Annotated in this window: 48 protein-coding genes; 33 read left to right on the top strand and 15 right to left on the bottom strand. The window is 64.1% G+C overall.

All coding sequences use genetic code 11. The features are described 5' to 3' along the window. The 5 genes from JWQ24_RS18805 to JWQ24_RS18785 form a co-directional block, all read left to right on the top strand. A partial coding sequence (locus tag JWQ24_RS18805; RefSeq protein ID WP_299811369.1) for a cbb3-type cytochrome c oxidase subunit I occupies positions 1 to 818 on the top strand: 818 nt, incomplete at its 5' end. A 3-nt stretch (positions 819 to 821) separates the two neighbouring features. Continuing rightward, entirely contained in the window at positions 822 to 1,457 is a 636-nt protein-coding gene (gene cyoC, locus JWQ24_RS18800) for a cytochrome o ubiquinol oxidase subunit III (RefSeq protein ID WP_299811366.1), read from the top strand. After that, on the top strand, positions 1,454 to 1,852 hold the full coding sequence (gene cyoD / locus JWQ24_RS18795) for a cytochrome o ubiquinol oxidase subunit IV (RefSeq protein ID WP_299811363.1): 399 nt from the start codon (positions 1,454 to 1,456) through the stop codon (positions 1,850 to 1,852). The genes cyoC and cyoD overlap by 4 nt, the downstream gene beginning before the upstream one ends. 29 nt (positions 1,853 to 1,881) lie before the next feature. Continuing rightward, positions 1,882 to 2,559, top strand: coding sequence for an SURF1 family protein (locus tag JWQ24_RS18790; protein ID WP_299811378.1), 678 nt, complete (start codon positions 1,882 to 1,884; stop codon positions 2,557 to 2,559). Positions 2,560 to 2,756: 197 nt separating this feature from the next. Next, on the top strand, positions 2,757 to 3,974 hold the full coding sequence (locus JWQ24_RS18785; RefSeq protein WP_299811360.1) for a YeeE/YedE family protein: 1,218 nt from the start codon (positions 2,757 to 2,759) through the stop codon (positions 3,972 to 3,974). Positions 3,975 to 4,037: 63 nt separating this feature from the next. Here JWQ24_RS18785 and JWQ24_RS18780 read toward each other — a convergent pair whose 3' ends face one another. Together JWQ24_RS18780 and JWQ24_RS18775 are read right to left on the bottom strand one after the other, a co-directional pair. Beyond that, the gene (locus tag JWQ24_RS18780) at positions 4,038 to 4,850 is read right to left on the bottom strand and encodes a MetQ/NlpA family ABC transporter substrate-binding protein (RefSeq protein WP_299811357.1); all 813 of its coding nucleotides are present in this window, start codon (positions 4,848 to 4,850) and stop codon (positions 4,038 to 4,040) included. A 36-nt stretch (positions 4,851 to 4,886) separates the two neighbouring features. Beyond that, positions 4,887 to 5,810, bottom strand: a complete 924-nt coding sequence (locus JWQ24_RS18775) for an aliphatic sulfonate ABC transporter substrate-binding protein (protein ID WP_299811375.1) — start codon at positions 5,808 to 5,810, stop codon at positions 4,887 to 4,889. Positions 5,811 to 6,246: 436 nt separating this feature from the next. Here JWQ24_RS18775 and JWQ24_RS18770 point away from each other — a divergent pair, with 436 nt between their 5' ends. The 4 genes from JWQ24_RS18770 to JWQ24_RS18755 all read left to right on the top strand — a co-directional run bounded on the left by JWQ24_RS18770 (position 6,247) and on the right by JWQ24_RS18755 (position 10,099). Next, the gene (locus tag JWQ24_RS18770) at positions 6,247 to 7,206 is read left to right on the top strand and encodes a sulfonate ABC transporter substrate-binding protein (protein ID WP_299811354.1); all 960 of its coding nucleotides are present in this window, start codon (positions 6,247 to 6,249) and stop codon (positions 7,204 to 7,206) included. A 285-nt stretch (positions 7,207 to 7,491) separates the two neighbouring features. Then, positions 7,492 to 8,598, top strand: a complete 1,107-nt coding sequence (locus JWQ24_RS18765; RefSeq protein WP_299811351.1) for a methionine ABC transporter ATP-binding protein — start codon at positions 7,492 to 7,494, stop codon at positions 8,596 to 8,598. Then, the gene (locus JWQ24_RS18760; RefSeq protein ID WP_299811348.1) at positions 8,588 to 9,253 is read left to right on the top strand and encodes a methionine ABC transporter permease; all 666 of its coding nucleotides are present in this window, start codon (positions 8,588 to 8,590) and stop codon (positions 9,251 to 9,253) included. The genes JWQ24_RS18765 and JWQ24_RS18760 overlap by 11 nt, the downstream gene beginning before the upstream one ends. Before the next feature lie 48 nt (positions 9,254 to 9,301). Continuing rightward, entirely contained in the window at positions 9,302 to 10,099 is a 798-nt protein-coding gene (locus tag JWQ24_RS18755) for a MetQ/NlpA family ABC transporter substrate-binding protein (RefSeq protein WP_299811345.1), read from the top strand. Between the two features lie 359 nt (positions 10,100 to 10,458). Here the strand turns inward: JWQ24_RS18755 and JWQ24_RS18750 are convergent, their stop codons facing one another. Further along, positions 10,459 to 10,866 carry a DUF6455 family protein gene (locus tag JWQ24_RS18750; protein ID WP_299811342.1) on the bottom strand — a complete coding sequence of 136 codons (408 nt, stop codon included), beginning with the start codon at positions 10,864 to 10,866 and terminating at the stop codon, positions 10,459 to 10,461. 212 nt (positions 10,867 to 11,078) lie between these two features. Here JWQ24_RS18750 and JWQ24_RS18745 point away from each other — a divergent pair, with 212 nt between their 5' ends. Next, the gene (locus tag JWQ24_RS18745) at positions 11,079 to 11,465 is read left to right on the top strand and encodes a hypothetical protein (protein ID WP_299811340.1); all 387 of its coding nucleotides are present in this window, start codon (positions 11,079 to 11,081) and stop codon (positions 11,463 to 11,465) included. Between the two features lie 82 nt (positions 11,466 to 11,547). Here JWQ24_RS18745 and JWQ24_RS18740 read toward each other — a convergent pair whose 3' ends face one another. The 4 genes from JWQ24_RS18740 to JWQ24_RS18725 form a co-directional block, all read right to left on the bottom strand. After that, positions 11,548 to 12,837: an ArgE/DapE family deacylase gene (locus tag JWQ24_RS18740; protein ID WP_299811337.1), complete on the bottom strand. Its 1,290-nt coding sequence runs from the start codon at positions 12,835 to 12,837 to the stop codon at positions 11,548 to 11,550. Between the two features lie 244 nt (positions 12,838 to 13,081). Next, positions 13,082 to 14,359: a 4-aminobutyrate--2-oxoglutarate transaminase gene (gene gabT, locus JWQ24_RS18735; RefSeq protein ID WP_299811334.1), complete on the bottom strand. Its 1,278-nt coding sequence runs from the start codon at positions 14,357 to 14,359 to the stop codon at positions 13,082 to 13,084. A 38-nt stretch (positions 14,360 to 14,397) separates the two neighbouring features. Beyond that, a complete protein-coding gene (locus JWQ24_RS18730; RefSeq protein ID WP_299811331.1) occupies positions 14,398 to 15,423 on the bottom strand; it encodes a histone deacetylase family protein in 1,026 nt (341 codons plus the stop codon). Continuing rightward, positions 15,420 to 16,127: a GntR family transcriptional regulator gene (locus JWQ24_RS18725; RefSeq protein WP_299811328.1), complete on the bottom strand. Its 708-nt coding sequence runs from the start codon at positions 16,125 to 16,127 to the stop codon at positions 15,420 to 15,422. The genes JWQ24_RS18730 and JWQ24_RS18725 overlap by 4 nt, the downstream gene beginning before the upstream one ends. A 119-nt stretch (positions 16,128 to 16,246) precedes the next feature. Here JWQ24_RS18725 and JWQ24_RS18720 point away from each other — a divergent pair, with 119 nt between their 5' ends. The 6 genes from JWQ24_RS18720 to JWQ24_RS18695 all read left to right on the top strand — a co-directional run bounded on the left by JWQ24_RS18720 (position 16,247) and on the right by JWQ24_RS18695 (position 23,087). Then, a complete protein-coding gene (locus JWQ24_RS18720) occupies positions 16,247 to 17,020 on the top strand; it encodes a class II aldolase/adducin family protein (RefSeq protein WP_299811325.1) in 774 nt (257 codons plus the stop codon). Between the two features lie 54 nt (positions 17,021 to 17,074). Next, entirely contained in the window at positions 17,075 to 18,625 is a 1,551-nt protein-coding gene (locus JWQ24_RS18715) for an ABC transporter substrate-binding protein (protein WP_299811323.1), read from the top strand. 85 nt (positions 18,626 to 18,710) lie between these two features. Beyond that, positions 18,711 to 19,682 carry an ABC transporter permease gene (locus JWQ24_RS18710; RefSeq protein WP_299811320.1) on the top strand — a complete coding sequence of 324 codons (972 nt, stop codon included), beginning with the start codon at positions 18,711 to 18,713 and terminating at the stop codon, positions 19,680 to 19,682. After that, on the top strand, positions 19,679 to 20,518 hold the full coding sequence (locus JWQ24_RS18705; RefSeq protein WP_299811317.1) for an ABC transporter permease: 840 nt from the start codon (positions 19,679 to 19,681) through the stop codon (positions 20,516 to 20,518). Before JWQ24_RS18710 ends, JWQ24_RS18705 begins: the two co-directional genes overlap by 4 nt. 1 nt (position 20,519) lies before the next feature. Next, entirely contained in the window at positions 20,520 to 22,151 is a 1,632-nt protein-coding gene (locus JWQ24_RS18700; RefSeq protein ID WP_299811315.1) for an ABC transporter ATP-binding protein, read from the top strand. Positions 22,152 to 22,181: 30 nt separating this feature from the next. Beyond that, entirely contained in the window at positions 22,182 to 23,087 is a 906-nt protein-coding gene (locus JWQ24_RS18695) for a glyoxylate/hydroxypyruvate reductase A (RefSeq protein WP_299811312.1), read from the top strand. A 62-nt stretch (positions 23,088 to 23,149) separates the two neighbouring features. Here JWQ24_RS18695 and JWQ24_RS18690 read toward each other — a convergent pair whose 3' ends face one another. Next, positions 23,150 to 23,278: a hypothetical protein gene (locus JWQ24_RS18690; RefSeq protein WP_299811310.1), complete on the bottom strand. Its 129-nt coding sequence runs from the start codon at positions 23,276 to 23,278 to the stop codon at positions 23,150 to 23,152. Between the two features lie 102 nt (positions 23,279 to 23,380). On the opposite strand from JWQ24_RS18690, the gene JWQ24_RS18685 reads away from it, so the two are divergent. Then, the gene (locus tag JWQ24_RS18685) at positions 23,381 to 24,199 is read left to right on the top strand and encodes an aldo/keto reductase (protein ID WP_299811308.1); all 819 of its coding nucleotides are present in this window, start codon (positions 23,381 to 23,383) and stop codon (positions 24,197 to 24,199) included. Positions 24,200 to 24,274: 75 nt separating this feature from the next. Here JWQ24_RS18685 and JWQ24_RS18680 read toward each other — a convergent pair whose 3' ends face one another. Then, on the bottom strand, positions 24,275 to 24,496 hold the full coding sequence (locus tag JWQ24_RS18680) for a hypothetical protein (protein ID WP_299811305.1): 222 nt from the start codon (positions 24,494 to 24,496) through the stop codon (positions 24,275 to 24,277). 157 nt (positions 24,497 to 24,653) lie between these two features. Then, positions 24,654 to 25,112 (bottom strand): nickel-responsive transcriptional regulator NikR, encoded by a 459-nt coding sequence (nikR, locus tag JWQ24_RS18675; RefSeq protein ID WP_299811372.1) that lies wholly within the window; start codon positions 25,110 to 25,112, stop codon positions 24,654 to 24,656. Positions 25,113 to 25,252: 140 nt separating this feature from the next. Here nikR and JWQ24_RS18670 point away from each other — a divergent pair, with 140 nt between their 5' ends. Further along, complete coding sequence (locus tag JWQ24_RS18670; protein ID WP_299811302.1) at positions 25,253 to 27,538, top strand: TonB-dependent receptor; 2,286 nt, start codon at positions 25,253 to 25,255, stop codon at positions 27,536 to 27,538. A gap of 90 nt (positions 27,539 to 27,628) precedes the next feature. Then, positions 27,629 to 28,909: an amidohydrolase/deacetylase family metallohydrolase gene (locus JWQ24_RS18665; protein ID WP_299811300.1), complete on the top strand. Its 1,281-nt coding sequence runs from the start codon at positions 27,629 to 27,631 to the stop codon at positions 28,907 to 28,909. Positions 28,910 to 28,930: 21 nt separating this feature from the next. Here the strand turns inward: JWQ24_RS18665 and JWQ24_RS18660 are convergent, their stop codons facing one another. After that, positions 28,931 to 30,172: a PLP-dependent aminotransferase family protein gene (locus JWQ24_RS18660; protein WP_299811296.1), complete on the bottom strand. Its 1,242-nt coding sequence runs from the start codon at positions 30,170 to 30,172 to the stop codon at positions 28,931 to 28,933. A 136-nt stretch (positions 30,173 to 30,308) separates the two neighbouring features. On the opposite strand from JWQ24_RS18660, the gene JWQ24_RS18655 reads away from it, so the two are divergent. From JWQ24_RS18655 to JWQ24_RS18630, 6 genes are all read left to right on the top strand, one after another. Further along, positions 30,309 to 32,033, top strand: a complete 1,725-nt coding sequence (locus JWQ24_RS18655) for a cation:proton antiporter (protein WP_299811293.1) — start codon at positions 30,309 to 30,311, stop codon at positions 32,031 to 32,033. 307 nt (positions 32,034 to 32,340) lie between these two features. After that, positions 32,341 to 33,432, top strand: a complete 1,092-nt coding sequence (gene ribB / locus JWQ24_RS18650) for a 3,4-dihydroxy-2-butanone-4-phosphate synthase (protein ID WP_299811291.1) — start codon at positions 32,341 to 32,343, stop codon at positions 33,430 to 33,432. A gap of 51 nt (positions 33,433 to 33,483) precedes the next feature. Then, positions 33,484 to 34,698 carry an acyl-CoA dehydrogenase gene (locus JWQ24_RS18645; protein WP_299811289.1) on the top strand — a complete coding sequence of 405 codons (1,215 nt, stop codon included), beginning with the start codon at positions 33,484 to 33,486 and terminating at the stop codon, positions 34,696 to 34,698. A 114-nt stretch (positions 34,699 to 34,812) separates the two neighbouring features. Continuing rightward, the gene (locus tag JWQ24_RS18640) at positions 34,813 to 35,268 is read left to right on the top strand and encodes an Rrf2 family transcriptional regulator (RefSeq protein WP_299811286.1); all 456 of its coding nucleotides are present in this window, start codon (positions 34,813 to 34,815) and stop codon (positions 35,266 to 35,268) included. After that, entirely contained in the window at positions 35,265 to 36,158 is an 894-nt protein-coding gene (locus JWQ24_RS18635) for an NAD(P)/FAD-dependent oxidoreductase (RefSeq protein ID WP_299811283.1), read from the top strand. The genes JWQ24_RS18640 and JWQ24_RS18635 overlap by 4 nt, the downstream gene beginning before the upstream one ends. Positions 36,159 to 36,247: 89 nt before the next feature. Beyond that, the gene (locus tag JWQ24_RS18630) at positions 36,248 to 37,171 is read left to right on the top strand and encodes an MBL fold metallo-hydrolase (protein ID WP_299811280.1); all 924 of its coding nucleotides are present in this window, start codon (positions 36,248 to 36,250) and stop codon (positions 37,169 to 37,171) included. Positions 37,172 to 37,294: 123 nt separating this feature from the next. Here the strand turns inward: JWQ24_RS18630 and JWQ24_RS18625 are convergent, their stop codons facing one another. After that, on the bottom strand, positions 37,295 to 38,137 hold the full coding sequence (locus JWQ24_RS18625; protein ID WP_299811277.1) for a DUF1499 domain-containing protein: 843 nt from the start codon (positions 38,135 to 38,137) through the stop codon (positions 37,295 to 37,297). A gap of 331 nt (positions 38,138 to 38,468) precedes the next feature. Between JWQ24_RS18625 and JWQ24_RS18620 the strand changes: the two genes are divergently transcribed. Then, positions 38,469 to 40,079: an acyl-CoA synthetase gene (locus JWQ24_RS18620; protein ID WP_299811275.1), complete on the top strand. Its 1,611-nt coding sequence runs from the start codon at positions 38,469 to 38,471 to the stop codon at positions 40,077 to 40,079. Between the two features lie 54 nt (positions 40,080 to 40,133). On the opposite strand, the gene JWQ24_RS18615 is transcribed toward JWQ24_RS18620, so the two are convergent. Both JWQ24_RS18615 and JWQ24_RS18610 read right to left on the bottom strand, forming a co-directional pair. Further along, positions 40,134 to 40,586: an SRPBCC family protein gene (locus JWQ24_RS18615; protein ID WP_299811273.1), complete on the bottom strand. Its 453-nt coding sequence runs from the start codon at positions 40,584 to 40,586 to the stop codon at positions 40,134 to 40,136. After that, positions 40,579 to 40,893, bottom strand: coding sequence for a metalloregulator ArsR/SmtB family transcription factor (locus tag JWQ24_RS18610; RefSeq protein ID WP_299811271.1), 315 nt, complete (start codon positions 40,891 to 40,893; stop codon positions 40,579 to 40,581). The genes JWQ24_RS18615 and JWQ24_RS18610 overlap by 8 nt, the downstream gene beginning before the upstream one ends. A gap of 166 nt (positions 40,894 to 41,059) precedes the next feature. Between JWQ24_RS18610 and JWQ24_RS18605 the strand changes: the two genes are divergently transcribed. After that, on the top strand, positions 41,060 to 41,671 hold the full coding sequence (locus JWQ24_RS18605) for a LysE family translocator (protein WP_299811268.1): 612 nt from the start codon (positions 41,060 to 41,062) through the stop codon (positions 41,669 to 41,671). Between the two features lie 80 nt (positions 41,672 to 41,751). After that, positions 41,752 to 42,726 (top strand): DUF3592 domain-containing protein, encoded by a 975-nt coding sequence (locus tag JWQ24_RS18600; protein WP_299811265.1) that lies wholly within the window; start codon positions 41,752 to 41,754, stop codon positions 42,724 to 42,726. Between the two features lie 20 nt (positions 42,727 to 42,746). Here the strand turns inward: JWQ24_RS18600 and JWQ24_RS18595 are convergent, their stop codons facing one another. Beyond that, entirely contained in the window at positions 42,747 to 43,490 is a 744-nt protein-coding gene (locus tag JWQ24_RS18595) for an N-formylglutamate amidohydrolase (protein ID WP_299811262.1), read from the bottom strand. 159 nt (positions 43,491 to 43,649) lie between these two features. Between JWQ24_RS18595 and JWQ24_RS18590 the strand changes: the two genes are divergently transcribed. The 5 genes from JWQ24_RS18590 to JWQ24_RS18570 all read left to right on the top strand — a co-directional run. Further along, the gene (locus tag JWQ24_RS18590) at positions 43,650 to 44,540 is read left to right on the top strand and encodes a transglutaminase family protein (RefSeq protein WP_299811260.1); all 891 of its coding nucleotides are present in this window, start codon (positions 43,650 to 43,652) and stop codon (positions 44,538 to 44,540) included. 6 nt (positions 44,541 to 44,546) lie between these two features. Further along, positions 44,547 to 45,365, top strand: a complete 819-nt coding sequence (locus JWQ24_RS18585) for a transglutaminase family protein (protein ID WP_299811257.1) — start codon at positions 44,547 to 44,549, stop codon at positions 45,363 to 45,365. A gap of 5 nt (positions 45,366 to 45,370) precedes the next feature. Continuing rightward, complete coding sequence (locus tag JWQ24_RS18580; protein ID WP_299811254.1) at positions 45,371 to 45,772, top strand: gamma-glutamylcyclotransferase family protein; 402 nt, start codon at positions 45,371 to 45,373, stop codon at positions 45,770 to 45,772. Between the two features lie 324 nt (positions 45,773 to 46,096). Next, a complete protein-coding gene (gene dnaG, locus JWQ24_RS18575) occupies positions 46,097 to 48,151 on the top strand; it encodes a DNA primase (protein WP_299811251.1) in 2,055 nt (684 codons plus the stop codon). Positions 48,152 to 48,383: 232 nt separating this feature from the next. After that, a partial coding sequence (locus JWQ24_RS18570; RefSeq protein WP_299811248.1) for an RNA polymerase sigma factor region1.1 domain-containing protein occupies positions 48,384 to 48,790 on the top strand: 407 nt, incomplete at its 3' end.

The following is a 48,790-nucleotide window of genomic DNA, read 5'->3' as shown; positions in this document are numbered from 1 at the left end:
GCTTCATGTTCACCTTCACCATCGGCGGCATGACGGGTGTGCTGCTGGCCGTGCCGCCAGCCGACTTCGTGCTGCACAACAGCCTGTTCCTGATCGCCCACTTCCACAACGTGATCATCGGCGGCGTGGTGTTCGGCGCCTTCGCCGGCATCAACTACTGGTTCCCCAAGGCCACGGGCGTGAAGCTCGATCCGTTCTGGGGCAAGGTGTCGTTCTGGTTCTGGGTTGTCGGCTTCTACTTCGCCTTCATGCCGCTTTACGTGCTCGGCCTGATGGGCGTGACGCGCCGCCTGCGCCATTTCGAGGATCCCTCGCTGCAGATCTGGTTCATGATCGCCGCCTTTGGCGCCGTGCTGGTCGCCGCCGGAATCGGCGCCATGCTGATGCAGTTCTATGTCAGCATCCGCGATCGCGAAAAGCTGCGCGACGTCACCGGCGATCCCTGGGACGGTCGCACGCTGGAGTGGTCGACCGCATCGCCGCCGCCGGATTACAACTTCGCCTTCACCCCGGTGATCTATGACGCCGACACCTATACCGACATGAAGAAGCGCGGCTACGTCCGTCCGCTGACGGGGTTCAAGGCGATCCACATGCCAAAGAGCACCGGCACGGGCGTGTATCTCGCCGCGCTCAGCACGGTCATGGCGATCGGCCTGATCTGGTACATCTGGTGGCTGGCGGCGTTGAGCTTCGTCGCTTTGCTGGCGGTCGCCATCCACCATACCTTCAATTATCACCGCGATTATCACATCCCTGTCGAGGAAGTGATCGCGACCGAAGATGCGCGCACGCGTCTGCTGACGGCCGGAGCCTGATCGATGTCCAGCGCCAATCTCGCCCCCGCTGCCGGCACCGCGGTGCCGTCGTATTACCTGACCGACGAAGCCGACCATCCGGAAGGCGGCAGCACGATGCTCGGCTTCTGGATTTATCTGATGAGCGATTGCCTCATCTTTGCGGTCCTGTTCGCCACCTACGGCGTGATCGGCGCCAACTATGCCGCCGGCCCGTCGCCGAAAGACCTGTTCGAACTGCCGCTGGTCGCGCTCAACACCGCGATGCTGCTGTTCTCGTCGATCACCTACGGCTTCGCGATGCTGTCGGCGCAGGAGGGCAACACGCGTTCGACGCAGCTCTGGCTGGCGCTGACCGCTTTGTTCGGCCTCGCCTTCCTCGGCATCGAACTGCATGAATTCCACAGCCTGATCCATGACGGCGCGACCCCGCAGCGCAGCGGCTTCCTGTCGGCGTTCTTCACGCTGGTCGGCACCCACGGCCTGCACGTCACCTTCGGCCTGATCTGGCTGGTGACGCTGATGGTGCAGGTAGGCAAGCACGGCCTGATCGCCGCCAACAAGCGCCGCCTGATGTGCCTCAGCCTGTTCTGGCACTTCCTCGACGTGATCTGGATCGGCGTCTTTACCTTCGTCTACCTGCTGGGAATGCTGCGATGACCGCTCACGCCGACACCCACCACACCGATTCCCATTCGGATTCGCACCATCACCATGATGCCCCGGCGCATGGCTCGCGCCGCGACTACATGATCGGCTTTGTGCTGTCGGTGATCCTGACCGCGATTCCGTTCTGGCTGGTGATGACGGGCGTTATTTCGAACAAGCAGGTCGCGGCCTTCGTCGTGATGGGCTTCGCGCTGGCGCAGATCGTCGTCCACATGGTCTACTTCCTGCACATGAACTCCAAGTCCGAGGGCGGCTGGACGATCATGGCGCTGATCTTCACGATCGTCGTCATCGTGATTGCGCTCAGCGGATCGCTGTGGGTGATGTTCCACCTCACCAACAACATGATGCCGATGTCCATCGACGCCATGAAGCAGATGCCGTGACCCAGGCCGGTGAACTCTCCCGTTCACCGTTGAAGCTCATTCTGCTCTGCACGATCGCCGGGGTGCTTGCCGCTGGCCTGCTGGCGCTCGGCGTCTGGCAGCTGGAACGCCGGGTCTGGAAACTCGACCTGATCCAGAAGATCGACCAGCGCGTCGGCGCGCCGCTGGTCGATGTGCCGCCGCCTTCGGCGTGGCCCTCGATAAACGCCTCCAATGATGCCTACCGCCATGTCCGCGCCAGCGGCGAATGGCTGGCCGATCGCGACACCCGCGTGCAGGCCGTCACCGCGCTGGGCGGTGGCTACTGGCTCATGACTCCGCTGCGCACCGACGCGGGCTTCGTCGTTCTCGTCAACCGCGGCTTCGTGGCCGCTGAAAACAAGGCTGCCGTGCCGGTTCCGCAGGGGCGCGCCGAGGTCACCGGGTTGCTGCGCGTCACCGAGCCGAAAGGCGGCTTCCTGCGCTCTAACGATCCCGCGGCAGAACGCTGGTTCTCCCGCGACATTGCCGCGATCGCGCAGGCGAGGGGTCTCACCGACGTCGCGCCCTATTTCATCGATGCCGCCGCGGTTCCCGGACAACTGCTGCCGGTCGGGGGGCTTACGGTGATCAGCCTGCCCAACAGCCATCTGGTCTATGCGATCACCTGGTTCGTGCTGGCCGCGATGGTGATTGGTTTCGCGGTGCGGCTGCTGCGCCGGGATTGAGCGCCGTCTTCTCCCCGTCATTGCGAGGAGTGGAGCGACGCGGCAATCCAGAAAGCCGCACGCTCTGCAAGAACTGGATTGCTTCGTCGCAAGGCTCCTCGCAATGACGGAAGCGGAACAGCCCGCGCGCATTGGCTTGATCCCTCCCGCCAATAGCCTATCTTTCCGTCACCATTTCAATTGCAAAGGCCATTGCCATGACCGACATGTCCGTCGATGCCCCGTTGCTCTCCGGCCGCTCCTCGGGCCTCGGTATCAACGGCAAGGTTACGGCGGTCGCGCTGGCGCTGCTGATCGGCGGCGCTGCGGTACTTGGTTACGTCTTCGCGTGGCGACAGGGCGCGCTGTACCTGCTTGGCGGTGCGCTCGGGCTGACGCTGTACCATGCGCTGTTCGGCTTCACCTCGGCCTGGCGCGTCTTCATCTCGGATCGCCGCGGTACTGGACTGCGCGCGCAGATGATCATGTTGGCGATCGCCGTGCTGCTGTTCTTCCCCGCGCTCGCCAATGGCAGCTTGTTCGGCCAGCCGGTGCGCGGCGAATACGGCGCGGTCGGCGTCGGCATGCTGACCGGTGCGTTCCTGTTTGGCCTGGGCATGCAGCTCGGCGGTGGCTGTGCCTCCGGTACGCTGTATACCGCCGGCGGCGGCAACACCCGGATGTTCGTGACGCTCGCGATGTTCATCGCCGGCTCGACGCTCGGCGCGAAGCATTTGCCGTGGTGGACCGCGCAGCCGAATATCGGCCCGGTGCCGCTGATCGAGAAGCTCGGCGTCGTGCCGGCGCTGTTGCTCAGCCTGCTGGTGATGGCCGGCATCTATGCGCTGACCGTGGTCATGGAAAAGCGCCGCCACGGCGAATTGCGCGGCGGTGCGGCCTCGAAGGTGCACGGCTGGCGGCGCTTCCTGCAGGGGCCGTGGCCGCTGGTGGCGGGCGCGGTCGCGCTTGCGATCGGCAATTTCGCGACGCTGTATCTGGCGGGCCGGCCGTGGGGTATCACCTCGGCCTTCGCGCTCTGGGGCTCCAAGATCGTCGCGCTTGCCGGCGGCGACGTCGCCTCGTGGCCGTACTGGCAGGGCGCGCGGGCCGCGTCGCTGCAGGACAGCGTGTTTTCCGACATCACCTCGGTGATGGATTTCGGCATCGTGATCGGTGCGCTGCTCGCCGCCGCTCTGGCCGGCAAGTTCCAGCCGCAATGGAAGATCGCGCCGCGATCATTGCTGGCGGCGATCGTCGGCGGCTTGCTGCTCGGCTACGGCGCGCGGCTCGCATACGGCTGCAACATCGGCGCGTACTTCAGCGGTATCGCCTCGGGCAGCCTGCACGGCTGGTTCTGGCTGGTCGCGGCCTTCCTCGGCAACATCCTCGGCACGCAACTGCGCCCGCTTTTCGGCCTCAGCGTCGAGCGCAGCTGATTACTTCCTCCTTCTCCCCGCGCGAAGCGAAGCTTCGCGAGGTGGGAGAAGGTGGAAACCTGTTCAGTTGAAGTAATCCGGCAGCACGAAGCCGGCATAGAACTTGTCGGCGCGGATCGCGTTCTTGAAGGTGTCGGACTTGTAGCCGGCGACGATATCCTTGGCCCACGGCGCGTCCACATTGCCGCGGCGGACGGCGACGACATTGGTGTAGGGCGTCGTCATCTTCTCCAGCGCGAAGGCCTCGGTCAGCTTCAGCCCGCTGTAGATCGCGAAGTTGCCCTGCACGGCGGCGAAGTCGACGTCGTCCAGCGCGCGCGGCGCCTGCGCATTTTCCAGCGGCACGATCTTGATGCCGGAGGGGTTCTTGATGATGTCGAGTTCGGTGACGTCGACCGGGTCGCTGTCCTTGATGTTGATCCAGCCGAGGTCGCGCAGGATCCACAGCGCGCGCTGCAGGTTCACCGGATCGTTCGGCACCGCCACGGTCATGCCCTTCTTCACGACGTCGGTCTTGCCGTGCTTCTTGGAATACAGCCCCATCGGCGGCGTCGGCACGGGGACGATGCCGGCGAGGTCGGTCTTCTGCCGCGTATTGTAGGAGTTCAGGAATACCGTGTGCTGCATCACATTGGCGTCGATGTCGTTGAGGAATACCGCGGTGTTGGCCTCCAGCCCTGTCGAGAATTCGAAGTATTTGACCGTGTAGCCCTTCTTCTTCAGCTCCGGTTCGACGCCGGCCTTGAAGCCGTCGACATAGGGGCCGGGCACGAAGCCGACTTTGATCTCGGTTTTCGGTGCGTTCTGCGCGTGGCCATGTACAGGCGTGAACAAAGCGAGCAGCGCTGCGGCGATGGCAGGGAGGGCGGTCTTCATGATGCGTCTTTCAGGAGAGAAAAGTCGTGAGGGGAATTACTTGGGCGCCCAGATTTTGGCGGCGGCGGCATCGACCTTCACCGGGATCAGGCCCTCGGCGAAGAACGCATCCGCGATGCGCTGCTGCTCCGACAGGCCCGGGAGCGTGACGGCGCCGATCTTGTAGGAGCGGTGGCTGTTGGCTTCTTCGACGGTCGAGGCGTCGATGCCCCACAGGCCGGCGAGCAAGGTGGCGGCGTCCTTTGGCTGCGACTTGACCCATTTGCCGGTCTCGTCGAGCTTGCGATAGATCACACCCAGAACATCGCTGCGGCGTTCGGCATAGGCGGCCGACGACAGATAATAGCGCTTGTAGCTGGCGAGGCCGTTGCCGCCGTCGGCCAGCACGCGGGCGCCGGACTGCTTCAGTGCGCTGGTCAGGAACGGGTCCCACGCCACCCAGGCCTGCACATTGCCGCCGACAAAGGCGATGCGGCCATCGGCCGGCGGCAGATAGGCCGGCGAAATATCCTTGAAGGTCAGCCCGGCCTTGCCGAGCGCGGCGAGCAGCAGGAAGTGGCTGCCGGCGCCCTTGGTGACGGCGATCTTGCGGTCCTTGAGATCGGCCAGGGTCTTGATCGGCGATTCCGCGGGCACCAGGATCGCCTGCGCGGAGGGCGAAGCGGCTTCCTCGGCAATGTAAGCGAGTTTGGCGCCGGCGGCCTGCGCGAACAGCGGCACGGTGTCGGCGACGTCGGCGCCGAAATCGACATTGCCGGTATTGATCGCTTCGAGCAGCGGCAGGCCGCTGGAGAACTCGTGCCACGTCACGCGCACGCCAAGCGGCGCAAGCGCCTTCTCCAGCTCGCCATTGGTCTTCAGGATCGCGGTCAGCGTCGAGGACTTCTGATAGCCGATCCGGATGGTATCTCCGGCGGGTGTCTGCGCGCAGGCGAACGAGATCGACAGGATAGATGCCATCGCGGCGAGCTGCAGAGCGGCGAGACGCTTGAACATGGGCGATATTCCGGTGAGTGGGCGAACTACGATTGGTGAAAATCGTCGGCGCATCGCGAGATGCCGGCCTTTCGCTAGGCTAGCTTCCGAGGTCCGGCAGTCAATGGAACGGCTAACCGTAGTTCCCTAGCCCGCAATGCAAGCGTGCTGCGGGACGCTTGCCACGCAATGAAAACATTCTCTCCGTACCGGCGAACGGCCTGGCATCGCGCGCCGGAGAGGGGCCGCGCGGCCGGCGCCAGACGGGCGTCAGAGAGATGAAGTTGCTCTGCAGGGCAACTATCAGATGGAAAACGTTGCCGGCTTGGCCACGTCTTTGAAAGCACAATCCCGCAGGTCCGGCGTAGCGTTGATGTTCCGCAGCGACAGCGCTGCGCCGGTATTCTCACGGAGCCCATCCATGTCTCACGCCAGACGCACGATCCTGACCGGCCTCTCTGCAGCCTTGTTGTTGTCGGCCGGCCTCGCCGCGCCCGCCTTAGCGCAGCAGTTGAAGGAGGTCCGCATCGGCTTCCAGAAGGCCGGCATCTTTCCGGTCGTCAAGCAGCGCGGGACGCTGGAGAACGCGCTGAAGTCGCGCGGCATCACCGTCAAGTGGGTCGAGTTCCAGTTCGGCCCGCCGATCCTGGAAGCCATCAACACCGGCAATGTCGATTTCGGCTACACCGGCGACGCACCGCCGATCTTCGCCCAGGCCGCGCGCGCCAATCTGCTGTATGTCGCGGCGGTGCCGTCTCCCGGCTACAATCAGGGCATCGTCGTGCCCGCGGATTCGTCGATCAGGACGCTCGCCGACCTCAAGGGCAAGAAGGTCGGATTCGCCAAGGGATCGAGCGCGCACAACACCACCGTCGCTGCACTCGAGAAGGCAGGGCTTGCCTACAGCGATATCACGCCGGTGACGCTCGGACCGGCGGATGCGGTTGCGGCCTTCGCAGGCGGCAATATCGACGCCTGGGCGATCTGGGATCCCTATCTGGCGCTCGCCGAAAACGGCAAGGTGCGCGTGCTGGCGTTCGTCAAGGACGTGCAGGAGAGCAACTCGTTCTTCCTCGCCAACAAGGACTTCACCACGGGCCATGCGGACATCGTGGCACTGTTGAACCAGACCTTCGCGGAAGAAGGAAAATGGGCCGTTGGTCATCGCGAGGAGGTCGCGGCCAGCCTGCGTGAAGCCACCGGCGTCGACAAGGAAGCGACGGCGCGCGCGGTGGGCCGCTCGGAATACGTGGTCACGCCGATCACCGACAAGATCATCGCCACCCAGCAGGAAACCGCCGATCGCTTCTTCAAGCTCGGCCTGATCCCCAAGGCGGTGAACGTGAAGGAGATCGTCTGGAAGTGGACGCCGGGGTCGTAAGATAGCGGGGGCAGGCGCATCGACGCCCTTGGCCTTAGCGTGTCGTCCCCGCGTCCGCGAGGACGACCGGGAGTTTGGTGAAGTCACGCCGCCAAACAGCCGATTAACGCTGCAAACCCGCCACTTTCGGTGGCTCTGTACCCCTCGACGCCTCCGCGGCGCATAAATCTCGTCTTTTGTGCGCTGCGGTTGAAATGGACGGCGAAATCAGTAGGTTGCGCCTCGCAGGGTCGGCGCCAGAGCCGTCCGATCCCGATCTTCCCATTCGCGCAGAAACAGCATCTCATGAACGCCCTTGTGCCGCAGCCCTTCGGAGCGCCCGTGCCGTCCATCGATCCGCAGGCGCGCGCCATCATCTCCTTCGATGGCGTGAGCAAGATATTTCCGGCGCGCAGCGGCTCCGCCGAGGTGCGGGCGGTCGACAATATCGACCTCAAGGTACCCGAAGGCGCCATCGTCGGCGTGATCGGCCGTAGCGGCGCTGGCAAGTCGACGCTGATCCGGCTGATCAACGGCCTCGAACTGCCGACCTCGGGCAAGGTCAACGTGGACGGTCTCGACATCGGCTCGCTCGACGAACGCGCCTTGCGCCAGGCGCGGCGGTCGATTGGCATGATCTTCCAGCATTTCAACCTGCTGTCGTCGCGCACCGCCTTCGATAATATCGCGCTGCCGCTGGAAATCGCGGGTGTGGCGCGGCGCGACATTGCCGGCATCGTCAATCCGCTGCTCGACATGGTAGGCCTTGCCGACAAGCGCGACCGTTATCCGGCCGAACTGTCCGGCGGCCAGAAGCAGCGCGTCGGCATTGCGCGCGCGCTGGCGACCAAGCCGAAGGTGCTGCTTTCGGACGAGGCGACTTCGGCGCTCGATCCGGAAACCACCGGTCAGATCCTGGCGCTGCTGAAGCAGATCAACGCCGAGCTCAACCTCACCATCCTGTTCATCACGCATGAGATGTCGGTGGTGAAGAAGCTTGCCGACCGCGTTGCAGTGATGGAAGGCGGCCGCATCGTCGAGCAAGGCTCGACCTATGAGATTTTCGCCAATCCGCATCATGAGACGACGAAGCGCTTCGTCGGCGAAGTCACCGGCGGCAATGTCCCGGACTGGCTGAGCGCGAAGCTGCAGCCCGATTATCAGCCCGGCCGCAGCGCCGTGATCCGCATCGCCTTCACTGGAGCGGATGCCGACGAGCCGGTGCTGTCGCGCCTCACGCGCGCCTACAATGTCGATTTCAACATCATGCATGGCCAGATCGAATACGTCGCCGATCACCCGTTCGGCACGCTGATCGCATCGGTCGCAGCCGGGCCGGAGCTGCTGGCGAAGCTGATTCATGAGCTGACCAGCACCCGCAACAACGTGGAGCACCTCGGCTATGTCGCCTGAACTTTTGCAGCTGATCGCCTGGTCGACGCTGGATACGCTGACGATGGTGGCGCTGGCCGGCTCGTTCGGCACGCTGGTCGGCCTGCCGCTGGGCGTGTTTCTCGCCACCAGCCGCGCCAATGAGTTGTTTCCGGCCCCGAACGTCAACCGCATCCTCGGCCTCCTGGTCAATGCGACGCGCTCGACGCCGTTCATCATTCTCGTCGTCGCCATCGTGCCACTGACGCGGCTGATCGCCGGCACCTCGATCGGCACCAGCGCCGCCGTGGTGCCGCTGACCATCGCGGCAATTCCGTTCATCGCCCGCGTCGTCGAAGGTGCGATCCGCGAAGTCGATCAGGGGCTGGTGGAAGCCGCCCGCGCGTTTGGCGCCAGCCCGCTGCAGATCGTGCAGAAGGTGCTGCTGCCGGAAGCGCTGCCGGCGGTGACGCTGGCGCTGACGCTGGCGATCGTCAGCCTGATCGGTTATTCGGCCATGGTCGGCGCGGTCGGCGGTGGCGGGCTCGGCGATCTCGGCATCCGCTACGGCTACCAGCGCTTCATGCCGGAAGTCATGGCCACCGTGGTCGTCGTGCTGATCGTCCTGGTGCAGGGCGTGCAGACCATCGGCGACAAGCTCTCGCGTCGCCTCGACAAGCGCAATCGCCATTCGTGAGCGGATCTCGCTCGCGCTGTTAAAACCTACTCACTGCAGGAACTGAACATGTCGCTACGCTCGCTCGCTCTTTCCGCCGTCGCCGCTGTGGCGCTGACCGGCTTCGCGCCTTTTGAGAAGGTTTCGGCCGAAACCATCAAGGTCGGCGTCACCCCCGGTCCGCATGCGCAGGTGATGGAGGCCGTCAAGGCGATCGCCGCGAAGAAGGGCCTCGATATCCAGATCCTCGAATTCTCCGACTATGTGGTGCCGAATGCGGCGCTGGAAGCCGGCGACCTGCAGGCCAATTCCTTCCAGCACCAGCCCTATCTCGACAACCAGATCGCCGACCGCAAGTACAAGATCGTCTCCGTCGGCTCCACCGTGAACTTCCCGATGGGCATCTATTCGAAGAAGGTGAAAAGCTGGGATGAGGTCAAGGTCGGCGCGACGCTGGCGATCCCCAATGACCCGACCAATGGTGGCCGCGTGCTGCTGCTGCTGCGCGACAAGGGCGTGATCAAGCTGAAGGACGGCGTGGGCTTCAAGCCGACCCTGCTCGATATCACCGAGAACCCCAAGAAGCTGAAGGTGATCGAGATCGACGCGGCACAGACCCCGCGCACACTCGACGACGTCGATGTTGCCGGCGTTAACACCAACTACGCCACCCAGTCCGGCCTCGATCCGGTCAAGGATGCGCTGCTGCGTGAAGACCCCAAGGGGCCGTATGCCAACGTCATCGCGGTGCGCATCGCCGACAAGGACAAGCCGTGGGTGAAGACGCTGGTCGAGAGCTACCAGTCGCCTGAGATCAAGGAATTCATCGCGACGAAGTTCAAGGGCGCAGTGCTGGCGACCTGGTAGTTCGGATACATCCATAGAACATCCAGAGCATCGTCATGGCCGGGCTTGTCCCGGCCACCCACGTTTGTATGCGCTGAAAGCCGTGGATGCCCGGTGCAAGGCCGGGCATGACGGCCTGAGCGTTGTTTGGCCAGTTTATCTGAGTTGAAAAAGTGGGACCGCCGACGCGGGTAAAAACGACGGTCCCTTGCCGTGCACTTGAAATCCCGGGCGGGAAAGCGACTTCCATGCCCGTTTTGCATCGACAGGTTGACGCTATCGCACCAGCGTTGCGCTGCAACGCTAACCTTTCGTTAACCTAACCTATCAACCCTACCAGCGCCGCTTTTCCGGCACTTGGCGCGCCGACGTAGCATATTTTACTGTGCGGTCTGCGCGATGGCGTCGATCGCCTCGGCGTTGGCGCAATAGGTGCGATAGTTCTGCGCGGCGGTCTGGGCGTGGAGATCGGCGTTGCAGGTCTGTTTGTGCGCGCAGCCGCCGCAACTGGTCTGCATGTCGTGCAGCTCGCGCGGCTTGATGCTGGCGATGGCGGCGTCACTGAAGCCGAGCGCTTTCATCATCAGCGGTAGTTCGTCGGCGGCCGGCGGGCTTTGCTGGGCCAGATGGTCGAGATAGCCCGGCGCGAGGCCGAGTTCATGCGCCATGCGGCGGAATTCACCGGCGTCGAGTTCATTGAGTTCCGCCATGGTGCGGCGGTGCTGAACCCAGGCGTGGATACGTTCGATCACAGCGCTGGCGATAGAGGGGTGGGTTGAGGCTGTCACGGCGATCTCCGCTGCTGATGTGGCTGCGCCGATGTTCGCCCTACGACGGCTCCCTCGCATTGCGTTGGATCAAATGACTGGCGCAGTTTGTTAGCGTTACCCGGAAAAGCCCGCGGTGCAGCCGCGTCCGGCCACTGGAAAAGCGACGGAACCCGCCTAGATTACAGAGGTTGTCATTTCAGACGCCGGCAAGCCGGCCTCAGGAGGCGTCCATGACCTCGCGAAACGTGGCGGTGATTGGTGTAGTTGCGGCGCTGCTGGCATCCGGCGGCGCGTGGGCGCAGGCCTATCAGCCCGGTGAGGTCTTCAGGCTCGATCTCAATCACGCCGTGCTTTCGCCGCGCCCGATCGGGCCGCCGGCGCAGTTCGAGCTGGTGCCGGTGCAGGCCAGGGAAGAAGTGAAGGCCGAGAAGCCGCAGCCCGCCGCCCGGGCTGCGCGCGCCACGAAGGCCCCGCGGGTCGCTGTCGCCAAACCGCGGGCAGTTGTGCGCAGCAAGGTCGCCCACAAGCGCAACAATCCGCTCGACGCCAACGCGGCCGATACAAGCGTGCAGGTCTGGCCGTGCCGCTCCGGCGGTATCTGTGGCTGGAAGAAGTAGTCACTTTTCCCAGCCTCTCCCCGCCTGACGAAGCTTCGCTTCGCACGGCGGGGAGAGGGAGGAACGCTCAGCGTTCGGCGAATTACGCTTCGATCTTCTCGACGCCGCACCATTCGGCGATGAACAGCGCTAGCGCTGTCGTCGTCTTCTTCAGCGACGGCAAATTGACGCCCTCGTCAAAACCGTGGACGCCGCGGGAGATGCAGCCGTAGTTCAGCGTCGGCACATTGTCGAACAGCGCGTAGACGCGGCTGTCGAGATAGGCCAGCGAGATTTCCGGCTTCGGCTTCTGGCCGAACACCGTTTCATGCGCCGCGGCCAAAGTGGCCTCGGCGTCGGAGCCCGGCTCGAGCTTGTAACCTTCAGCCTGGAAACCGTTGAAGGTGATGGTCGGCGGGATGTTCGACAGGAACGCGTCCCCGCGCGTGAAGGCGGCGACGCAGTCGACGATCTCCTTCTTCGCCGCTTCAGCGGTCTTGCCGGGCAGGATCGAGATTCGGCAATCGACCTTGCACCAGGCCGGGACCGAAGACGCCCAGTCGCCGCCGGCGATCTTGCCGATGTTCAGATTGACCGGCTTCTCGATGTTCTTGAAGTGCTCGAACTGGTCCTTGGTCGCGTTCCATTTGGCTTCCAGCGTGCGCAGCTCGCCGATCACGCGGTAGGCCGCGTCGATCGCATTGGCGCCGGTGCCCATCCGCTGCACGTGCACCGGCACGCCGCGGACTTCGAGCTGGAACCAGATCACACCGATATTGGCGCGCGTGATCGTTTCGTGCGACGGCTCCGAAATCACCACCGCATCGGCCTTGTAGCCGCGCAGATGCGTCATCAGCGCGCCGTCGCCGGTCGACTCTTCTTCGACGACGGACTGCAGATACACCGTCGCCGCCGGCTGCAGGCCGAGGCTTTTCAGCGCGTCGAGCGCAAAAATGTTGGAGGCGCAGCCGGCTTTCATGTCGCCGGCGCCGCGGCCCTGCATCCAGTCGCCCTGAATCACCGGATCGTAGGGCGCGGTGGCCCACATGTCGTGCGGGCCTTCCGGCACCACATCGACATGGCCCTGCATGATCAGCGAGCGGCCCTTCTCGTCGCGCGGATAATGGGTGCCGACAACGATCGGCGCCGTCGAGTGCAGATCGTCCCAGGCGCCGGCGCCGGGATGCGCCGCGAGCGCCGCGCGGTCCATCTCGAAACGCTCCATCTTGTAGCCGCGCTCTTTCATGGCGCGGAACATGAAGTCCTGCATGGTGTGTTCGTTGCCGCGCGTGGAGACGTGGCGCACCATCGCTTGCGTGAACTTGACCTGGGCGTCGAAGCCCTTGTCGACCGCGGCGATGATATCGTCGCGGAGTTTCGGATCGAGAGTCATGGGAAGTTACCTCTGGTCGTTTATCTCTGCTTCAATAAATCGAAATCTTTAGCCGCGACGCTCGATCACCTCTCCCCGTTGGGGAGAGGTCGACCGGCGAAGCCGGGCGGGTGAGGGGCCTATCGATAGGCCAGTATCCCCTCACCCCAGCCCTCTCCCCCGTGCGAAGCGAAGCTTCGCTAGAGGCGAGAGGGCGCGCACCGCGGCGCGTCACTTCAGCGAGCAATAGGCGACTGAAATCGGATCAGGCGGACATCGCGATTTCGAGCTTGTCGAGACCCTCGTCGATGATGGCGTCCTCGGCGGTGAGCGGCACCAGGATGCGGATGGTGTTGAAGGAGGTGCCGCAGGACAACAGGATCAGGCCTTCGTCGGTGGCGCGCTGCGTCACCTTCTTGGTCATCTCGGCATCCGGCACTTCGCCACCGCGCTCCTTGACGATGTCGAACGCGATCATCGCGCCGACGGCACGGACCGCGGCCATCGGCAGCAGGTCGTTGCGTTGCTGCATCTTCTTCAGACGGGCGACGATGCGCTCGCCGATCACGTTGGCGCGGTCGACAAGCTTGTCCTTCTCGAACACGTCGAGCACGGCGTTGGCTGCTGCCACCGCCAGCGGGTTGCCGGCGTAGGTGCCGCCGAGGCCGCCCGGATCGGCGGCATCCATGATGGCCGCCTTGCCGATCACGCCGGACAGCGGGAAGCCGCCGGCCAGGCTCTTGGCGACGCAGATCAGGTCGGGCTTGACGTCATAGTGCTCCATCGCAAACATCTTGCCGGTGCGGCCATAGCCGGTCTGCACTTCGTCGGCGATCAGCACGATGCCGTTTTCGTCGCAGATCTTGCGCAGTGCGCGCATCAGTTCCGGCGGCGCCTGGTGGAAGCCGCCTTCGCCCTGCACCGGCTCGATGATGATCGCGGCGACGCGCGCCGGATCGATGTCGGCCTTGAACATGAAGCCGAGATACTTCAGCGACTCCTCGACGGTGACGTCGAGCTGCGGGGCGGGGAAGGGGACGTGCCAGACTTCCGGGAGCGCGGCGCCAAAGCCCTTCTTGTAGGGAAACACCTTGCCGGTCATCGTCATGGTCAAAGCGGTACGGCCATGGAAGCCGCCGGTGAAGGCGATCACGCCGGCGCGGCCGGTCGCGGCGCGGGCCATCTTGATGGCGTTCTCGGTGGCTTCGGCGCCAGTGGTGAAGAACGCGGTCTTCACCGCGCCGTCGATCGGGGCGAGCTTGTTGAGGCGCTCGGCCAGCGTGACGTAGGGCTCATACAGCAGCACCTGGAAGCAGGTGTGGGTGAAGCGCTCCATCTGCTCGCGCACCGCCGCCATGACGTGCGGGTTGCAGTGGCCGGTGTTGAGCACGGCGATACCGCCGGCGAAGTCGACGTAGCGCTTGCCCTCGACGTCCCAGACTTCGGAATTCAGCGCGCGCTGTGCCGAGATCGGCGTGGAGTGGCCGATGCCCCGCGGGATGGCGGCTTCACGGCGGGCAAAGATTTCTGCATTGGTCGACATGGTATTCCTTAGTGCTTCCAGAGGTGGTGTGGAGTGGATCAGCGCGCGGCTTCAAAGCCTTTGAGCGTTGCGGTGAGGTTGGCGCCGAGGATGTCGGACAAATAGCCGCCTTCCTGGACGATGACGGTGGGCAGGCCGAGCTGCGCCAGCGCGGCCCCGATGCGCTCGAAGCCCGCGGTGGTGACCTTGAGGGCGGCGAGCGGATCGTGTTCGGAGGCGTCGAGCCCGAGCGCCACGACGAGCGCGGTCGGCGCGAACGACTGGATGGTCTTCGCCGCGACCTTGATCGCGTCGATGAAACCGTCGTCGCCGGTGCCCAGCGCCAGCGGAATGTTGAGGTTGGCGCCGAGCCCGTCGCCTTCGCCGCGCTCGTGGGCGAAGCCCCAGAAGAACGGGTAGTAGGCGGTCGGATCGGCGTGGATCGATACCGTCAGCACGTCGCCGCGCGCGTAGAAGATGCCCTGCGTGCCGTTGCCGTGATGCACATCGACATCGAGGATGGCGACGCGCTGGTGCTTCTGGCGCAGATGGGCTGCCGCAATCGCCGAATTGTTCATGAAGCAGAAGCCGGAGGCCATATCGCGATAGGCGTGGTGGCCGGGCGGGCGGCACAGCGCATAAACGGCGTCCTCGCCGTCCAGCACCATCTGGGCGGCGGTGGTGGCGGTGTCGGTAGCGGCGCAGGCGCCTTCCCAGGTGCCCGGTCCGATCGGCGCTGCGGTATCGACGGTGTGCCAGCCGAGCTTGCCGGTGATGTGCGTTGGGTAGGTCGCCGCGTTACGCACCGGATGGATGTTGGCGATCATCTCGGGGCCATAGTCCGGCAGCTTCGTCCATTCGCTCCAGGCGTCTTCAAGGAAGCGCAGATACTCCGGCGAATGCACGCGGGCGCGCGGGCCCTGGCCGAATTCGGTCGGCTTGATCAGCGTGTGGTGGCCGTCCTTCAGGCCCTTGAGCAGGCGGTCGGCGCGCTCCGGCTGTTCGGTGGTGCGCTTGACCTGGCCGCGGACCAGAAAGAATTGCGGATCGTGGCTGCAATGTTTTTCGCTGAAGACGGCTTTCACGCGGACGCTCCGTTCGGGGATGTGGGGATTTCGCGGACCAGCTTGGCGACTTCGCGCCAGGCGGCGCCAATATGATAGTCGATTCGTGCGGCGATGACGTCCGGATCTCCCTGTTGCAGCGCTTCGAGCACAGCTTCATGGGTCTGGGCGATGCGGCGCGGGTCTTCATAGAGCCGGCCGATCAGGCCAATCACCATGCGCAGTTCGGAAGCCAGATCGTCGAACAGCCGCAACAGCCGCGTGCTACCGGCGATCTCGCAGATCATGCGGTGAAACTTGTAGTCTTCCTCGACCTGCTGCGCGGGGTCGTCGAGATCGGCCGCCTCATAGAGCACGTCGATCTGCCGGCGCAGCGCATCGCGGTTCGCGGGTGTGAGGTTCTTCGACGCCAGCACGGCGGCGTGGCTCTCGACGCAGATCCGCAGGTCGTAGATTTCGTCGATGTCGCGCGCTTCGAGCTTGCGGACGAAAAAGCCGCGCCGCGGATACGATACCAGAAGTCCCTGTTGCTCCAGGAGACGCGCGGCCTCGCGCACCGGCGCGCGACTGATGCCGAGTTCGCGCGCAATGCTGGCCTCGACCACCTTGGCGCCTGGTTGCAATTGTCCGCGAATGATCGCCTGGGTGAGAATCCGCGCGACCTGACCGACGAGATCGGTTTCCGCGAGGGCCGTCAGCCCGACTGGTGGCGTAATCAGACGCATGAAGAAACCCGTTTCAGCCGCTGTACAAGATTTAAGCGTCAACTGTCGACAGTTTAATCTTGCGGGCAGCCATGCGTTTGTGTTTTCTGCAAACTCCATAAAAATCAGGATTTGAGACTGTGAATATCCATACAAGCATTACGCCGACCGACGATGCCACGATGCAGACCCGCATCGATCTCGCGGCGGCCTACCGACTGATTCACCGCCTCGGTCTCGATGACAGCATCTACACGCACATTTCGGTGCGGCTGCCCGGCAGCCATGATCGCTTCCTGATCAATCCCTACGGCATGCGCTTTGAAGAAGTCACGGCGTCGAACCTCGTCACGGTCGATATCAACGGCGAGGTGATCGACGATCCGCTCGGCCTTGGCATCAATCCCGCCGGCTTCACTATCCACAGCGCCGTTCACGCCGCGCGCCACGACGCGCTGTGTGTGCTGCATACCCACACCGTCGCCGGTGTTGCCGTTGCCTGCCAGAAGGGTGGCCTGCTGCCGCTCAATCAGTGGTCGATGCAGTTCACCGGCAAGATCGCCTATCACGATTTCGAAGGTATCGCGCTCGACCTGTCGGAAAGGGAGCGTCTGGTCGCCGATCTCGGCGAAAAGTTCGTGCTGATCCTGCGCAACCACGGCCTCTTGACCTGCGGTCGTTCGGTCGGCGAAGCTTTCAAGCTGATGCACAACATGGAGCGTTCCTGCCGTGCGCAGCTCGCGCTGCAGGCGTCGGGCGCCGAAATCGAAATGCCGTCGCAGGCGATCGCCTTGCACACTGCCAGCCAGTATGCGCGCGGTTACGAGAAGATCGAAGTCGAACGGCGTCCGGACAGCGAGTGGGCAGCGTTCAAGCGCATGCTCGATCGCACGGATCCCGAATACAAGAGCTGAGGTTTAGTTACGCATCCGGGGACACTGCGCCGATAGGCGCTTAAGGGGAAGATCATGCTGAAGCATTTCTTGGTTGGCCTTGCTTTGACGACAAGTCTTTGTACCGCGGCGTTGGCTCAGGAGCCCAAGACAGGCGGTGTCATCAACGCCGTGATCCAGCCGGAACCCCCGGGCCTCATGCTGGCCCTTGTGCAGAACGGCCCGACACAAATGGTGTCGGGAAATATCTATGAAGGCCTGCTGCGTTACTCGAAGAAGCTGGAGCCGCAGCCGGGTCTGGCGGAAAGCTGGACCGTCAGCCCCGACGCCAAGACCTATACGTTCAAGCTTAAGTCCGGCGTGACCTGGCATGACGGCAAGCCGTTTACCTCGGCGGACGTCCTGTTCTCGATCGAGACGCTGAAGGTCACCCACGCCCGCGCGCGCAACAACCTCGCGCAGCTCGAAAAGGTCGAAGCGCCCGACGATCTTACCGTCGTGTTCACGCTGAAGCAGCCGTTCGGCCCGTTCCTCGGCATCTTCGAGGTCGGCTCGATGCCGATGATCCCGAAGCACATCTATGAAGGCACCGACGTCAAGACCAACGTCGCCAACAATGCGCCGATCGGCACCGGCCCCTTCATGTTCAAGGAATGGAAGAAGGGTTCCTACATCCAGCTGGTGAAGAACCCGAACTATCACATCAAGGGCAAGCCCTATATCGACGGCATCTACTGGCAGATCATCCCCGACGCCGCGGCGCGTTCGGTGGCCTACGAGACCGGCAAGGTCGATGTTCTGCCCGGCGGTTCGATCGAGAACTTCGACGTGCCGCGCGTCAGCAAGCTGCCCAACACCTGCGTCACCGGCGACGGATGGGAGTTCTTCTCGCCGATGGCCTGGATGTGGCTGAACAACCGCAACCCTGTGCTTGCCAACAAGAAGGTGCGTCAGGCGATCATGTACGCCGTGGACCGCGAATTCGCCAAGGACGTGATCTGGAACGGTCTCGGCAAGGTGGCTACCGGCCCGTCGTCGTCGGCCATCAAGTTCTACACCGACGACGTGCCGAAGTACCCGTTTGATCCGGCCAAGGCCAAGGCGCTGCTGAAGGAAGCCGGCTACAAGGGCGAGAAGATCCGCCTGATGCCGCTGCCTTACGGCGAGACCTGGTCGCGCTGGGGTGAAGCTGTGAAGCAGAACCTCGTCGACGTCGGCATGAATATCGAGACCATCGCCACCGACGTGCCCGGCTCGAACCAGAAGAACAGCGAATGGGATTACGACATCTCGTTCACCTATCTGTATCAGTACGGCGATCCGGCTCTCGGCGTCGGTCGCAACTACGTAACGAGCGCCATCCAGAAGGGCCAGCTGTTCAATAACCTTGAGGGATATTCCAATCCCGAGATCGACAAGCTGTTCGAGGACGGCGCGGTCGCAACGCCGGATTCGAAGCGCAAGGAAATCTACGACAAGATGCAGAAGATCCTGGTCGAGGACGTGCCGGTGGCATGGATGCTCGAATTGCAGTTCCCGACCATCACCAACTGCAAGATCAAGAACCTGATCACGACCGGCATCGGCGTCAACGACGGCTTCCGCGACGTCTGGATCGACAAGTAAGCTTTCAGCCCAAACCCGTGACGATCCCTGCGATCGTCACGGGTTTATCTTTTTTGACACTCTGAACTGAAACGATGGACCTCTGATGCTGTCATTCGTTGCCCAGAGGATCGTGAAGGGCGTTGTCGTCCTGCTCGCGATTATCGTGATGAACTTCTTTCTGATCCGGCTTGCGCCCGGCGATCCCGCCGCGGTGATGGCCGGTGAAGCCGGCGCCTCCGACCCGCTCTTCGTGGCGCAATTGCGCGAGAAGTTCTCCCTCGACAAGCCTTTGCCCGAACAGCTGCTGACCTATGTGAAGGGCGTAGCTACCCTCGATCTCGGCTTCTCGTTCCGCCAGCAGATGCCGGTGTCCAAGCTGATCGGGGAGCGGCTGCCGGCGACGCTGCTGCTGACGCTGTCGGCGTTTGGCATATCGCTGCTGCTGGGCATTACCTTCGGCACGCTGGCGGCGAGATTTGCGGGGACATGGGCGGATACCGCCATCACGGTTTCGGCGCTGCTGTTCTACGCGACGCCGATCTTCTGGGTCGCCTTGATGGCGATCCTGCTGTTCTCGGTCTATCTCGGCTGGCTTCCCAGCTTCGGTTACGAGACCATCGGCGCCGATTACACCGGCTTTGCGCATGTTCGGGATGTCGCCGCGCATCTGGTGATGCCGGCGATGACCATCGGCCTGTTCTTCATGGCGACCTATACGCGCATGACGCGGGCCTCGATGCTCGAGGTCAAGCGGCTGGATTTCGTCAAGACGGCGCGCGCCAAGGGGCTGCGGGACAACATCATCCAGCGCCGTCATGTGCTGCGCAACGCGCTGCTGCCGGTGGTCACGCTGGCCGGCGTCCATTCCGGCACGCTGGTCGGCGGCGCCGTGCTCACCGAGACGGTGTTTGCGTGGCCCGGCATCGGCCGTCTGCTCTACGAGGCGCTGCTGCAGCGTGACTACAACCTGATGCTCGGCGTGTTCGTGGTCTGCTCGGCGATGGTTCTGATCTTCAATCTTGCGACCGATCTGGTCTACCGGCTGGTCGATCCGCGCATCGAGTTTGCATCATGAAGAATTTCTGGAAAGCCATGCTGCGCAATCCCGGCGGGCTGATCGGGCTGGCCATCGTTTCGGTAGCGATCTTCATCGCGTTGTTCGGGCAGATGATCTTCCCGACCTCGCCGTGGCGGATGGTGCAGCGGCCGTTTCTGCCGCCGTTCAGCAATCCGATGGTGACGCTCGGCACCGATGCGCTCGGCCGCGACGTGTTCGCCGGCCTGATCTACGGCGCGCGTGTCTCGCTGCTGGTCGGTCTGGTCTCGACCACCGTGGCGCTGACCATCGGTGTGCCGCTCGGCGCCGCCGCCGGCTATTTCGGCGGCAAGATCGACGACGCCCTGATGCGCTTCACCGAGTTCTTCCAGACCATTCCGAGCTTTGCCCTGGCCATCGTGCTGGTGGCGATCCTGCAGCCCTCGATCTATTCGATCGTCGGCGCCATCGCTATCGTCAGCTGGCCGCCGGTGGCGCGTCTGGTGCGCGGTGAGGTGCTGTCGCTGCGCACCCGCGAATATGTTCAGGCCGCGATCGTTACCGGCCAGAGCAATTCATGGATCATCTGGCGCGAGATTTTGCCGAACGCGTTGTCGCCGGTGATCGTGCTGGCTTCCTTGATGGTCGCCAACGCGATCCTGCTGGAATCCTCGCTGTCGTTTCTGGGCCTTGGCGATCCCAACCTGATGTCGTGGGGCTACATGGTCGGCGCTGGCCGCACGGTGATCCGTCAGGCGTGGTGGATCACGGTATTCCCGGGCATCGCCATCCTGATCTCGGTGCTCGGCATGAATCTGGTGGGCGAAGGCCTCAACGACGCGCTCAACCCGCGCCTTGCCAAGGACGGACGCTGAAATGACCGCTCCTGCAATCGTTGCTCCCGCCGTTGCCATCAAGAACCTCCGCATCGCGCTGCCCAAGGGCGCGGAACGTCCCTACGCCGTTGACGGCATCTCGCTCGATCTGGTGCCCGGCGAGATCGTCTGCGTGGTCGGTGAATCCGGCTCCGGCAAATCGATGTGCGCGCATGCGCTGATGGGCCTGCTGCCCGATACGGTTTCGACCGAGACCGGCGAAATTTCGTTTGACGGCGGCGATCTTCTGAAACTCGATGAAGACGGCTGGCGCGCCGTCCGCGGCCGCCGCATCGCGATGGTGTTTCAGGAGCCGATGACGGCGCTCAATCCGCTGATGCGGATCGGCGACCAGATGATGGAGATGTTCGAGGCCCACGACCTGCTGACGCCGAAGGAGCGCCGCGCCAAGGCGCTGGGGCTGGCGCGCGAGGTCGGGTTACCGGATCCCGAGCGCATCGTTCGTGCCTATCCGCACCAGTTGTCCGGCGGCCAGCGCCAGCGCGCGATGATCGCGATGGCTTTGGCGCTGGAGCCGGCCGTGCTGGTGGCCGACGAGCCGACCACCGCGCTCGACGTCACCACCCAGGCGCAGATCCTCAAGCTGATCCGCGATCTGCAACGCCGCCGCAACATGGCGGTGATGTTCATCACCCATGATTTCGGCGTCGTCTCCGACATCGCCGATCGCGTCGTCGTGTTGCGCTACGGCAAGGTGGTCGAGGAAGGCTCCGCCGCCGAAGTGCTGACCCGTCCGCAGCACGATTACACCAAGGCCTTGCTGGCCGCGGTGCCGTCGATGCATCCCCCGGTGCGCGCGCCGCTCGAAGGCCGCGCCAAGGCGGTCGAGGTGGTGGGGCTCGACAAGACCTATGTCACGTCCGGCGGCTGGTTCCAGCCGGACCGCAAGGTTCGCGCCGCCAACGAAGTCAGCTTCGACATCCACCAGGGCGAGACGCTCGGCCTGGTCGGCGAGTCCGGTTCCGGAAAGTCCTCGGTTGCGCGGCTGGTGATGCAGCTGATCAAGCCGGATCGCGGCTCGGTGCGGCTCGGCGAATCCGATCTGACCCAGTTGCAGGGCAGGGCCCTGCGCGCCGAGCGCCACCGCATTCAGATGATCTTCCAGGATCCGTTCGCCTCGTTGAACCCGCGCCGCAAGGTTGGCAACATCATCAGCGACGGTCCGATCGCGCATGGCGCCGATCCAAAGGTGGCGATGCAGCGCGCCCGTGACCTGCTCGGCATGGTCGGCCTTGATGTCGGCGCGATGGAGCGCTATCCGCACGAATTCTCTGGCGGCCAGCGCCAGCGCATCGGCATTGCGCGCGCGCTCGCGCTCGATCCGGAAATCATCGTCGCCGACGAGGCTGTCTCCGCGCTCGACGTCTCCGTGCAGGCCCAGGTTCTGGCGCTGCTGGAAGACCTCAAGGCGCGGCTGGGTCTGTCGATGTTGTTCATCACCCACGATCTTCGCGTCGCCGCGCAGATTTGTGACCGAATTGCGGTAATGCAACGTGGCGTTATTGTCGAACTGAAGCCGACGGCGGAGTTATTCGCCAATCCTGAACACCCCTATACGCGCGAGTTGCTGGCCGCTGTGCCCGGCCAGGGCTCGCCCTCGAAAGCTGCCTGATCTATGCATTGCGTACTACTGAGCAGGAACGTGAACCTGCGCAAACACCTTGCCTCCGAAATCACGCGCCTTGATGGCCGCATCACTTTCGTCGATCACCTTGCCGGCAACGCCGAAGATGTCACCATGGCCGTGGCCTGGTATCCGCCCGATGACGCGTTCGACCACTATCCGAACCTCAAGGCGGTATGTTCGATCGCCGCCGGCGCCGACAGCATCGTGATGAATCCGAGCCTGCGCGACGGCATCGACGTGGTCCGCGTCGTCGAGCCGGCGCAGGCCGAGATGATGTCGGGCTTCGTGATCTGGCATGTGATCTGGCATCAGCGCCGCTTTGCGACCTATCTGGCGAACCAGCGCGACAGGCTGTGGAAGCGCCTCGGCCCCCGTGCCGCCAGCGAAGTGCCGGTCGGCATTCTCGGCTATGGCGCGATCGGCGCCCGCGTCGCGGCGGATATTGCGCGTCTGGGCTTTCCAGTGAAGGTGTGGAGCCGCAGTGCGAAGCCCACGCCGGACGGCATCGCCGGCTTTCATGGCGCCGATGGCCTGACGGCAATGCTCGCGGAGAGCGAGGTGTTGATCAACCTGCTGCCGCTGACGTCGGAGACCCGCGACATTCTCAGCAGCGACCTGTTCAACCGGATGCCGCGCGGCGGCTATCTGATCCAGGTCGGTCGCGGTGAACATCTGGTGGAGGCTGACCTTCTCGCCGCGCTCGACAGCGGCCAGCTGTCCGGCGCATCGCTCGACGTGTTCGTCGGCGAGCCCTTGAAGCCGGAGCACCCGTTCTGGAACCATCCCGGCATCATGCTGACCCCGCACGACGCCTGCGACGTGACGCGGCCGGCGGTCGGAAAGACCATCCTGGCCACCGCCGAGGCAGTAGAGGCGGGCGTGCGTCCGAAGGATTCGGTCGACCTCGGTCGAGGATACTAGGCGCAAGCTGACTTCTCTCCGCCAGGCGAAGCCTTGCTTTGTCCGGGCGGAGAGGGAAGCGGCTAGGGGCGCGCCAACCAGAAGCCGCCGGCCACCAGCAGAACGGCGATGCCGACAATGATGCCCATCACGGCTCCGGTGATGGCGAGCAGCCCGTGGGCCTCGAGCCAGCCGCGTAACGCTTTCTCCATGTGGCAAAATCTCCCGACGAATTGAATTTTGTTGTGGCTGCTGCCAGCGTATCAAGCAGCGGCCCCGCCGTCTTGCGCTGTTTGCGCCATCAGGAGATCTTCATGGAAAGTCTGAACACCCGGGGCATCGCCCTGCCGCGTCTTGGCCTCGGCACCTATCGCCTGCAGGGCGACGGCTGCCGCACGGCGGTCGAAAGCGCGATCGGCCTCGGCTATCGCCACATCGACACTGCCGAGATGTACGGCAACGAGGCCGAAGTGGGCGACGCCATCAAGGCCGCGGGCATCAAGCGCGCCGATCTGCACGTCACCACCAAGGTCTGGAACGAGAATCTCGCGCCCGACGCGATCCGCCGCTCGTTCGATACGAGTCTGGCCAAGCTGAAACTGGATTTCGTCGATCTTTATCTGGTGCACTGGCCGAAGGCGGGCATGGACCTGCCGTCAATCTTCGAGACGCTGATGAAGTTGAAGGACGACGGCCGCGTCCGCGCCATCGGTGTCGCCAATTTCACGGTGGCGCTGCTTAAGACCGTGGTCGAGGAGATCGGTGCGCCGGTCGCCTGCGATCAGGTCGAATATCATGTCCTGCTCGATCAGACGCCGCTGCGGAAGTATCTCTCGGCGAAATCGATTCCGCTGGTGGCCTATTGCCCGCTGGCGCAGGGCAAGGTCGCTGACAACACGGTGCTGCAGGGCATCGGCGCGAAACACAATGCCAGTGCGGCGCAGGTCGCGCTGAAGTGGTTGCTCGATCAGGACGGCGTTTGCGCGATTCCGAAGGCTGCGCGCGCGCAGAGCCAGCAGGCCAATCTCGACGCGCTGAAACTGACGCTCGACGATGCCGACCGCGCAGCGATTGCGGCGTTGCCGAAGAACCAGCGCCTCGTCAGCCCTGCGTTTGCGCCCGATTGGGATTGAGGCGCAAGGCCTGTCAGACCTGACGCGAAAAGGAAATGGCCCCGTGAGGGGCCATTCCAGCAGCGTCAGCCTGCATCAATCATGGTGATGATGACCGCCACGCTTGATGATCATAACCTTGCGGTCATGATGACGGAAGCCGCGGTCGTGATGGCGGTAGCCGTGGTCGTGGCCCCGCATTTCGGCGCGCGCGCCGCGGTCGCCGTGCTTGACGATGATGGTTTCAGCGCTGGCGATCGAGGGAACGGCAATGCCGGCGGCGACGATCGCTGCAACCACAAGTCCAAACTTCTTCATGATGCTATCCTCCATGTGAGTGGAGAATGAACTGCAACCCCGCCGCTACGTTCCGCCCCGGCTAGTATAATTTTCTGAATGGTTGTTCAGCTGCAGCTGTATTCTGTAGCATCGCGAGGGATCACTCGTGATGACGGGCACGGGCTGGAGCGCCGTTCTAGTCGTGCCTGTGCGGCTTCTTCTTCGCGTCGCTTTTTCCCGCCGTCGGCATCATCACCACCCGGCCGTATTTCACGCCGCGCTCGGCAATGATGTGGTCGGCGAAGTGCTGCACTTCCTTGCCGGGTCCGCGTAGCGCCGTGACTTCCATGCAGTTGTCGTCATCGAGATGGACGTGCAGCGTGGCCAGCGAGAGGTCGTGGTGGTGGTGATAGGTGTCGACCAGCCTGCGTGACAGGTCGCGGGCGGCGTGGTCGTAAACATAGACCAGCGCGGCGACGCATTCGCTGGCCTTGTCCTGGCCCGAAAATCCGCCTTTGTCTGTGGCCGCCTGTTGCATCCCTGCGCGGGCGAAATCGCGGATCGCTTCGGAGCGGTTTTGATAGCCGTGCGCGGCAATCATGGTGTCCAGTTCTTCCATCAAATCGTCGTCGAGCGTGATCGTGATGCGCTGCATGAATTCCTCAAGGGCTTGGCTGCTCAAGAACTGGCCACTCCAGAACTGGCCCCTCAAAAGTATGACGAATGTTTGACATCGTCATACTCGCTATGTCAGTTTCGCGGTGTTGAAACCAGTATAGCCTGCCCGACATCACGATGTATCGATCCGTTATTATCGCAGCCGGGCTCACGCTGGCGTTCGCGCTCGCCGCCGCGCCGCAGGCCTTCGCGCAGCGGATCGCGACCGCGTTGCCGCCGGTCGAGATCATCGCGCCGCTGCTGCGCGATCCCGCGCCCCGGCCGCGCGCCGAACGGACAACAAGCCGCAAGCCTGATCCGAAGCAAGATCGGAAGCAAGCAAGGCGGCCCGTTGTGGTGGTGCAGACGACGGCGCCTGCGCCGGTCGCTTCCGCCGGCGAAAAGAACGTTGGCGGCGCCGAGGTCAATGCGCGGCCGTTTTCGCGACCCGCCGAAGCGCTGGAAGTGGTGCCCGGCCTGATCGTCACGCAGCACTCCGGCGACGGCAAGGCCAACCAGTATTTTCTGCGCGGCGTGAATCTGGATCACGGCACCGATCTCGCCATCTCCATCGACGGCATGCCGGTCAACATGCGCACCCACGGCCACGGCCAGGGCTATGCCGACCTCAATTTCCTGATCCCGGAATTGATCGGCGAGGTCAACATCCGCAAGGGACCGTATTTCGCCGATGAGGGCGACTTCTCCTCGGTGGGCGCGGTGCATGTCGGCCTGCTCGACAGCGTCGCCAGGACGGTGGCGTCGATTACCGCGGGCAGCTTCGGCTATCGCCGCGGCTTCGGCGTTACGTCGGCAAAGCTCGGCGAGGGCACGCTGCTGGTGGCCGGCGAAGCGCAGACCTACAATGGCCCGTGGGACAATCCCGACGCGTTGCGCAAGCTGAACGGCGTAATGCGCTACAGCCAGGGCACTGCGAGTGACGGCTTCACGCTGACCGCGATGGCCTATGCCAACAAATGGAATTCCACCGATCAGGTGCCGTCGCGCGCTATCGCCTCCGGCCAGATCGGCCGCTTTGGCGCGCTCGATGCGAGCGACGGCGGCAACGCCAATCGCTTCTCGCTGTCCGGGCGATGGGCGCGCAGCGACGACGCCGGTTCCTCGAAGGCGAATTTCTACCTCATCAAGAGCTCGCTCAACCTCTGGAACAATTTTACCTATTATCTCGGCAATCCCGTCGATGGCGATCAATTCCACCAGCATGACGACCGCGTGCTCGGTGGCTTCAGCGCGTCGCATACTTTCAACAGCCAGTTTGCAGGCCTGCCGATGCAGACCGAAATCGGCGTGCAGAGCCGCTACGACAACATTCAGGTCGATCTGAACAACAGCGTGCGGCGGCAGTATCTCTCGCCGATCCGCTCTGATGCGGTGAAGGAGGGCAGCGTCGGCGTCTTCGTGCAGAACACGCTGTACTGGACCGACTGGATGCGCTCGACCGCGGGCTGGCGCGGCGACTATTACGATACGTCGGTCAATTCGTTGTTCACCCCGGCCAATTCCGGCAATGCCAATGCGTTCATCGGCAGCCCCAAGGTTGGGCTGGTATTCGGACCGTTCGCAAAGACCGAATTGTTCCTCAATGCCGGTGAGGGCTTCCACAGCAACGACGCGCGCGGCGTCACCATCACGGAATCGCCGATCGATGGCTCGACGGTGGCGCGCTCGCCGTTCCTGGTGAAGACGAAGGGCGCGGAAGTCGGCCTGCGCAGCACGCTCATCCCCGGCCTGACCAGTTCGGTCGCCTTGTTCATGCTCGATTCCGCTTCCGAAATCCTGTTCGTCGGCGACGCCGGTGATACCGAGGCCAGCCGCCCCAGCCGACGCGTCGGCGTCGAATGGACCAACGACTATCGGCCACTGCCGTGGCTGACGCTGGAGGGCGATATCGCCGTCACCCGCGCGCGCTTCCGCGGCGACAATGCCGGTCAGGCCGCGGCCTATGACGAACTCGCGGGGTTCCCGCAATCGCAGATCGGCAGTGCACCGGGCAATCTGATCCCCGGGGCGCCGAACATGGTCGCCACCTCCGGCATAAGGCTGGGAGAAGCCACCGGCTGGTTTGGCGCGCTCCGCTATCGCTATTTCGGCCCGCGGCCGCTCACCGAGGACGGCGCCTTCACCTCGCCCAACACCGGTTTGCTGAACGGCCAGGTGGGCTACCGCTTCGTCAATGGCTGGCGCATTCAGCTTGACGGCTTCAACCTGCTGGATAGCCAATCCGATCAGATCACCTACGCTTACGGCTCATTGCTGAAGACCGACTCGCTCTACGCCATGTGCTTCCCGGCCTCCGGCGCGCCAACCGCGCCCGCTGCGGTGTGCCAGACCGGCGTGATGGACCGCGTGCTGCACCCCGTCGAGCCGCTGGCGCTGCGCCTGACGGTGGCCGGCGCGTTCTGACCTCGTGCGGGCCTTGCCGCAGCGCAGCTTGCACCTGCCGCGCGGCCGGATCATCCTCTGCCTAACCAGAAAACGCCGGGGGAGACGCCGATGTCCAAACTATCGCGCCGCGATTTTCTCGCGCTGTCGGGGGCTGCGGCCGTGGCCGCCATGCCCGGTGGCGCCAGGGCCGCCATGGGTCCGAACGACAAGTTCGACCTGGTCATCAAGGGCGGCGAGGTGCTCGATCCCGGCCAGTCGCTGCGCGGCAGGCGCGACATCGGCATTCGTTGGGGCGTCGTCGAAGCCATCGAGGCGGAAATTCCGGCCGCGCGAATTTCGAAGAGCATCGACGCTTCGGGCAAACTGGTGACGCCCGGCCTGATCGACCTGCATTGCCACGTCTATCCCTACGGCTCGGCAATCGGCATTCCCGCCGACGAACTGGTGCAGCATCAATGCACTACCACGGTGGTCTCGGCGGGCGATGCCGGTGTCAACAACCTCGCGGCGCTGCGCCGTTACATCGTCGCGCAGTCGCGCTCGCGGATTTACGCCTTCGTGCACATCGCCAATAACGGCCTGTCGGCCTTCCCCGTCGCGGAGCTGTACAACATCGACAACGCGCAGGTCGAAGCCTGCGCCATGGCGCTGGCGGAAAATCCGGACTTCCTGATTGGCGTGAAGGTTCGGATGTCGGAGAACGTGATCTTCAGGCACGGACTCGAGCCGTTGAAGCGCGCCATCCAGGCCTGCGAGATGTGCGGCTGGCCGGCGAAGATGATGGTCCATATCGGCGGCGTCGAGTCGACCGAACTGATGTCGGGCATCCTCGACCTGCTGCGCCCCGGCGACGTGCTGACCCACGCTTATTCCGGTGCGCCGAACCTGGCCGGCGCCTTCACCAACATCGTCAAGGACGGCCGATTGTTGCCCGCCGCGCTCGCCGCCAAGCAGCGCGGCGTGATCTTCGATGTCGGCCACGGCGGCGGCAGTTTCGATTTCACCGTGGCGGACGCGGCGATCGCACAGGGCTGCCCGCCGGATACGATCTCGTCGGACATCCACGTGTTCTCCGGCAACACGCCGGGGATGCCCTATCTGCCGTGGGTGATGAGCAAGTTCCTCACGATGGGCTATTCGCTGGAGCAGGTGGTGGCCATGGCCACCACGGCGCCCGCCGGGATCATCAGCCGCGCGGCCAATATCGGCACGCTGAAGGTCGGCGCTCCCGCCGACGTCGCCATCATGGAGCTGGTCGAGGGGCCGGTGTCTTTTGTCGACACGCGCAACAACAAGCGCGACGGCAAGGTCTTCCTGAAGCCAGTGCAGACCGTGATCAACGGCGTTCCGTTCGGCCGGCCGTACCAGTCGCCGTTCGCGGTGAGATGAGCCACCGCGAACGGCGCTGATTCATCCCCGCGCGTGTTTCTCGACGTTGGCGGAGCGTTCCGGAACGCCGAATTCCTGGCGGCAGACGTCGGCCAGCAGCGCCACGCCTTCGCGGATCTCGTCATGCGAGGGACTGGCGAAGCAAAGCCGGATACGGCTGCCGGCATAGGCCTTGTCGGTCGACCATTCCGGCCCGGGATTGATCGCCACCCCGGCCTTCAGCGCGGCCTGGTACAGCCGCATCGCATCGACATGGTCGGGTAGTTTGATCCACAGGAAGATGCCGCCGCGCGGATCGTCGAATTCGGCCGCGGTGCCGAACTGTTCGTCGAGCGCCGCCATCAGCGTTTCCAGCTTGGCGCGCAATCCGCGCGTCGCCTTCGGCACGTGGGTGGCGAAATGCGGCACGCAATATTCCGCCAGCACCATCTGCTCCAGTGCGCCGGAGCCGGCGTCGGTCTTCAGCGCCAGCATCCGCGACAGGATCTCCCAGGGCGCTACGATGTAGCCGACGCGCAGGGCAGGGGCGACCGATTTCGAGAACGAGCCGATGTGGATGACGGCGCCGGTCGTGTCCATCGCATGCAGCGCCGGTGGCCGCTCGCCGTTCCAGATCAGGTCGGCGTAGCAGTCGTCCTCGAAGATCGGCACGCCGTATTGCGCTGACAGCGCCAGCAATTCGCGGCGGCGCGCTACGGGCATGATGGTGCCGGTGGGATTTTGCACCGTCGGGATGGTGTAGATGTATTTCGGCGTGATGCCGCGACCCTTGAGGTCGGCCAGCGCCTCGGCCAAAGCGTCCATCCGCAGGCCGCCATCGTCGAGCGGGATGCCGACCACGTTGACGCCCATCCTTGCCAGCCTCGTCAGCGCGCCCTGATAGGTGTCGCGCTCGATGATCACGGTGTCGCCCGCTGCCAGCAGGCTGTGGTTGACGAGATCGAGCGCCTGCAACGAGCCGGACACGATCAGGATGTCGTCGGCGCCGCACGTCATTCCTGCATCGTGCTTGAGCTTGCCGGCGATGAAATCGCGGAGCGGCAGATAGCCCTGCGGGCCGCTCGCCAGCCCATAGGTGGCCAGCGTCCGGCCCTCCCGGGTCATCACCGCTGTTGCCGCTGCGGTCAGGCTCTCGACCGGCACCTGGTCGGGATCATTATTGCCGCCGATGAAGCTGTATTTCGCCAGCCCTGCCCATTTCGCCGCCGGTGCGGGCAATCCCGCGGGCAGCAAGGGCGCATAGTCGAAGCGCAAATTGGTCATGAACGTCGTTTCCCCGTTTGTTGTACGAAGGCGGCCTCGTTGGACCGCCCTTTGTCTAAAAATGCCCGGTATTTACCGCTTTGCCCCGGGTTCCCGCGCCCTTACACTGCGCTGAAACCGAGAAAATGGCCGGGGCATGCACGATCTTATCCGCGACATCACGCTATGTATCCTGTTTGCGTGGGGCATCGGGCTTCTCGCGCATTTCTTCAAGCAGCCGCTGATCCTAGCCTATCTGGTCGCGGGCTTCATCATCGGACCGTTCGGCATCGGCTGGGTCAAGTCCGAGGTATCTATCAGCACGATTTCCGAACTCGGCCTGATCTTCATGCTGTTCATGATCGGGCTGGAGATCGACCTCAAGAAGATCATCCGCGCCGGCCGCGTCATCCTGATCGCGGCGGGCGGGCAGTTGATCGCCGGCTGCGTGCTCGGCGCGCTGTTCTTCATGGCGCTCGGCCTGCCGCTGGCCGGCGGCCACTTTGACGCGCTGTATCTGAGCATCGCCTGCGCGCTGTCCTCCACCGTGGTCATCGTCAAGGTGTTGTACGAGAAGCGCGAACTGGACACGCTGCCCGGCCGCATCACGCTCGGCATCCTGGTGCTGCAGGACATCTTCGCGATCCTGTTCCTGGCGGTGCAGCCGAGCCTTGCCGATCTGCAGGTCTCGGTCATCGTGCTGTCGATTGCGCGCGTCGGCGCGCTGGTGGCGACCGCGCTGGTGCTCAGCCGCTACATCCTGCCGCATCTGTTTCACCAGATCGCGCGGCGGCCCGAACTGGTGCTGCTCGGCGCGCTGGCGTGGTGCTTCCTGATCGGCGAAATCGCCGAACGGCTGCATTTGTCGCGCGAGATGGGCTCGCTGGTCGCCGGCGTGTCGCTCTCGACCTTCCCCTATGCGCTCGACGTTACCGCCAAGGTGACGACGTTGCGCGATTTCTTCATCACGCTGTTCTTCGTCGCGGTGGGCATGACGATCCCGGTGCCCAACCTGTCGGTGATCGGTCTGGCGCTGGTGATCGCGGTGTTCACCGTGGTCAGCCGGGTCGTCACCACGTTCGTGCCGCTGTACCTGATGAAGCAGGGGCTGCGCTCCAGCCTGCTGCCGGCGCTGAATCTGGCGCAGATCAGTGAATTCTCGCTGGTGGTGCTGCAGACCGGCATCGCGGCCGGCCACATCACCACGCAGACCTCCAGCGCCACCTCGTTCGCCTTCGTGCTGCTCGCGGTGCTCTCGACCTTCGCGATGGGCCGCAGCGACCAGATCACGCGCGCGCTGATCGCGCCGTTGAAGCGGCTCGGCTTGCGCGATCTCGATCACGGCCAGCAGGACAATGCCGAGCACGCCGGCCACGGCGCCGCGCGCCGCATCGTCATCCTCGGTTTTTACCGCGCGGCATCCGCGCTGCTCAGCGAGATCGAAAGCCAGGACAAGTCGCTGCTCGAGCAGATCAGCGTCGTCGACTTCAACCCGAATGTGTTCCGCACGCTGGCGGAGCGCGGCCAGCACGTGATCTATGGCGACATCAGCAATGTCGATACGCTGGTCCATGCCGGGGTCGGCCATGCCGAGATTATCATTCTGAGCGTGCCGGATGCGCTTTTGAAGGGCGCCAACAACGAAAAACTGGTGCGCCACGTCCGCGCCATCAACCCGACGGCGAAAATCATCTCCAACGCCGACATGCTGCGCGACGTCGCCGACATCTACGCCGCCGGGGCCGATTATGTGACGGTGACGCGGCTCAGCGACGCCCACACGCTGTTCGAAGCCATCAACGCGGCCGACCAGGGCCTGCTGGAGGCCAAACGCGCTGAACTGGACGCCCAGCTCGCCGAACGGCAGGAAGTGCTGCCGTAGCTTAAAACCCTGACGCTGCCACAGGCATTCTTCCTTCTTCCCTTGTGGGAGAAGGTGGCGCGGACGAAGTCCGCGACGGATGAGGGGGCTTCTACGAAGCGCGCGGCACCCCTCACCCGTCCGCGCTGCGCGCGGCCACCCTCTCCCACAAGGGGAGAGGGAAGAAAAAGACCGCACGCGCGCAGCCATCCAGCGCTCATCAACGGCCATTCCGCACAGCGAACCCGCATGGCTCCATCCGCTTGCGCGGGTTGCGTCCCCTGCCGCTCTGCGCCATATGGTCGTCACCTGTCACAGAGTGCGCGCCATGGCCCATCCGATCCCCGAAGTCCTGCTAGCCTTTGCCCATGGCGAGATGGTCGTGGTGACCGACGACGACGATCGCGAGGGCGAAGGCGACCTGATCGTCGCGGCGTCCTTCTGCACAGCCGAGAAGATGGCCTTCATCATCCGGCACACCTCCGGCATCGTCTGCGCGCCGATTACCACCGAGGATGCGCGCCGCTTGCGGCTCGATCCGATGGTCTCCAACAACGATTCCAACCACACCACGGCCTTTACCGTCTCGATCGACTACAAGCCCGACGGCGGCACCGGCATCTCCGCCGACGAGCGCGCCTCGTGCTGCCGCGCGCTGGCCAATCCCAATGCCGGCTCCAGTGACTTCGCGCGCCCCGGCCACATCTTTCCGCTGATTGCCAGGGAAGGCGGCGTGTTGATGCGCTCCGGCCATACCGAGGCCGCGGTCGATCTGTGCAAGCTCGCCAACCTCGCCCCGGTCGGGGTCATCAGCGAGCTGATGAACGACGACGGTACCGTGATGAAGGGCCAGCAGGTCGTCGATTTCGCGGCGAAGCACAAGCTCAAGCATGTAACGATCGCCGACATGATCGCCTACCGCCAGGCCCGCGAGAAGCTGATCGAGCGCGTCTCCAGCTTCACCACCGATAGCCCGATTGGTCCGCTGCAGGGCTATTCATACCGCTCGCCGTTCGACCCGATCCATCACGTCGCCTTCGTCTACGGTAATGTCGGTGACGGCAGGAACGTGCTGACCCGGTTCCACAAGCCGAACATCGTCAAGGACATCTTCTTCGGCCCGAAGAACATGGAGAAGGTGCTGGAGCAGTTCAAGAAGGCCGGCAGCGGCGTTCTCGTCTATCTGCGCGACGGTGCCGCCGGCGTCCCCGTGACGCCGATCGATGCGCCGAAATCGGCGGAAGCCGACCGCAACAGGCAGTGGCGCGAGATCGGCGTCGGTGCGCAGATCCTGCGTGATCTCGGCGTCACCTCGATCCGGCATCTCACGTCGTCGGCGCATGAATACAAGGGGTTGTCCGGCTTCGGTATCGAGATCGCCTGCAACGAACAGCTTGATGGCGATACGTCTAAGACTTAAACTGACCAATCTGGCGTGAGCGCCAATGTTGAAGATGCGAAAGGGATTTTGATGAGCGTGCGCCCCCAGACCAAGGACAAGCCGGCCTCGGTGAATTTCCAGTGGGACGACGCGTTCCTGCTCGATGACCAGCTCACCGAAGACGAGCGCATGATCCGCGACACCGCGCGCGCTTACGCGCAGGACAAGCTGCTGCCGCGCGTCTCTGACGCCTATCTCAACGAACATACCGACCGCGAAATCTTTAACGAGATGGGCGAGCTCGGCCTGATCGGCATCACGCTGCCGGAAGAATACGGCTGCGCCAATGCCAGCTACGTCGCTTACGGCCTCGTCGCCCGCGAGATCGAGCGCGTCGATTCCGGCTATCGCTCGATGAACTCGGTGCAGTCGTCGCTGGTGATGTATCCGATCTACGCTTACGGCGACGATGCCCAGCGCAAGAAGTACCTGCCCAAGCTCGCTTCCGGCGAGTGGGTCGGCTGCTTCGGCCTGACCGAGCCCGATGCCGGTTCCGATCCCGGTGGCATGAAGACCCGCGCCGAAAAGTGCGCCGACGGCTATCGCATCACCGGTACGAAGATGTGGATCTCCAACGCGCCGATCGCCGACGTGTTCGTGGTGTGGGCGAAGTCCGCCGAGCACAACAACCAGATCCGCGGCTTCATCCTTGAAAAGGGCATGAAGGGCCTCTCCGCCCCGAAGATCGGCGGCAAACTGAGCTTGCGCGCCTCGATCACCGGCGAGATCGTGATGGACGGTGTGGTGGTTGGCGAAGAAGCGCTGCTGCCCAACGTCTCCGGCCTGAAGGGCCCGTTCGGCTGCCTCAACCGCGCTCGCTACGGCATCTCCTGGGGCGTGCTTGGCGCCGCCGAAGACTGCATGGCCCGCGCCCGGCAGTACACGCTGGACCGCAAGCAGTTCAACCGCCCGCTCGCTGCCACCCAGCTGGTGCAGAAGAAGCTTGCCGACATGCTGACCGAAATCTCGCTCGGGCTTCAGGGCTCGTTGCGCGTCGGCCGCCTGATGGACGAAGGCAATTTCCACCCCGACATGATTTCGGTGGTCAAGCGCAACAATTGCGGCAAGGCGCTGGATATCGCCCGCGTCGCCCGCGACATGCATGGCGGCAACGGCATCCAGGTCGAATACCACGTGATGCGCCACGCCCAGAACCTCGAGACGGTGAACACCTACGAGGGCACGCATGACGTTCACGCGCTGATCCTCGGCCGCGCCATCACCGGCATCCAGGCGTTCGGCTAGACGCTTTTTACGGTTCCCGTTGCGAAATGCCCGGCCTCGCGCCGGGCATTTTTCGTTTGAGTTCAAATTCCAGGCCGCTTGACGTGAGCCATTTCATGTATCATCATAAGTTACATGAGACGAGACAGCCGCCTTTCTGCCACGCTGCATGCGCTGCTGCACATGGCCGAGCAAAATCGCCCGATGACCTCGGCCGAGTTGGCGATGTGCATGACCACCAATGCCGTGGTGGTCCGGCGCACCATGGCAGGGCTGCGCGAGGCCGGCCTAGTGCGGTCCGAAAAGGGCCATGGCGGCGGCTGGGAGATCGCGCGCAATCTATCCACGGTGACGCTGAAGGATATCTACGACGCGCTGGGCAAGCCCGGCCTGATGGCCATGGGCGTTCACCTGGAGAGTCCGACCTGTCTCGTCGAGCAGGCAGTCAACCACTCGCTGACCGGTGCTTTCGCGGAAGCCGAAGCAGTTCTGGTGGGTCGTCTCAAGGACGTCACGCTGGCGCAACTCGCCGCAGATTTTCACGCGCGGGCGGCTGACTTTAATAGCAAGAATCTGAGGGAGACCAGATGAGTTTCGATACCATCGTTGTCGGTGGCAGCTATGCCGGCCTGTCTGCAGCGCTGCAACTGGCGCGCGCTCGCCGCCGTGTGCTGGTGATGGATTCCGGGCAGCGCCGCAACCGTTTCGCCGCGCACGCCCACGGCTTTCTCGGCCACGATGGCCGCGCTCCAGGCGACATCGCCGCAGATGCCCGCGCGCAGCTGATGGCCTATCCGACGGTCGAGTGGGTAGACGTCACAGCCACCGCTGGCGAAGGCGAAGCCAATCATTTCACCGTCAGCGCGGAGAATGGTGCGCGCTATCAGGGCAGACGCCTGATCTTGGCCGCGGGCGTGGTCGATACGCTGCCGGAGATTTCTGGCCTCGCGGAGCGCTGGGGCAAGAGCGTGTTCCATTGCCCGTATTGCCATGGCTATGAACTCGACCAGGGCAGCATCGGCGTGCTGGCCACGTCAGAGATATCGATGCACCACGCGTTAATGCTCCCGGACTGGGGCCGCACCACATTCTTTCTCAACGGCGCCTTCACGCCGAACGCAGAGCAGACGGCGCAGCTGGATAGCCGCGGCGTCGTCATCGAGCACGCGTTGATCGCGAGACTCTCCGGTGCGCCGCTCGATGTCGAGATGAAGGATGGCCGCGTCATTGCGCTGGACGGAATGTTCACGCTGACCCGCACCGATTCGGCCAGCCCGCTGGGCGCACAGCTTGGATGTGCGATGGAGCAGGGGCCGATGGGGCCATTCCTGCAGACCGATGGTTTCAAGGAAACCACCGTTCCCGGCGTTTTCGCCTGCGGCGACGGGGCGCGCGCGGCGGGATCGGTGGCATTTGCCGTCGCGGATGGCGCGATGGCCGGCGTCGCCGCCCACCAGTCGCTGATCTTTCGCAGCGCATAGCTGCCGCGAGCCGCCGCTGTTTGATTTCCGGCCAAGGGTTGCTAGTCATCGGGGGGAACCCGGTGGGAACAGGCGCGGAAGGGCTGGCCATGAGCGAAAACGACGACGTCCCATTTAACCGCGACTATCCGCTGGCCCCCGGCGTCGTCGACCGTGTTCGTCCCGGCGTGCGGCGCATCCTGTGCAACAACCCGTCGCCGTTCACCTTTTCCGGCACCAACAGCTACATCATAGGCGAAGGCCGCGTCGCGATCATCGATCCCGGCCCGCGCAACGAGGCGCACGCGCAGGCGCTGCTCGATGCCGTGCGCGGCGAGACCGTCACCCACATTTTCGTCACCCACACCCATAACGACCATTCGCCGAACACCGCGGCGATCAAGGCCGCCACCGGGGCCACCGTCTACGCCGAAGGCCCGCACCGCGCCTCGCGGCCGCGCTACGAGAGCGAGATGGGTTCCTCGGAATCCGGCGCCGACCGTGACTTCATGCCGGACGTGCGCGTGACCGACGGCGAGGTGATCGAAGGCGACGGCTGGGCGCTGCAAGCCGTGGCGACGCCGGGCCACACCGCCAACCACATGGCGTTCGCCTGGCGCGAGAAGAACTATCTGTTCGTCGCCGATCACGTGATGGGCTGGTCGACCTCGATCGTGGCGCCGCCTGACGGTTCAATGATCGACTACATGGCCTCGCTGGAGAAACTCGCTGATCGCCCGGAGGATCTGTATTTCCCCGGCCACGGCCCGGAAATTCCCGACGCCCCAAAATTCGTGCGCTTCCTGATCCGCCACCGCGTCGCGCGCGAAGCCTCGATCCTGCATCGCCTGGCGAAAGGCGAAGCCGATATTCCGACACTGGTCCGCGCCATCTACATCGGCATCGACCCGCGCCTGACGGGCGCTGCCGGCTATTCGGTGCTGGCGCATCTGGAAGATCTGGTCGTACGCGGGGTGGTGGCGACCGATGGTGACCCGGTGATTGGTGGCAGCTACAGGGTGGCAAATAGCTAAGCACTCCGCCTTATCCCCGTCATTGCGAGGAGCGAAGCGACGCGGCAATCCAGAAGGCCACAAGGAAGGACTGGATTGCTTCGTCGCAAGGGCTCCTCGCAATGACGGGGATAGGCCTGCGACCTACTTCTTCACCGCTTTTGGAACTGCCTTCGGAGCCGCTGTCTTCTTCTGCGCCGGCGTGCTTTCGGCCGCGGTGTTGATATCGTCGATCAGTTTCGTCACCCGCGACGCGTTACTGCCGAAGTCGCCTTCGAAATAGCGTGACGAGGAGCGGATATCGACGCGCGAGCCTTCGCCGTCCGGCGTCACGCGGATCGACACGTCCTCGCGAAAGCCCATGATCGGCGTGCGCGCCACCGCCTCGATGCGGCCGATGCGGCGCGGCGGCTGCGGCGGGCGTTCGTCGATGATCAGCCATTTGCGCTTGACGATGATGGCGTGCGTCACGTCGTAGGCGCGCTGCACGTTGACGTCGAGATCGACCGGCTCGATGTCCGGCCAGGCGGCGCGCTGCAATTCGGCGGAGTACAGCCCGGCATAGACGGCGGTGTTGGCGCCGTCGGCGGTACGCAGCCGCGCCAGGGCCTCGAAGCGCGGTGGGTCGATCGGGTCGGTGGTGATGTCGTGGATCGCCGGCAGCTTGCGGTATTGCCAGCCGAGATAGGCGGGGTAGGCGAGGATCACCGCGTCGAGCGCCAGCGCGAACAGGATCAGGCTCATGCCGCGCGAGCCGTTGCGCCAGATCGCCGCGAAGCCGCACAGCGCCACCAGTACCGACAGCGCGGCAAAGCCCAGCGAGCCCAGGAACGTCGCCAGCGCCGGCTTCACCTCGAGGAACCCGAACCGCACGATGATGATCGAGGACAGAGCGGCGATCGCCGAGAATACCGCAAGGCGCCGCGCCCATGCCGCGAGGCTGGACACCGGCTCCGACTGGTAGGCTGCGGAAAATCTGCGGGCCATCGCGAAATCTGCCGAACTGGAGGAGGCAGCGGCGCGAGCCGACTGCCAAGTCCCGCTTGAGACCATGCCGGAGGGCGAAATTCAAGGGACTTGGGTGCCTCGCGGCCCCTCATCCCGAGGAGCGGTCGCCTTTGACCGCGTCTCGAAGGATGGCGCCACACACCGTCACGGTTCGAGACGCGCGCCGAGGGGCGCGCTCCTCATCATGAGGGCGGAGTTCGCCATGAGGACGGAGTTCAACCCCATCCGGAAATGCGCTAAGCCATCGCTGCGGCCGCATGACCTCTCCGATGTTGCAACCAAGAAGGGGCGAGTGCCGCAGGGAGTGCCCATGCTGGTGGAAACCACCGATTACGCCACGCTGTGTCGCGATTTCCGCTGGGAGATCCCCGCGCGCTTCAACATCGCTGATGCGGCCTGCGACCGCCATGCCGACGGCTCCGGCCGGCTCGCGCTCATCTATGTCGACGAGGACGGCGGCACGCGGCATTTTTCCTTCGACCAGATGCAGTCGTTCTCGCGCCGCTTCGCAAATGTACTGAAGGTCGATGGCCTGGTGCGCGGCGACCGCGTTGCGGTGTTCCTGTCGCAGTCGGTGGAACTGCCGGTCGTGCATCTCGCCGCATTCCGCTCCGGTCTGGTCTCGGTGCCGCTGTTCACGTTGTTCGGCGAGGACGCGCTGGAGTTTCGCCTCGCCAACTCGGGCGCGCGCGCGGTCGTGACCGACGCCTCCGGCTGGGAAAAGCTTAAGAAGATACGCGACCGGCTGCCTGATCTCGCGCAGGTCTATGTGATCTCCGACACGCCGCCTGATGGCACGCGATCGTTTTGGGGAGCGATTGAAGCTGCGTCAGAAGACTTTGCGACGACCGACACGTCCTGCGACGATCCCGCCATCATCATCTACACCTCCGGTACGACCGGAAATCCAAAAGGCGCGCTGCATGCGCACCGCGTGCTGCTCGGCCATCTGCCCAATGTGGAGATGGTACACGGCTTCTTTCCGAAGCCGGGTGACGTCTACTGGACGCCGGCCGACTGGGCGTGGATCGGCGGGCTGTTCGATGCGCTGTTTCCGGCCTGGTATCACGGCGTGCCCATCGTCGGTCACCGCGCCAAGAAGTTCGAACCGCAAGCGGCGATGCAACTGATGGCCGATCACAAGGTGCGCAACGTGTTCCTGCCGCCGACCGCGCTGAAGCTGATGCGGCAGGCGAATGTAAAGCATCCCGGCGTGCAGCTGCGCAGCATGCTGACCGGCGGCGAGTCGCTCGGCGCCGAGTTGCTGGGCTGGGTGCGCAACACCTTCGGCATCGACGCCCACGAAATCTACGGCCAGACCGAGTGCAATCTCGTCGTCGGCAACAACGCCAACCTGTTTCCGATCCGGCCGGGCTCGATGGGCAAGCCGACGCCGGGTTTTGACGTGCGCATCGTCGATGAAGCGGGCGCGGAGTTGCCGCGTGGCGAGCGCGGCATTGTCGGCATCCGCCAGCCCAATCCCTGCACCATGCTCGGCTACTGGCAGAATCCGGAAGGCACCGCGAAGAAATTCGCCGGTGAATTCCTGCTGACCGGCGATCTCGGCATTCAGGATAATGACGGTTACTTCTGGTATGTCAGTCGCGAGGACGACGTCATCACCTCGGCCGGCTATCGCATCGGCCCCTCCGAGATCGAACACACGCTGCTCAAACATCCCGCGGTCGCCAACGCCGCGGTGGTTGGCATCCCCGACCCGATCCGCACCGAAGCCATCAAGGCGTGGATCGTGCTGCGCCCGGGCTTTACGCCGGGCGATGCGCTCGCGCGCGAACTGCAGGACTTCGTGAAGTCGCAACTCGCCGCCCACGAATATCCCCGCCACGTGCAATTCGCGGAAACCCTGCCGATGACCGCGACGGGCAAGGTGTTGCGGCGCGAATTGCGCGCGCTGGGGTAGGGCGTCCGCGCCCGCAATTCTCGTGCCCCGGACGCGGCTGCGTGGTGCTTCCGTCTACGCAGCGACGGGCTTCTCGAAAGCCAGCGGCTCGCCGGTTTCGAGGATGCTCTTGAGGCTGGACAGAACCAGCGGCCAGCCGGTGGAAATGCTGGGCAGGGTCGCGCTGCCTTCGGCGAATCCCTCATGCGTCACCGTGAGCTTGACGGCGCCTTGGTTGGGTTCGAGCACGAACGTGACCCGCGACGGCCGCTCCTTTTTCATGACCTCGTCGAACACCGTCAGCCAGCTGTAGGACAGCCGGCGCGGTGGATCGGTTTCGAGGATGACGCACTCGTTCATGACCCTGCCGTCTCGCGTCATCTGCATGGCAGAGCCGACCTTCCAGTCTGACTGCAGACTGCAGCCGAACCAGTAGCTTTCCGTGAACGCGCGGTCGGTCAGGGCATGCCAGAGCTTCTCCGGCGTGGTCTTGATGAAGGTGGTGTAGACGAATTCGGGCTTACTCATCACGCTTCTCCAGTTGACGTTTCAATGTGCTGAGCGCGGCGAGCTTGCCGTGCTCGAATTTGTTGATCCAGCGGTCTCCGATCTCATGGATCGGCACCGGGTTGAGGTAGTGCAGCTTCTCCCGGCCGTGCTTCAGCGTGGCGACGAGGTTGGCGGCCTCCAGGATCGCCAGATGCTTGGTCACCGCCTGTCGCGACATCGCGAGGCCGTCGCAGAGTTCGTTCAACGTCTGACCGTTCCTGGCATGAAGGCTGTCCAGCAATGACCGCCTCGAAACATCCGCCAGCGCCTTGAAGACCTCATCCATGGATTTGATAATAGGCAACCAAATGGTTGCATGTCAAGCGAGAGATTCTTCCCTCTCCCTTGTGTAGCGCCCTGGAAACGTTCGATCCTCCCGGCCACGTTCGCCGCTTTCATCGTCATTGCGATCGTGCATAGATCGCGCGTCACAAAATCGCCGGAGCCCGGTCATGTCGCTTCAGCTCTATCTCCCCTTCCTCGCCGCCTGCGTGGTGCTGGCGCTGATTCCCGGGCCGAACGTCACGCTGGTGATCGCCAGCGGCCTGCGCTACGGCACCCGCGCCGCGCTGATCACCATCGCCGGCACGCAAGCCGGGCTGGCCATCGTCATCGGCATCGTCGCACTCGGCCTCACCACCCTGATGGCCACCATGGGCTACTGGTTCGACTGGGTGCGCTTCGCCGGCGCGGCCTATCTGGTGTGGCTCGGCATCAGGTTGATCCGCACGCCGGTCGAAGGCATCGACACCGAAGCGGCGCCGCCGCGCGGCGGTTTCTTCCTGCAGGGTTTTGTGGTGCTGCTGAGCAATCCGAAGGTGCTGGTGTTCTTCGGCGCCTTCATCCCGCAATTCGTCGATATGGAGAAGGATCACTTCTCGCAGGTGGCGATCCTCGGCTTGACCTTCATGGCCACCGCGGCGGTCACCGACGCGGTCTATGCGGTCGCCGCGGGCCGGGCGCGAAAATTCTTTTCGGCGCGGCGCACGCGATTGCTGTCGCGCGCCTCCGGCGGTTTCATGATCGGCGGCGGCGTCTGGCTAGCGCTGACCCGGGCGCGTTGAGCGCGGATTGAACCGACCCCGCTGTCGCGGCGTCCAATCGATCAGGCGTCGATCGGCGCCGGCCGACATGAGGAACGCCTTTGCCCGACATCCCGTGGTTCGTCTATGCGATGGCGCTGGCGCCGTTCGGCCTGATCCTGGTCGCCGCGGGCTACAAATATCTTCAGGTCCGTGCCGCCCGCGACTGGCCGTCGACACCGGGCACGGTGGTGGTCTCCACATCGGAAGTGCGTGACGTCAAGGTGATCGATGACAACCGCGACGACCGACAGGGCGTCGAGCAGCGCAATTTCGCGAACATTGTCTACGAATACACCGTGAGCGGACAGAAGCTGCGCAACAACCGCGTCGAGATCGGCGAGAACCGCGGCAATGTCGACGTGGCGGAAACCATCGCGCGCTATCCGGTCGGGACCGCCGTGACGGTGTTCTACAATCCGCGGCAGCCGCGCGACGCCGTGCTGGAGCGCGAGATGCCGAAGGGCATCGGCGGCTGTCTCGGCATTGCTACGGTGATCGTGCTGGCCGTGGTGTTCGGCGGCGCCATCGGCGGCAAGCGCATCGCGGATTTTGTCGCGGCGCATCTTGCCGATCCCAAGCTCTCGCCGCTGGTGATGGCGCTCGGCGCCTTCGGATTCTTCATCGCGCTGTTCGGGCTGGCGCTACACCGCCAGGCATCGATGGCGCGGCGCTGGCCGGTGGTGCCCGGCGTCATCAAGCTGTCTGGCGTCGAAACCTATCGCGGCGCCGACAGCGACACCGGCCGCTCGGGGCCGATGATGCACGAGCGGAAAGTGGCCTACAGCTATCGTTTCAACCATATCGCCTACAGCGGCAATGCCGGCAGCATCAGCACCAGCAACCCGTCGCCGCCGCGCTGGCAGATGCGGCTGTTCGGGATGGACTACCAGAACGGCGCGGCGGTGAAGGTGTTCGTCAATCCGGACAATCCATCCGATTCCACCATCGGCCCGGGCGGCGGCGCCGCCTGGTTTCTGTGGGCGGTCGCGCTGGGTTTTGTTATCGCATCGGCCTATGTCGCCACGCACGGGTAGGGTGCCGCTGCTGCTCTCGGCTAAATCAACCCTCTTGCCTTCAGCGTCGCTTCGATCCCTACAAACACCCGCGTCAGGCGCTCGGCCCATTGTGTCTCGCCTGCGGGGTCCGAGATCAGGTCCTGGCGGATCTCGATGCCGGTGTTCATCAGCCCGCGACGTTCGCCGTGCACCGGGATGGTGTAGTCGGTGGCGTCGGAGACCGCATAGGGCTCGTTATCGCCGACCACCAGATCCGGCTCCGCGCGCAGCGCCTGCAACAGCAGCGGCGGCAGGCGGGTGTCGTGTTGGTACAGCGTGCCGATGTGCCAGGGCCTGCTGACTCCGGCATAAACAGGCGTGAAGCTGTGCAGCGACACCAGCACGGTCGGGCGTCCCGCGCGCAGCCGGGCGTCGATCACGTCGTCGATGCGCTGGTGGTAGGGATCGAAGATCAGCCGGCGTCGGCTTTCGGCGGCGTCACGGCTCAGGCCATTATTGCCGGGCACGGTGGTGGCTTCGCTGATCAGCGGAATCGAGCTCACGGCCTCCGGCGGCCGGTTGCAGTCGATCACCAGCCGCGAATAGCGCTGCGCCACCAGATGCGCGTCCAGCGCCGCCGACATCCGCTCGGCGACGCCCGCGATGCCGATGTCCCAGCCGATGTGCTGCTTGCGCTCGCTCTCCGGCAGGCCGAGATCGCCAAGCATCGCCGGGATCAGCCGGCCGTAATGGTCGCAGGTCAGCAGGAACGGCGATTGGCCGGCGATGGCTTGTTCCAGCACGGGCGGAACATCCTGAGGTGCGAGGCGTAGAGTTGTGTCACTGACGCTGTTCAAAGCGTTTTCCCCTGTCATTGCCTAACGAGGCAGCATTCCGGCCTGTCAATCAGCAGCGACCGGTATAGATTTCCTGTACAAAGTCACGGCAAGATTGAAGCGACGATGCCTCTGCTCACCATTCATCACAAGACCGAATATCGCTATGCGCAACCGGTCGCATTCGGCGAGCATCGTATCATGCTGCGACCGAGTGACGGTCATGACCTGCGCATGCTCAGCGGCAAGCTCGAGATCACGCCGGAGCCGATGTCGCTGCGCTGGATCCACGATGTGTTCGGCAATTCGGTGGCGATCGCAACCTTTGACGAGCGCGCCCGCAAACTGACCTTCAATGCGACGGCGACGATCGATCACAAGCCGGCCGACGAATTCGCGCTGACGCCGGACGACAAGGCGTATTTCTACCCCTTCATGTACAGCTCCGATGAACTGCCCGACCTGCAGGAATACATTCGCCCGCAATATGGCGATCCGGATGGCGAACTCGCTTGTTGGGCGCGCGATTTTCTCGATCCCGAAGGCCCGACGCCGACCTTCAACATTCTCAGCGGCATGACCCACGGCATTCGCCAGCAGTTCAAATATCGCAAGCGCTACGAGCACGGCACCCAGCACCCGCTCGACACCTTGCAGACGCAGTCCGGCACCTGCCGCGATTTCGCATTGTTCATGATCGAGGCCTGCCGCCGGCTCGGCATCGCCGCGCGCTTCGTCTCGGGTTATCTTTTCATCCACGGCGACCGCCAGCACGGTTATGTCGGCGGCGGCTCGACGCATGCCTGGGTGCAGGTCTATCTTCCCGCCGCGGGCTGGATCGAGTTCGATCCGACCAACGGCATCGTCGGCAGCCGCGATCTCATTCGCGTCGCGGTGGCGCGCGATCCGCGCCAGGCGGTCCCGCTGCACGGCACCTATCTCGGTTCGGCTGATGCCTTCCTCGGCATGGATGTCAGCATCAATGTCGTCTCCGCCGGCGAAGAGGCAAAGGTCTAGGGTATTATGGAAATCAGGGTTGGCTTCGAGATCACCTACGCGGCGGCGGCTCCAACGCCGATGGTGACGATGCTCGGCATCCATCCGTCGCGCTACGGCGATATCGTCGGCACCGAATCCATCACCACCACGCCGGACGTGCCGATCACCTACTATCGCGACAGTTTCGGCAATGTCTGCGGCCGATTGGTCGCGCCTGCCGGCGGCATCACCTTCCACGGCGATACGCTGGTGCGCGATTCCGGCAAGCCGGATCTGGTGGTGCCCTCGGCGCAGCAGTTGCCGATCGATCAGTTGCCCGACGAATGCCTGCTATATCTGATGGCCAGCCGCTATTGCGAGACCGACAAGCTGACCGACACCGCCTGGTCGCTGTTCGGCAACACCGCGCCCGGTTGGGACCGCGTGCAGACCATCATCGCTTTCGTGCATCACCACGTGAAGTTCGGCTACGAGCATGCGCATGCGATGAAGTCGGCGCACGACGTCTACGCGCAGGGCAACGGAGTCTGTCGCGATTACGCGCATCTGGCGCTGACCTTCTGCCGCTCCATGGGGATTCCGGCGCGCTACTGCACGGGCTACATGGGCGATATCGGAATTCCCTATGACGGCTCGGTGATGGATTTCTCCGGCTGGTTCGAGGTCTATCTGTCGGGCCGCTGGTACACCTGCGACGCCCGGCACAACAAGCCGCGTATCGGCCGCATCCTGATGGGCACCGGCCGCGACGCCGCCGACGTGGCGCTGACCACCAGCTTTGGCCGCATGGACCTGGTGAAATTCTTCGTCATTTCCGACGAAATCAAGCATCAGGCGGCGTAGCTCTCATGAACGTTCTGGACCGCGTGTTCGTTTACGGCACCCTGATGCACGGCTTCGACCATCCGATGTCAACGCTGCTGTCCGCCGGCGCCGAGTTTCTCGGCGAAGCGACCTGCCGCGGTCGGCTCTACATGGTGGCGCACTATCCCGGCCTGCTGCACTCGGACGATGCGGCCGACCGGGTGTTCGGTGAAGTGTATCGCCTGCGCCGTGTCGACGAAATGCTCGCCGCGCTCGACGACTATGAAAGCGTCGGCCCCGGCTATGAGGCGCCGACGCTGTATCTGCGGGAAAAACTGCCGGTGACGCTGGCGGACGGCCGCGTCATCGAGGCCTGGAGCTATATCTACAACCGCCCGGTGGATGAGCGGAAGCGGATCGCATCGGGGAAGTTCCTGGAGCGGTAGCGCGGCCCTCGTGCGCACGCTGAACGCACCCGTAGTCGGGTCGGATGGCGTGTGCCACCTGGCGCCGTCATTCCGGGGCGGGAGCGGCGGACAGCCGCGAGCGCACCCGGAAGCTCGAACTGGCTGAACATCTCCGGGTTCCGGGATCGTGCTGCAGCCGGCTTCGCCGACTGAAGCGCGTCCCGGAATGACAGCAGTTCCCCTGTGAATAGCGGGTGCAACCTGCGACCCCTCGTTTTTGCCCCGGCAAAACCTATATCGATGGTCGGCTGGTCACATCCCGTTCACCAGGACTCCCACCCCCGACTCACGCCATAAAGCCCCATGCGCTTCACGCCTCAATTTCTCGACGATCTGCGCGCCCGGCTTCCCGTCTCGGAGGTCGTGAGCAAGCGCGTCAAGTTGAAGAAGGCCGGCCGGGAGTGGAAGGGGCTGTCGCCGTTCCAGCAGGAGAAGTCGCCGTCGTTCTTCGTCAATGACGAGAAGGGGTTTTATCACGACTTCTCCAGCGGCAAGCACGGCGACATCATCAGCTTCCTGATGGAGACCGATGGCTGCAGCTTTCCGGAGGCGGTCGAGCGGCTGGCGCAGATGGCCGGCGTGGCGCTGCCGGCGGCGACGCCGGATGCCGCGCGCCACGCCGAGCGCCGCAAGACGCTCTATGACGTCATGGACCTCGCCGCCAAATTCTTCGCCGAACAACTGACCTCGCGCACCGGCGCCAAGGCGCGCGGCTATCTCGCTGACCGGCAGATTTCGCCGACCGTGCAGTTGCAGTTCAAGATGGGCTATGCGCCCGGCGAGAAGTTTGCGCTGAAGGAATATCTCGGCGCTGCCGGCACTCCCGTGCCGGACATGATCGAGGCCGGGCTCTTGATCGCCGGCGACGACATTCCGGTGCCGTTCGACCGCTTCCGCGACCGCGTGATGTTCCCGATCACCGACCTGCGCGGCCGGGTGATCGCGTTCGGCGGCCGGGCGCTGGAAAAGGACGTGCCGGCCAAGTACCTGAACTCGCCGGAAACACCACTCTTCCACAAGGGCGACAACCTCTACAATTTCCCGACCGCGCGCACCGCCGCGCATAACGGCGCGACGCTGGTCGTGGTCGAGGGCTATGTCGACGTCATTGCGATGGTCGGCGTCGGTTTTGCGGCCTCGGTGGCGCCGCTCGGCACCGCCTTGACCGAGAACCAGCTGCAACTGATCTGGAAGATGGCCGACGAGCCGATCCTGTGCTTCGACGGCGACAAGGCCGGGCAGAAGGCGGCGTGGCGTGCCGCCGAGCTGGCGCTGCCGCATCTCAAGCCCGGCAAGAGCCTGCGCTTTGAGTTGCAGCCGGAGGGCCAGGACCCCGACGATCTCGCCCGCTCCGGCGGCCGTATCGCCGTGGAGGAAGTTATTGGCGCTGCCAGATCGCTGTCCGACCTGCTCTGGGCGCGCGCCATCGAGGGCGGCGACTTCGCCACGCCGGAACGCCGCGCGGCGCTGGAGGCGCGGATCAACGAGCTCGCCAACGGCATTCGCGACGAGGTCGTCAAGAAATACTACCGCCAGGACCTCGCCGAGCGGCTGCGCGCCACGTTCAATCCCAATGCCGGCCGTGGCTTCGGCGCGGGCGGTGGGTTCGGCGGCGGCAGGGCAGGCGGAGCAGGCGGGTTTGGCGGCTTCGGCGCCAAGGCCGGTGGCGGATTCGGCCGCCCGGGTGCGGCCCGCACCTTCACGCCGGGTGCTGCCGGCCGGATCGAGCCGCGCGGGCGCTCTTCGGCCTCGGCCGGCAGCCAGACCATCAACCGCTCGCCCTACCAGGTGGTGTCACCGCAACTGGCGAACTCCTCGATCATGCGCGGCCAGCGCAGCGCCATCTCGCGCCGCGAGGCCCTGATCGTGCAGTCGCTGATCAATCACCCCTGGCTGCTGCACGACAAGCTCGAGGAAGTTGCCGCTTTGGAGCTGGCGCACCCCGAAATGCACCGGCTGCGCGCCGGGATCATCGCCTGCTTTGCCCATGAGCATCATCACGGCGACGAAGAAGAGCAAAGCGAGCAAATGCGTTCAGACCTCGTTAAGGCTGGATTTAGCGAACAATTGCAACATGTTGAGCGGGCCATTACGACCAAGGACGTGTGGGCGGCGCAGCCTGGGGCGGCGCGCGAGGACGTTCTTTCGACCTGGATTCAGCTGGTTGCCTTGCATCGCCAGTGGCACTCCTTACTTAGAGAACTTAAAGATGCCGAACTGGCTCTTGGAGAAGAGGCCTCGGAAACAAATTACGGCTGGCTGCGCGACGTCAAGGCCCGGCTGGCCGAGGTGGACGGTATTGAGGCGCTGATCGAGGGGTTCGGCGAATCATCCGGCAGGTTCCAGCGCAGTACATGACGTGTTTGCTGCGGACAGCCTCGGCGAAACCGCGAAAAGACTCGCCAAGCCCATGGTTTGGCTGCAAAAACAGGGTTAATCGGAGCTTAAGGCTCTTTAGCTTAAGTGCGGCAACCGTAAAGACCAATTCGAGGGTGGCGAAGTCCAGCGCCGCCCTTTCCGCGTCGAGCGGATAAATGATTCAAAGCGGGGCGGCAACGCCCCCAGCGTGATCGCGTTTCAGGAGCATTGAATGGCCACCAAGGCAAAGACGCTGCAGGTTAAAGACAAGGAAAAAGACGACAAGGCCGACGCTCCGGAGAAGGACGCCCCGGACGCACCGTCGCCGTTGCTTGACCTGTCGGATGCCGCTGTCAAAAAGATGATCAAGCAGGCCAAGAAGCGCGGCTTCGTGACCTTCGATCAGCTCAATGACGTCCTGCCGTCGGATACCACCTCTCCTGAACAGATCGAAGACATCATGTCGATGCTCTCCGAAATGGGCATCAACGTGTCGGAATCCGACGACGCGGATTCCGACGAGGAAGAGACCAAGGAAGAGGCCGAGGAAGAACCCGACAACGAACTCGTCGAGGTCACCCAGAAGGCCGTCACCGAGACCAAGAAGTCCGAGCCCGGCGAGCGCACCGACGATCCCGT

The organism is Tardiphaga sp. (assembly GCF_028290495.1).
Classification (GTDB): domain Bacteria; phylum Pseudomonadota; class Alphaproteobacteria; order Rhizobiales; family Xanthobacteraceae; genus Tardiphaga.
The sequence above is the reverse complement of the archived record's forward strand: the minus strand, read 5'-3'. Positions and strand labels throughout refer to the sequence as shown.

What these genes read in the sequence shown, in the direction of transcription:
- JWQ24_RS18615 (WP_299811273.1), bottom strand. Translation starts at nt 40,586, where the DNA reads ATGAGTAAGCCCGAATTCGTCTACACCACCTTCATCAAGACCACGCCG.
- JWQ24_RS18630 (WP_299811280.1), top strand. Translation starts at nt 36,248, where the DNA reads ATGAGCGAAAACGACGACGTCCCATTTAACCGCGACTATCCGCTGGCC.
- JWQ24_RS18670 (WP_299811302.1), top strand. Translation starts at nt 25,253, where the DNA reads ATGTATCGATCCGTTATTATCGCAGCCGGGCTCACGCTGGCGTTCGCG.
- JWQ24_RS18685 (WP_299811308.1), top strand. Translation starts at nt 23,381, where the DNA reads ATGGAAAGTCTGAACACCCGGGGCATCGCCCTGCCGCGTCTTGGCCTC.
- JWQ24_RS18740 (WP_299811337.1), bottom strand. Translation starts at nt 12,837, where the DNA reads ATGACTCTCGATCCGAAACTCCGCGACGATATCATCGCCGCGGTCGAC.
- JWQ24_RS18625 (WP_299811277.1), bottom strand. Translation starts at nt 38,137, where the DNA reads ATGGCCCGCAGATTTTCCGCAGCCTACCAGTCGGAGCCGGTGTCCAGC.
- JWQ24_RS18665 (WP_299811300.1), top strand. Translation starts at nt 27,629, where the DNA reads ATGTCCAAACTATCGCGCCGCGATTTTCTCGCGCTGTCGGGGGCTGCG.
- JWQ24_RS18775 (WP_299811375.1), bottom strand. Translation starts at nt 5,810, where the DNA reads ATGGCATCTATCCTGTCGATCTCGTTCGCCTGCGCGCAGACACCCGCC.
- JWQ24_RS18620 (WP_299811275.1), top strand. Translation starts at nt 38,469, where the DNA reads ATGCTGGTGGAAACCACCGATTACGCCACGCTGTGTCGCGATTTCCGC.
- JWQ24_RS18655 (WP_299811293.1), top strand. Translation starts at nt 30,309, where the DNA reads ATGCACGATCTTATCCGCGACATCACGCTATGTATCCTGTTTGCGTGG.
- JWQ24_RS18710 (WP_299811320.1), top strand. Translation starts at nt 18,711, where the DNA reads ATGCTGTCATTCGTTGCCCAGAGGATCGTGAAGGGCGTTGTCGTCCTG.
- JWQ24_RS18705 (WP_299811317.1), top strand. Translation starts at nt 19,679, where the DNA reads ATGAAGAATTTCTGGAAAGCCATGCTGCGCAATCCCGGCGGGCTGATC.
- JWQ24_RS18610 (WP_299811271.1), bottom strand. Translation starts at nt 40,893, where the DNA reads ATGGATGAGGTCTTCAAGGCGCTGGCGGATGTTTCGAGGCGGTCATTG.
- nikR (WP_299811372.1), bottom strand. Translation starts at nt 25,112, where the DNA reads ATGCAGCGCATCACGATCACGCTCGACGACGATTTGATGGAAGAACTG.
- JWQ24_RS18700 (WP_299811315.1), top strand. Translation starts at nt 20,520, where the DNA reads ATGACCGCTCCTGCAATCGTTGCTCCCGCCGTTGCCATCAAGAACCTC.
- JWQ24_RS18605 (WP_299811268.1), top strand. Translation starts at nt 41,060, where the DNA reads ATGTCGCTTCAGCTCTATCTCCCCTTCCTCGCCGCCTGCGTGGTGCTG.
- gabT (WP_299811334.1), bottom strand. Translation starts at nt 14,359, where the DNA reads ATGTCGACCAATGCAGAAATCTTTGCCCGCCGTGAAGCCGCCATCCCG.
- JWQ24_RS18690 (WP_299811310.1), bottom strand. Translation starts at nt 23,278, where the DNA reads ATGGAGAAAGCGTTACGCGGCTGGCTCGAGGCCCACGGGCTGCTCGCC.
- JWQ24_RS18755 (WP_299811345.1), top strand. Translation starts at nt 9,302, where the DNA reads ATGTCGCTACGCTCGCTCGCTCTTTCCGCCGTCGCCGCTGTGGCGCTG.
- cyoD (WP_299811363.1), top strand. Translation starts at nt 1,454, where the DNA reads ATGACCGCTCACGCCGACACCCACCACACCGATTCCCATTCGGATTCG.
- JWQ24_RS18640 (WP_299811286.1), top strand. Translation starts at nt 34,813, where the DNA reads ATGAGACGAGACAGCCGCCTTTCTGCCACGCTGCATGCGCTGCTGCAC.
- JWQ24_RS18760 (WP_299811348.1), top strand. Translation starts at nt 8,588, where the DNA reads ATGTCGCCTGAACTTTTGCAGCTGATCGCCTGGTCGACGCTGGATACG.
- dnaG (WP_299811251.1), top strand. Translation starts at nt 46,097, where the DNA reads ATGCGCTTCACGCCTCAATTTCTCGACGATCTGCGCGCCCGGCTTCCC.
- JWQ24_RS18590 (WP_299811260.1), top strand. Translation starts at nt 43,650, where the DNA reads ATGCCTCTGCTCACCATTCATCACAAGACCGAATATCGCTATGCGCAA.
- cyoC (WP_299811366.1), top strand. Translation starts at nt 822, where the DNA reads ATGTCCAGCGCCAATCTCGCCCCCGCTGCCGGCACCGCGGTGCCGTCG.
- JWQ24_RS18745 (WP_299811340.1), top strand. Translation starts at nt 11,079, where the DNA reads ATGACCTCGCGAAACGTGGCGGTGATTGGTGTAGTTGCGGCGCTGCTG.
- JWQ24_RS18765 (WP_299811351.1), top strand. Translation starts at nt 7,492, where the DNA reads ATGAACGCCCTTGTGCCGCAGCCCTTCGGAGCGCCCGTGCCGTCCATC.
- JWQ24_RS18785 (WP_299811360.1), top strand. Translation starts at nt 2,757, where the DNA reads ATGACCGACATGTCCGTCGATGCCCCGTTGCTCTCCGGCCGCTCCTCG.
- JWQ24_RS18660 (WP_299811296.1), bottom strand. Translation starts at nt 30,172, where the DNA reads ATGACCAATTTGCGCTTCGACTATGCGCCCTTGCTGCCCGCGGGATTG.
- JWQ24_RS18715 (WP_299811323.1), top strand. Translation starts at nt 17,075, where the DNA reads ATGCTGAAGCATTTCTTGGTTGGCCTTGCTTTGACGACAAGTCTTTGT.
- JWQ24_RS18770 (WP_299811354.1), top strand. Translation starts at nt 6,247, where the DNA reads ATGTCTCACGCCAGACGCACGATCCTGACCGGCCTCTCTGCAGCCTTG.
- JWQ24_RS18680 (WP_299811305.1), bottom strand. Translation starts at nt 24,496, where the DNA reads ATGAAGAAGTTTGGACTTGTGGTTGCAGCGATCGTCGCCGCCGGCATT.
- JWQ24_RS18645 (WP_299811289.1), top strand. Translation starts at nt 33,484, where the DNA reads ATGAGCGTGCGCCCCCAGACCAAGGACAAGCCGGCCTCGGTGAATTTC.
- JWQ24_RS18585 (WP_299811257.1), top strand. Translation starts at nt 44,547, where the DNA reads ATGGAAATCAGGGTTGGCTTCGAGATCACCTACGCGGCGGCGGCTCCA.
- JWQ24_RS18780 (WP_299811357.1), bottom strand. Translation starts at nt 4,850, where the DNA reads ATGAAGACCGCCCTCCCTGCCATCGCCGCAGCGCTGCTCGCTTTGTTC.
- ribB (WP_299811291.1), top strand. Translation starts at nt 32,341, where the DNA reads ATGGCCCATCCGATCCCCGAAGTCCTGCTAGCCTTTGCCCATGGCGAG.
- JWQ24_RS18580 (WP_299811254.1), top strand. Translation starts at nt 45,371, where the DNA reads ATGAACGTTCTGGACCGCGTGTTCGTTTACGGCACCCTGATGCACGGC.
- JWQ24_RS18725 (WP_299811328.1), bottom strand. Translation starts at nt 16,127, where the DNA reads ATGCGTCTGATTACGCCACCAGTCGGGCTGACGGCCCTCGCGGAAACC.
- JWQ24_RS18635 (WP_299811283.1), top strand. Translation starts at nt 35,265, where the DNA reads ATGAGTTTCGATACCATCGTTGTCGGTGGCAGCTATGCCGGCCTGTCT.